Genomic DNA, 57,671 nt, shown 5'->3' on the forward strand with positions numbered 1-57,671 from the left:
GCACACTCTCTAACATTTAGTCTGGACTCATTCATGGGGATTTACCTGCACGGTATAATGTTCATATGTTGGTCTATTAAGAAATGCATTCAACTTACCTGGAGGACGCTCAATGTGAAAAACGTTTTAAAAACTGGTGCAGACAATGGAACATTAATTTGATTGAAGATCTTAATCACGGGTGGCGTGATCTGTATGAGGAAATGTGTTCTTAATCCAGATCTCTTGGATGCCTCGGACAAGCCGAGGCACGTAGGCAGGAGCAATTCGCAACACGACCTAGATAAAAGAAGTAATTTCCAGGAAGTTTTTGGTTACCCCAAAAAAACTATTTATTGAATTACAGCCAAAAGACTTAAAACTCCATCAAGTCTTTTTCTTTCACAACAAGAATGGCGTCAATTTCAGCAATGTACTTGTCTGTAAGTTTTTGAATGACTTCAGTGGCCCGTCGTTCATCATCTTCAGAAATTACTTTTTCTTTCACTAAGTCTTTAAGTTGGTTATTCGCATCTCTTCTGATGTTTCGAATAGATACTCGACCTTGTTCGCCTTCACCACGAACGACTTTAATTAACTCTTTGCGACGCTCTTCCGTTAGAGGTGGCATAGGTACACGAATAGCACTTCCTGCTGTAGAAGGATTTAAACCCAAATCAGAAGTTAAAATCGCTTTTTCAATAGCAGCTACCATAGACTTTTCCCAAGGTGTTACTGTGATGGTTCTTGAGTCACTGGCGCTGATATTGGCGACTTGTCCAAGAGGAGTAAGAGTGCCGTAATAATCAACCTGAACATGATCTAAAAAACCCGCATTAGCTCTTCCAGTACGAATTTTTGACATGTCCACTTGCAATGATTCAATAGTTTTCTTCATCCGCTTTTCTGCGTCTTGTTTAATTTCATTGATCATGATTTGCTCCGACTATAGTTCCTACTCGCTCCCCGGTTACAATTCGCTTTAATGCGTTAGGTGCAGCCATATCAAAAACCTGTAATGGCATGTTTTGATCCTGGCACAAACAAATTGCTGTGGAGTCCATGACTTCCAAACCTTTGGTTAATACTTCTTTATACGTTAAATAATCGTATCGAACAGCATCTGGATTTTTAAATGGATCGGCTGAATAGACACCGTCTACTTTGGTGGCTTTAAGTACAACATCAGCACCCACTTCAATAGCTCTAAGGCACGCAGCAGTATCTGTTGTAAAAAAAGGATTTCCAGTGCCCGCAGCAAAAATTACAACGTGACCATTGCGTAAATGAGTCATCGCCTTTCGTCTGTGATATGAGTCAACGACTCCCATCATGGGGATAGCTGACATAATACGTGCCGGCAAATCGATCCGCTCCAGGGCATCACGAATTGCCAAGGCATTCATCACAGTCGCCAACATGCCCATGTGATCACCGGTTACTCGCCCTAACCCCGCTTGGGAAAGGGCTTTTCCACGGAATAAATTACCGCCACCAACAACCAAACCCACTTCTACTCCCATTTGGATTAATTCAGCAACATCACGAGCCAAACTATCCAGAACGGAAGGATCTATGCCAAATTGCGACTTACCCATCAAGGCTTCGCCGCTAAATTTAAGCAATATGCGTTTGTATTTTATTTTCGGGTGACTTTCATTCATCATGAACGAACCTGAGCCATTACTTCTTCAACAAAATTATCTTCTTTCTTTTCTATACCTTCACCGACTTCGTAACGAATGAAAGAAACCACTTCTGCGCCTTTCTCTTTCAAAAGCTGACCGACTTTAATATCGGGATTTTTCACATAAGGCTGACCCAACAAACTGACTTCATCGATGAACTTGTTAATTCGACCTTCAATCATTTTATCAATAATTTCTTGTGGCTTACCGCTTTCTTTAGCTTGAGCAGTGAAAATTTCTCTTTCATTTTCAATTGCATCAGCAGATACTTGATCACGATTTACAACAATAGGTTTGCTCGCTGCAATATGCATGGCAATGTCTTTAGCCAATTCTTCTGTACCATTTTTCAGAGCTACCATCACACCGATACGAGAGCCATGTAAATAGTAACCAATTACGCCCCCTGCACAGCTAATACGTTCAATACGTCTTAGTTTGATGTTTTCACCAATCTTGGCAACCAGCTGTTGTCTGGCTTGTTCAACAGTCACACCACCAGTTAAGGCCAAATCAGATAAAGAAGCAATATCAGTTGCTGAACTGTTTAACGCAGCTTGAGAAACGGCATTTGCAAAACCGGTAAAGTTCTCATCACGAGCAACGAAATCTGTTTCGCTGTTGATTTCTATCATAACAGCAGAAGTTTCATCTGCAGATCGGGCAATAACGACTATACCTTCAGCAGCAACTCGGTCTGCTTTTTTATCTGCTTTAGCTTGGCCGGCTTTACGCATTTCGGTTATAGCCTGCTCTATATCACCGTTAGTTGCAATTAGAAATTTTTTACATTCCATCATGCCTGCGCCTGTACGCTCACGAAGTTGCATTACCAATCCAGCACTAATTGTTGACATATTCATTTCTCCACATAGCAAAAAGGGGGCTAATTAAAATTAACGCCCCCTTTATTCAAATATTAATTATTCCCCAGCTTTAGCTGCTTTTTCAGTAGCGACTTCAACAAATTCGGAATCAGAAGACATACCACCTACAGTATTGCTGTTTTTTGCATCCAGAATTGCATCAGCAACGCATCGAACATAAATATCTACTGCTCGCATGGAATCATCATTACCAGGAATAACGTAATCAATGTTGTCTGGGCTATTGTTGGTATCAACAACACCAATGACAGGAATCTTTAACCGACGGGCTTCTTCTACAGCAATGTGCTCAAAACCAACGTCAACAACAAATAAAGCATCAGGTAAACCGCCCATATGCTCTATTCCACCAAGACCACGCTCTAGTTTATCAAGCTCACGGGTCAGCATTAAAGCTTCTTTTTTAATCATGTCGTTAAAGAGACCTTTTTCTTTCATCTCTTTTAATTCTTTCAGACGGAATATAGATTGACGAACTGTTTTGTAATTAGTCAACATACCGCCTAACCAACGATGGTCAACATAGGGCATACCGCAACGCTTGGCATGTTCACGGATACTGTCCTGAGCTGCTCTTTTAGTTCCAACAAACAAAATTTTTGCTTTGTTTGATGCCAGACGACCAACGTAGTTCACAACATCGTTCAACATGGGCATAGTTTTTTCCAGGTTGATGATGTGGATTTTATTTCGTGAACCGAAGATGTACTCGCCCATTTTAGGGTTCCAATAACGGGTACGGTGACCGAAATGTGCACCCGCTTCCAGCAATTCTCGCATACTGACTTTCATATTATATCTCCAGGGTTAAGCCTCCACGCCTCCCATACGAAACCCACAAGGGACCCTAACGTATGTGCCGAAACGTGTGTGTATTTAAAGCGCCGTATTTATAACATATTGAACGAAATACCGCAATGATATTAATGGATATATAAATCGTTTCTGGTACAGCTGTTCCTTCGAAATGGAACAGTCATGGTGTTGTATTGACTCGCAAAGAACATGCTTCTAAAATGGACGACAATTTATCACCAGGGGTGCTGAACCTTTATTGTGTTTGGCTGAGACAAACCCTTAGTACCTGATCTGGGTAATGCCTGCGAAGGAAGTGTGAACCATGACTTATTTGAAATATTGCCATTTATTTTATCAGCCCATACCTGAAGGTAGTTTTTTTTCCAGGTTAATTCATATCAATCAAAAATCACTTGATCTGATTTACAGTCACCCTTTTAACCAAGAGTTATTAGCGGGAACGCTGCCAAAGGCTAAATTCGGTCATTATCTACGAGATGATTTTTTATATTTGCGTGTTTTTGCAAAAGTGTTACATACTCTTGCTGCAAGAACCCAGATAATAAATCCAAGCCTGTCACTGCAACTGACCCAACTTGCACATGAGGTAGTCAGCAGTGAGCACAGCATGCAATTAAAATACAGCGCTCACTTTAAAGACTTCCACGAACACCAAATGGGTACTGCAATTACGCACTATTCAGACTATTTGCTTACCGCATCCACTCAAGCCAAAATACCCGAGGCTTTATGCAGTATATTGCCTTGTTTTTGGATATATTATCAGCTTGGCATGTTAAAATCGCCCAAAGAGATTATGACAGATCACCCTTATGATGATTGGATTGCAACCTATTCTAGTGATGAATTTGTTCGAATCACTTTAGAACTGGCGGCAACTGTTAATTCACTGGTCAATAAATCCCATCAAAGCAAACAATTGCGACTGGTAAGCGCTTTTACGAAATCCGTTTCTTATGAGCTTGATTTTTTTAATGAGGTTTATTTGCCGCCAGTCAATCCACCTTCAAATGCCAGTTCGTCATGCCAATCACCCACTTAAGAAAGCCATTAACAACTGAACATGAAATTACAGCATCTCATAATTTATGAGTAGGTTATGAGATGCTGTAACCTAATATAGGTTATGCGGTTGCGAGATAATCTTCGCCAAATTGTTCCAGATAATCGTTATAATTACCGAGGTAGTTTTGAACGCCATATCGTTCCGTTAAAACCAATACACGAGTTGCAATTCGGTCAATAAAGTAACGGTTATGGCTGACAAACAACACAGCACCCTGAAAACTCTGAATTGCTTCAATCAATGCATCTATAGATTCCATATCCAAATGGTTGGTTGGCTCATCAAAGATTAGGACATTATGTTTTTGTAAAATAAGCCGTGCCATCACCAGGCGGGCAGATTCTCCCCCGCTTAGCAAGCCAATTTTTTTATCCACATCCGAGCCTCGAAACAAAACTTGCCCCAGAATTTTTCGGATATCTTGTGATGAGGCAGCAATCTGATCTTCAAGCCATTGCAATACAGTCTGTTCCGGTACCAGTTGAGTACGATAATCCTGAGCAAAGTAACCTATGCTTACTGTATCATTCCATTGAAATACGCCACTATCCGCATTGAGTTCATTGAGTAAAATTTTTAATAATGTTGATTTTCCAATACCATTAGGCCCGATAATCGCACATTTATCGCCACGCTGAATGGTAAATGAAACATCATTGAGTAAAACTCGTTCGCCAAATCGTTTATGCAGTTGCTCTATCTGAACTACTGATTTACCTGACGGTTTTTTTTGATGGAAATTAAAATAAGGCTTGGCAATGTTAGATTCTTTGATTTCAACAAGTTCTATCCTGTCTATCATTTTTTGCCGAGATGCAGCCTGACCGGCTTTACTCGCTTTTGCACCAAAACGATCGACAAAGCTTTGTAAGGATTCAATCTTTTTTTCCTGATTTTTCAACTCACATTGCTTTAAACGCAGACTTTCTTCTTTTGCCAGACAAAATTTATCGTAATTACCTGGATAATCAAGAACCGTATCGTAATCTATATCCAGTATATTGGTCGAAAGATTATTTAAAAAACTGCGATCATGAGAGATGAATATCAGCAACCCTTTAAATTGGGTTTTCAAAAACTCTTCAAGCCAGGCAATGGAGATTATATCCAGATGGTTGGTCGGCTCATCCAACAACATAATATCGGGTTGTTGATAGAGCACTTGTGCCAACAAAACCCTTAGTTTATATCCTCCAGATAATGCACTCAAAGGACCGTAATGAAATGATTCCGCAATACCGAGACCCAACAGAAGCTTTCTGGCTGTAGCCTCTGCTTCATAGCCGCCCTGATTCATGACGATTTCTTCCAATTCGCTCAAGCGAAAGCCATCGGCTTCACTAAAAACATCTTTGGTGTATAAGTTCTCTTTTTCAACCAGCGCTTCCCATAATGCAGCATTGCCTTTAATAACCACATCTACAAGCCTGTTTTCCTCATAACGAAAATGATCTTGTTTTAGAATACCTATCTTCAGATTTTTGGCTTTTTCAACACTGCCGTTAGAGGGTTGTTCTTCCCCTGCCAGTATTTTTAAAAAAGTGGATTTGCCTGTGCCGTTTGCCCCTACTACTCCATAACGCTGGGTAGGCAATAAAATTAAATCGACATTTTGAAACAGGGATTTTGGCCCAAACTGCATACTGATATTTTTTACTTCTAACATGTACCCGACCTTTTTTTGTCCTCATAATCGATACAGTCTTTACTCCGTTACAGCTAGCGCAAGAGGTAACCAGTTCCGGGCTGAATGGGCAATATGAGATCAATTAGTTCAATTTATCTAGTGATAATACCACTTATCTGATATTTTTGCACTGAAAAGAGTAGATGAGCATTGTATTAGCCAGTAAAATTCTAATTCCGTTGTTCAGAGCAACAATAAAAGGAAGGTTACATGACGGATACTGATTTCACAGGTACGGTGTTAAGTAAACGAGAACAAAACTGGATACTGGGACAACGCATTACTCGAACTACGGATCAACAAGAAGTATTAATTTATCCTATGGGAGCCGAACGCTATCTCTCATCGGTATTGAACAATGAACATCCGCAGCGTTATCCTCTGCATAAAGACATCCACAACAAAAACATACTCATCATTCCCGGTTATGGAATTAGCTGTTTTATTTTTGCCAAGGCTGGAGCTCGATCAATTACGGTTTATGATAAAGACCCTGTAACCATTGCGTGGATGAAAGCCTACAAAAAATATTATCATTACAGAGAATACGATACACAAAATAAGCCTTATCCCTCTGTAGGTGAGTTATTAACTGCACTGACCTGCTGGTATCCCCCCCTTCTTCGTCTACCCAAGGGCAGAATAAGCCATACCGTTTTATGGCTTCTTAATCCTAACGCCCTAAGACGTCAGTATTTGTTTTATATTATGTCACTGCTTCGTTATGCGCTGAGCAATAAAGATACCAAAGCTTATGAACTCGAGCACTCCATTCACTTTCACACCGGTGAATTAAAGCATCTGATAAACCACAAAAACAAACCGCTTTTTGACACTGCTTTTGTTCCTTATTTATTGGGTGTACGTAATGGGATTGAAAAAACCGACGAAATCAGTGCATTTATAAATCAAATAATGCAATTGGTTCCCAATGGTCATGTTCTGGTTACTCCAACGCAAAAGAGCAAAGAGTTTTATGTTATGGGGCAAACATATTTCACAACAACAGATCATCCAAGCCTTGCATCAATACCAGACCTTACTGATCGGGTTATTAACGAAGACAAAGAATGGTTCAAAACCCAAGGATTGACCGTATTTTCCTTACGTGCGCCCCATTTTAAAACAGGATAAAAAATAAAGGGAGTGGCAAAGACTATTTAAGATTTGATTGAGTAAAAACTAATTAAACCACCCACACCCCCACCCTTCTTCCGCCAGCTAAAGCCCTACCCTGACATGCTATACTGTTTCTCTCCTTTTGCATGTGTTAAGATAATAATTTTTGGGAAAAACCATAATGGCAGTTACAATAAAAACACCTGATGAAATTGAAAAAATGCGGGTTGCGGGTCGACTGGCAGGTGAAGTACTGGAAATGATAGGACCTTACGTCAAGGAAGGTGTAAGCACCGATGAGCTGAATACCTTATGCCATGATTACATCGTAAACGTACAACAAGCTATCCCTGCCCCTTTAAATTATAATGGTTTCCCCAAATCCATATGTACCTCGATTAATCACGTGGTGTGTCATGGAATCCCAGGCAAGAAAACGCTGAAAAATGGCGACATCATCAATATAGACGTGACGGTAATCAAAGATCATTACCACGGCGATACCAGCAAAATGTTTATTGTTGGGGAGCCGTCCATCAAAGCCAAGCACGTCGTACAAATTGCCCACGATTGTTTGTTCATTGGTATTGAAATGGTTAAACCCGGAGTTCAATTGGGAGATATAGGTCATGCCATTCAACAACATGCTGAAAAAAACCGCTGTTCCGTTGTTCGTGATTACTGCGGTCATGGTATAGGCCGAATATTTCACGAGGATCCGCAAGTCTTGCATTATGGCGTGCCCGGAACAGGAATGAGACTGGAACCTGGAATGACCTTTACTATAGAACCCATGGTAAACATAGGAAAACACCACACTCGTTTATTACCGGATCATTGGACTGTAGTGACCAAAGATCACAGTCTTTCGGCACAATGGGAACATACCCTGCTCGTTACAGATAATGGTGTAGAAATTTTGACCCTGCGTAATGAAGAACGATAATCAAGCGATTAAAAATGTTATAAAACAGTTCAAGGATGAGCTGTGTAATGAATTCAGACATAAAACCAATATAACAACCATCACTCGAAAATTGGTTGTATTTATTGACAACCTGCTCATAGAACTTTTTACTAAAAACCAAATGGATCAAGAGGAGCAATTCTGTCTGCTTGGCCTGGGAAGCTATGGACGCAGAGAGCTTCAACTTCATTCCGACATTGATTTACTTATTCTGTATAGCGAACCCATCACTGAAAAACAACTGCAAAAAGCACAAATGTTTATTCAAAATTGCTGGGATATCGGTTTGGAAGTCAGCCATCAATTAACTGCTGTCAATAGCTGCGCAGAGCTAGCCAGCAAGGATTTAACAGTAATTTCTACCCTGATGGATATGTTCCTCATTTGCGGTAAAGGCACCTTAATGGAGGAATTAACCTATCAAATTCATCCTCTGCACATGTGGCCAAGTCACGTTTATTTTTATGCCAAGGAACAAGAACAAACTACGCGCTATACAAAATATGGAGAAACTGCTTATAACCTGGAACCAAATATTAAACATGGTCCAGGCGGATTAAGGGATTTGCAAATACTGCTAAGTATTGGCAAACGCCATTTCAATATCAAAAAACTCTCTGATGGAATAGCTTATGGATTTATTACCGAAAAGGAATATGAACAACTGATGTATTGCCAACACTTTCTTTGGAAAGTGCGCTTTGCTCTTCATATGCTTGCTGAAAAAGCTGAAGAACGCTTGTCTTTTGATTATCAAGTGAAACTTGCGCAGGTGTTTGGTTATGAGGACAAACCACACTCTCTGGCAATAGAGCAATTTATGAAAGATTACTTTCAAATCATAAAACGTAATCGTGAATTAAACGAAATGCTCTTGCAATGGTTTGAAGAAACTATTGCCCATCAGCAAAAGCAAAAAATTATTCCTCTTGACCATGAGTTTCAACTATCCAACAAATACATAGAAGTTCGTCATACCCAAGTCTTTAGAAATCGCCCCCATTCCATACTGAAGCTTTTTCTCTGGATAGCACAGCGCCCTGATATCGAAGGAGTGAGAGCCAGTACTGTTCGCCTCATCAGAGAATCCTTGTTTTTAATGAGTAAGCGATTTTGCGATTCTCCAGAAGCAACGCAACTTTTTATCCATATTTTAAAAACACAATACGATCCTTATGAAGCCTTGCAACGCATGAATCGTTACGGTGTACTCGCTCATTACCTTGATTGCTTTGCTTCTGTAACAGGCCAAATGCAATATGATCTGTTTCATGTATACACCGTAGACCAACACACCCTTTTTGTCATTCGTAACCTGACTCGTTTTAAACAGGAGACTTATGCCAATCAGTTTCCACTTTGCGCCAAAATAATGCCAACTATTGAGAAACCGGAAATTTTATATTTAAGCGCCTTATTTCATGATATTGCCAAGGGGCGAGGAGGCGATCATTCCGAACTCGGTGCAATAGAAGCCCAATTGTTCACTCAAAGACATCATATCAACAGTGAAGACAGTGACTTACTTGTCTGGTTGGTACGTCATCATTTGTTAATGTCTCAGACAGCCCAACGCCAAGATATTTACGATCCCAAAACCATTGAACATTTCTGTCAACTGCTTCCTCATCCACGTTATCTGGATTATTTATACTTGCTCACCGTAGCGGATATATGCGGAACCAACCCGACTTTGTGGAATGCATGGAAAGACTCTTTACTGAAAGAACTTTACAGGGCAGCAAAGCACATGATGCAAAAGGAACAGGAGCTTATGGATGAGAACGAACTGATTAATGTACGAAAACAACTTGCTCGCTCACTACTGACTGCAGAAAACATTACCGATGAATCCATTCAAAAGCTCTGGAGCCAATTTAAACCAAAATATTTTCTTCACGAATCACCCGAAATCATCGCACGACATACTCGGGCAATATTGTCCTGCACTCAGTTTCCTCTGGTACTGATCATGCCGCATCACAGCCAGGGAGGAACAGAGGTATTTATTTATACCCCTCACCGAGATGAACGATTTACCATCACTACCACGGTATTAAGCAATCATCACGTAACCATTCAGGAAGCAACGATTACAACCTGTGATAATCAATTTGATCTCGACACCTACATTATTCTGGATGAACGTAATCAAGCTTTTTTTGATGAAGAACGAACCAATAACATTCAAATGGCACTACGCTTTCATCTTGCAGATAAAGAACACCTTCCGCCACTGGCTCGAAAACGATTACCCAGGGCACTCGCTCATTTTAATGTAGCAACACAAATTCATTACAGCGAAGACCAACTCAACCAACATACTCGATTATTCCTGATAACCAATGACAGACCCGGTTTGCTGGCAGTAATCAGCAGGGTATTTCTCAGTTTGCACATTCATTTGCATAACGCCAAAATTGCAACTGCAGGAGAACGAGTAGAGGATATGTTTTACATCACTAACCATCAAGGTCATCCCTTATCCGTTGAGGAGCAGGAAAGTTTAAGGCAAAAATTGATTCACGATTTGAACAGTGCGAAATAGGACACTGTTTTTGTTCACGTTCTGGAATACAAACTACTGACGTTTCAATTGATTCTATTCCATAAAATCTGCCAGCAAATGTACGCAATTTATACCGTCAATAAGTCGACAACCTTTTGCGCAATCCGCATTGGTCAGACGCTCTTAGCCGAGAAAGGAAAAATACCTGCCCACTTTGTTTTTTTAAGTTCATCAACGGGTATCTATTTCATAAATTACTCTCCAATATTTTTTCTGCTTCTTTGCGGTTTAGAATTTCTAAGACATTTTCAATACTAGGTCTTTGAGCAGGAGTCGCATTTTGCATACTGTTTAACAATTCAATTACATCCGCCCCTAGTATTTCTTCATAAGGTCTGAAGTCATATTGTTCATTCACAAATTTCGTAATAAAATTTTTAAATTCAGGATTTTTCCAATGCCTGCTCACGTCCCTTGCAAACATTGCATCATCTAATGAGCCCGTAGAATTAAAGGCCTTTATAATTGATGTTTTTATAGGCTCTTTAATTTTCATCAATGCTCTTTCCATCCGGCCTTTCACAAGGTTATGCTTATTTATACCCAAAATTTCAGCCAAGCTAAGAGTTAAGGAATATACATCAGTTTTGTTTGTTACCAATCCCCCTTCTAAATACTCTGGAGGCATATACTCTATTGCAAATTTAGCTGTATTTACATCTCTAAATTGAACTCTAGTACTTTCTTTTTCGGCACATCCAAAGTCTACAATATGTATTTTTTTTGCAACTGGGTCGTAAAGTAAATTTTTAGGCTTTATATCATTATGAATCACCCCATGTTTATGAATAGAGTTTAGGCATTCAAGTAATGAGGTTGCTATTTCATGACGGCTAGTTTTCGATAATTCTAAATTTTCCATCAAATATTTATCAAGGGGGACACCAGAAAATAATGGCATTGCTAAATAGGTTGTATCATTTTTATTAAATTGTTCAAAATGCCCCTCTGGATATGCTTGCTTAAACAACTCCGCTTCTTTATTCATTGCCAATTGATTTCTCGAGGACATCATTTTTATTGCAAGAGGAGTTGATATTTTTATGCCCGACTCAGAAGAAGAGTAATGTCTTGCGGCATAAACGCTTCCCCAGCCCCCTTGATCCAAAGGGACAGAATGAGTTTTATATATACCAGTCGCAGTATGGAATATCGTTGAGTCTGCTTTGTGAAAATTTTCTGACTGTAGAAATTCTCTAGCCTTACTAGCAGTAAGAAGCGGTGGAATTTTAGGTAGTACTATATTTGCTTCTCTGCTTAAAGAATCAAGTATGTATTCGTTAGCTATTAAGTTGGGGTTATTCTCCATAACCCGAGCTAGCGCAGAATAATAGCGTTGTCTCTCTTGGGGGGTAATTTTTTTTAAATTGATATCCAGATCTTTTAATGTATCATCCAAATTTGAATAAAATTGGCTGCCAAAAAGTAGTCCTTTTCTTGGAGAGAACAGAAAGTACTCATTTGAAATATTTTTAGTGGTTAGTAACATAAGGCCAATTAAAGCATCTTCATCATGTTGTCCTTCACCAAGAATAGTAAAGGTGGAGATTAGCTCTTTGTAAGCATTAAACATCTTTTCGCGTTTACTCCCAGATGGAGCTTTGTATTTATCGATATTAAATTGGATAGCAAGATAACTTGCTCTACTCGTTTCAAACAAACCAGGTTTTGCGTTTCGTAGAACACTGAGCAAAGAGTATCCTTCATGAGTTTTCTTGGTTAATATCTCGCAGAATTTCCGACGCTCATCAATTGTGGAAGTGTGTCGTTCTACTACATGACCAATAGCATCAAAATTGCCAAACCTTAAAGTTCTTTCTAATGATGATGTTGAATTAGGGTCGTTACTATAGGGAAGAATATGCCCCCTTATAATTTGCTGACTTAGTAATTCAATTGGCATAGCTGCATTTACAGTAAATTTTGTAAGTTCCCCCGATTCTCTAAAACATTTACTTAAGTTTTTTAATTTTACTTTCATCTCTTCGGTCAGTAATGCTTCCATGAGCTTGTAGTCAGACTCACTTTTAGCATTTCTAAACAAGTTAAGTATATCTGCACATGAAGGATCAAGCTTTTTTAACTGGTTGTAGTACTCATCTCTTAACAACCGCTTATGGCTTAAACATTCGTAAATCAATATCTTATCACCGCTTACGGCCTCTCCGAACGATTGATCTCCAGTAGCTCCAACTAAATCACCAGAAAGAGCCTGAGCCGCAATTATTGAGGCATGTGACATGCCTGAGCTATATACAACACGATAATGCCTACCTTCAATATTGGGTCGACCAAAGAGGTACTCCTCCTTTTTAGTCTCTGCATTATAAAAACTAATTTTGGTAAAACCATCTGCAATAAGTTGTTTTTTGATCTTTTCTAAAGCCTCACGTTTTTTACGCTCCGTTTTTCCCACCATTAGTATATCTTGATTTTTTTTACTGCTTTTTGCATAAATTCTATGTGTTTTTAAAAATCGTTCTGCTGCTGACGATTCTGGAGTCGTTGAAAAAGTATCATGGCTATACTGGAAGTACATGTCAGTATTAGTTTGGTACGCTTCAACGTCTTTTCCACCAAGAAGCGCTTCACTTATTTTTTCTTCTAGCCTTGAGGATAATACTGATGGTTCTTCCGGGTGTATCAAATTATCACTTAATATAATGCCTCTTTCACCTGCTTTAGAGTTAAACCCGGTATAAATAGTTTCCACATAAAATATTTTATTAAGTGCTTTTTTTCGAAACTGTCTTTGATTTTCTATCATATGACGATGAGATGTGCCACTGTAAGCATATTCCGGCATCATTATTAAAGGTACGGGATGAGATTGTTTTTCAAGTGCTTTATTGATACGCTGAATTAGACTGGATTCGAAAACCGGTCCTTCTATTATAGATGCTATTTCTAACTCTTTTTTTTCAATTTTTTCTTTGAGTTCATCAGGAGTTAATACTTCAACATTAAATTCCGTATCTCCTTTCAAATTTTTTATTATTTGTTGACCACTAGCTTGAGTAATTAATTTAATTTCTGGTGCTTTGTCTTTGCCTAACAAGGCTATATAATTTTTCCTAACTTGCTCTGCTAGTTTGAGGGCAAATAAAAAATCACCATATCCTCCAAAACCATTACTAACAGCTATTAAAACTGAGCCTGGCATAATATGGTTCCAAAATGATTTCTTTTGGTTAATTATAGATTATTTTTACTAAGTGAGTATTAGTTGCCCACGAATTGTATTTTTTGACATCCCGAAGGAAGTAATAGATCAAAAAGATGATCCTGTCTCAAGATTTTTTATTTAATGGGATAGGTGCGGAATAACGGGTACAACTATCGGCAGGCTTTAAAAAAATTGGATAATAAATTGGAGCACTCAGTGTGCATAACTCCTTCATCTATCAATACTTTATGATTTAATGGATAACCTTGCAGCAAATTAAATACCGAACCTGCCGCACCCGCTTTAAAATCTCTGGCAGCAAACACCAAGCGCTTGATTCGCGCCTGAACAATGAGGCCGGCGCACATGACGCAAGGCTCGAGGGTGACGTACAGTGTGGTATTCAATAATCGATGATTTTGAAGCTGTTGACACGCACGTCTTATGGAAATGAATTCTGCATGATCTGAAGGATCATTACTTTTTTGGACTGCATTTCGACCACTACCCAACAAGATGTTATCATGGCTTACGAGTACGGCCCCTACCGGCACTTCTCCCTCTGACTGAGCAAGAAGTGCCTGTTCATAGGCCATTTGCATCCAAAATTTATCGTTCATTCCCATTCTATGGTTGCGGGTGGCTTACCAGAAATATCATAGGTCACCCGGGAAACACCTTCAACTTCGTTGATAATACGATTAGAAACAGTACCTAGAAAATCCCATGGTAATTGAGACCAATGAGCCGTCATAAAGTCAACCGTTTCTACTGCTCGCAAACAAATGACATAGTCGTAACGACGCCCATCACCCATTACACCAACACTTTTCACTGGTAAGAACACGGCAAAAGCCTGACTCACTTTATGATACAACTTCGCCGCATGAAGTTCCTCAATAAAAATGGCATCAGCCTGGCGCAAAATATCGGCATATTCTTTTTTGACTTCCGCAAGAATGCGCACACCTAATCCTGGCCCTGGAAATGGATGTCTGTAAACCATATCATGAGGTAAGCCCAACTCAAGACCTACTTTTCTCACTTCATCCTTAAACAATTCCCTAATAGGCTCTAATAGTTTTAAATTCAAGGTTTCAGGTAATCCGCCAACATTATGATGGGATTTAATCACAACAGACGCCCCATTATTACTGGTTGCCGCAGATTCAATGACGTCAGGATAAATTGTTCCCTGAGCAAGCCAGGTAACCCCTTCAATTTTTTGCGCTTCTTCGTCAAAAACCTCTATAAACGTTCGGCCTATTATTTTTCTTTTTTCTTCAGGACAAGTAATTCCTCGCAAGGCTGATAAAAACTTTTCTTCAGCATTCACGGCAATAATCGTGATCCCCATATGTTGACCGAACATAGTCATGACTTGTTCTGCTTCGTTTAATCTTAGTAAACCGGTATCAACAAAAACGCAAATTAATTGCTTGCCTATAGCTTGGTGCAGCAAAGCTGCAACAACAGAAGAATCAACTCCCCCAGACAAACCAAGAAGAACTTTTTCATCGCCTACTTTTGCTCTGACTGTATTGATGGCTTCATCAATAATACGCCCTGAAGTCCAGGTAGTGGGTGCGTTACACACATCAACAACAAAGCGTTGTAAAATACGTAACCCTTGGACTGTGTGAGTGACTTCAGGATGAAATTGCAATCCATACAAATGGCGTGTTTCATCAGCCATACCAGCAATTGGCGCATTACGTGTTTCACAAATAACGTTAAAGCCAGGGGGTAACTGCGTGACCTTATCGCCATGACTCATCCATACATCCAAAAGCGCCTCGCCATTTGCTGAGGTACGATCCTCTATACGTTCAAACAATTTGCTTTGTCCATGCAAGCTTAACTCAGCATAGCCAAATTCTCTTATAGAAGACGACTGCACCTCACCACCCAGTTGTACCGCCATGGTCTGCATTCCATAGCAAATACCCAATACTGGCAAACCGCAAGTAAAAAGCCATTGAGGTGCACGAGGATTGGCATCGTGCGTGACGGTTGAAGGGCCGCCAGATAAAATAACACCACAAGGAGCCAACTGCTCAAACACGCTCTGATCTATAGCGTAGGGATGTATTTCGCAATAAACTCCCATTTCACGAACTCGTCGTGCGATTAACTGTGTGTACTGAGAACCAAAATCCAGTATCACTAGAGGACGTTGTTTTAAATCAATCATGATTAATTATCCACCTGATAATTAGGCGCCTGTTTGGTTATGCTGACATCATGTACGTGTGATTCACGCATACCCGCATTGGTAACCTGAACAAATTGTGTTTTAGAATGCAGTTCCTCAATTGTTGAACATCCAGTATATCCCATACATGAACGTAATCCTCCTAACAACTGATGAATTATTGTTTGGACTGGTCCTTTGTAAGGTACTCTTCCTTCTATTCCCTCAGGGACGAGTTTTTCTGTACCTTGTGACGCATCTTGAAAATAACGATCGCTGGAACCTTGAGACAAAGACATGGCGCCTATGGAGCCCATTCCTCTGTAGCTTTTATAGGTACGCCCCTGATACAACTCAATTTCTCCCGGAGACTCTTCAGTACCGGCAAACATACCGCCTAACATCACTGTATCGGCACCAGCAGCCAATGCTTTGCATACATCGCCTGAAAAACGTATACCACCATCAGCAATAACCGGAATCGCACCTTTAAGTTCGTTAGCCACATTAGCAATAGCGCTAATTTGCGGCACACCTACACCAGTAACTATACGTGTAGTACATATAGAACCAGGGCCTATACCTACCTTAACCGCATCAGCGCCAGCGTCATATAAATCACGGGCAGCTGCAGCAGTAGCAATATTGCCGCCAATAACCTGAACCTCTGGGGCATGCTGTTTTATCCATTTAACCCGTTTGAGGACACCTTGCGAATGACCGTGAGCGGTATCGACAACCAAAACGTCAACACCTGCTTCAATAAGTGCTTCGACACGTTCATCAGTTCCCTCACCAACACCAACAGCAGCTCCAACACGTAATTGTTCTGAACCATCTTTACAGGCGTAAGGATTATCTTTTGCTTTTTGAATGTCTTTGACAGTAATCAAGCCTCTTAATTGAAAAGAATCATTGACAACCAATAATTTTTCAATTCGGTGTTTGTGCAGCAAAGCTCTGACTTCTTCTCTGCCGGCACCCTCTTTTACGGTAACCAGTCTTTCTTTGGGGGTCATTACCTGCGCAACAGTCAAAGCCATATTCGTTTCAAATCGTATGTCCCTACTGGTGACGATTCCTACCAGATCCTGTCCGTCAACAACAGGAACCCCTGAAAAATTGTAACGGGTCATCACATCGACTAATTCTCTAACGGTCAGATTAGGTGTTACAGAAATGGGATCTTTAACCATACCGCTTTCAAATTTTTTGACCCTTCTTACTTCTTCAGCCTGTTCGGTAATAGTCATGTTCTTATGGATAATACCAATTCCACCTTCTTGAGCCAAAGCAATAGCCAGACGAGCTTCTGTCACGGTATCCATTGCAGCCGAAATCAAGGGCATGTTCAGGTTAATTGACCGGGTTAAACGGGTAATTAAAGACACATCTTTCGGTAAAACAAGTGAATGGGCAGGTACGAGCAAGACGTCATCAAAAGTCAAAGCATGTTGAACGATGGATAGAGCCATGGTGTTCTCACTCCAGTAGTTAAGATTAACCGAATAGTTTACTCTCTTTGTAAGAAAAGTTAAACATTTAAATCATAAATATTACACTTTTGTGCTTATTTCAGGTTTAATTATGATTAAATCTCTTGACATCTTGAATTAAAGAATCATTAACGTGTACACTGTTGGTTAAATATTGTGTTGAATCGAAGAATAGGAAGGGTTCAGCGTTGGCTAAAATAATTGTGATTACATCTGGTAAAGGCGGGGTAGGAAAGACTACTTCATCTGCGGCTATTTCTTCTGGTCTTGCTCTTTTAGGGCACAAGACGGTGGTAATAGATTTTGACATAGGTTTAAGAAACCTTGACATCATCATGGGTTGTGAGCGTCGTGTGGTCTATGATTTTGTTAATGTCATCAACGGTGAGGCAAGTCTGAATCAAGCCCTGATTAAAGACAAGCGTGTTCCCAATCTGTTTATCTTACCCGCTTCTCAAACCCGGGACAAAGATGCTTTAACTCTTGAAGGTGTTGAAAAAACACTTAATGAGTTGGCTAAAGATTTTGAATTCATTATTTGCGACTCTCCTGCCGGCATAGAAACTGGTGCACTAATGGCCATGTATTTTGCAGATCATGCCATTGTTGTGACTAATCCTGAAGTGTCATCGGTACGAGACTCCGATAGAATTTTAGGTATTTTGGCCAGCAAAACCAAAAGAGCAGTTGAAAATTCCACTCCAATTCAAGAACATCTGCTCTTAACCCGATATGATCCAGAACGGGTAGAACGTGGCGAAATGCTCTCGGTGACTGATGTTAAAGAAATTTTGGCTATACCATTGATTGGTGTAATACCCGAATCAAAATCTGTTCTTAAAGCCTCTAATACAGGAACGCCGGTAATCCTTGATGAAACAAGTGATGCAGGCCTTGCCTATCAGGATGCTATAGCTCGCTTTCTTGGTGAAGAAAGACCAATGCGCTTTATAAATAACGAACGCAAAGGATTACTGCGTCGCTTGTTCAGTAAAAACAAGGAGGAAGTGACACTATGAGTATTTTTAATTACCTCCGTAGAAGAAATTCTACAGCATCCGTTGCAAAAGAGCGCCTGCAAATTATCATTTCTCATGAGCGTTCTCAGCGTAACACACCAGATTATTTGCCCAAGCTGCAAGAAGAAATTCTTGCAGTGATAGCAAAATACGTGCACATAACACGAGATCAGGTTAGTGTTAATTTAGAACGTATGGGCGATAATGCTGTTCTTGAGCTCAATATCACCATGCCCGATTTGGCAGAAGAGACCTAAGATCCCAAGGGTAGCGTTTTACCCTCGTTTAATTTAGTCATTATAGAATTCATTGAATAGAGAATTGCTTACAGAACTACGTGCACATACTGTTTGTTTTTTGATTCTAAGATACTCGCCTGATTGTTCATCAAAATTTACTCATGGTTTGCAAATCAAAGAAAAAAATCAACCCCGTGAAACATTATAAATTAAGTATGTCTATTACCGAACTTGCGTATTCAATACTTTGTAAATAATGTCTGGTTAATTCTTCTTCTTTTAGTGGCAGGCCGTTGAGGGAGCTGAAGTTTGCCTGTTCATAATCGATTGAATATTTAAGAAAGGTGCCCAGCATACCTTTTTTATCCAATATGGCTTCGTTTAATGATTCAGTTAGATGAATATTAGCTAAAAGAGACCCCAAGGGTTGATTTAAAATACCATCCAGCGTGGATAAAATCCCTACAGTATACGCCTGATGTGGGTTAGTGTAGTTCATGGTTTTAGCCATAGATTCGCACATTTTGGCACGAATCAAGGTGCGTTCAAGAAGATCAGGTGCTACCTCATCAAAACTGGACAGCAACAATAAATTCAACCAGTTACGAATTTGAAACAACCCGAGTTGTTTAATGGCATCAAGTAAGCTGTCGATTTTTTTACTTCTGTACATAGCTGGTGAATTGGCCAAACGTAGAATTCGATAACTGAGTTTGGGAATAGGTAAAATCATTTCCTCAATACGTTCCATGGGCACATTATCATCGTTTAACTCAGCAAGAAGACGCAAAAGCTGGGCTTTGTTCTCGGTAATTTTAGTGCTCGCAATGGACTCAGGTTTATTAAGAAAAAAGCCCTGAAAATAGTGGAAACCAAAATTACGACATATTTGAAATTGCTCTTTTGTTTCAATTTTCTCGGCCAAAAGAATACCTTTGTAATTTTTAAGCAGAGATAATTGTTTTTCTATGTGTTTTTCATCTTGATTAAGAACCTCTATTTTAATTACATTTGCAATTTCAACAAAAGCTTCAAGATTTTTTTGGTAGACAAAATCATCCAGGGCAATCTGATAGCCCTTATTTTTCAGTACTCTTAAATTTTTAATGATGTCGTTATCTGGTTCAACTGTTTCAAGAATTTCAACAACTATTTTATCTTTCGGTAACAACAAAGGTATCTTTTGAATAAGATTATTATAGGTAAAATTTATATAGGCTCTTTTATTACCTAAAAGTGTCCTCATGTCCATATTGGTAAACATTTGAGTGAGAACTGATGAAGTTGCTGAATCGCCTTCAAATTGATTGGTGTTATCCACATCCGCATATTGAGGGTTGCCATTGCGATAAAGTATTTCGTAGGCACAGACAATACCCTTTTTGTCATAAATACCTTGACGAGCGAGCAATATGCTGGAATTGGGTTCTGTCATTATTATTGTCACTATCTCTTTATTAAGATTCCTTTTATTAAGCAGCCATAATAACAAAAGGCCTGCCTAATGACTTCAAAATGCCCATAACCTACGAACAAACGAGCCATACACTGTTAAGTATAGAGCAATATTTAACTTCTCCATATACGCCAAAAAATAAAGTCTTTGACCCAATTCAAACTCGATTATACAGTCACTTAAAATTTAAATGATCGTCATTTAGGCTATACTTTAGCAATTTTAAGTCATTTGTTTAGATTATAACCTATTTTGCAGGGTCTGTTAGCATGAAAATGTCATGAAACATTCAGATTTAGTGCAAATCAGTCAAAACCGGCTTAAATTACCGATAAGTACTCAAGGCAACGCTAACTTAAGCTAAATTAAGAGGTTATTATTAATTTAAGAGCTGTTAACAAGGCTTGAATTCACAATTTATTGTTTTTTTTGAACATATACCCAACAGTCCTGTTTTTAAAACAAAAATCAATTTTGAACTGAGCAGAGATTTTAAATTTCACTTCAAACTGCCCCCTTTCTCGCAATAGGATCTTTGAATACTGATGCCTTTTGCGGGAGAAAACGGTATATCCCTCGGTTTATTGCCACATAAATTACGCCAAACCGAGGGAAGAAGTATTAAATCGGTACGAATTAAATAATCTCTGTTTCAATATTGTCTTTGTGGGCTTTCTTTTTAATGATGCCCGCTTTAGGAGAAGTTCTTCTGAGTTCATCATCAGCAAAATCATCCACTTTAATTACATCCTGACGAGCTAATTCGGCTTGTTCGAGCTCTTTAGCTTCCTCAGAGGTCAGTATTCCGCAGCTCAAGGCCTCTGCAATCTGATCTTTAAAGTTAAGTGATTTTAACACCTGATCTTTCACTGCCTTCATTACTTTACGCTCTAAATCCTCAACCGCACAGATTTTATAAAATGCCTCTTCCATGCGACCTAAGGGGCAATTATTGCTTGGCGTTTTATAAACGAGTCGAGTTAAGCGAGCACGAGTTTCATTGGGCTCAATAAGCATCTTCGCCAACTTATGACCTAACTGATCATTGGGGATATGTCTTTTATTGCCTAATGGTTTTAAAATCAAGGGTAAAGCGATTCGTGCCCAACGCACCGGAAAGTTAATAATCACGCCATGCATTGCATCTTCACATTCGTGCAATAGTTGCTGGCAACACCACTGAACCAGGGGAAGATCAGCTACTGGCTCGCCATCCTCATAAAAACGCTTTAAAACACAAGATGCCATGTAAAGACAACTTAACATATCGCCTAAACGTGCAGACAGTTTTTCCTTGCGCTTTAGGCCACCACCTAACACCACCATAGAAAAATCAGCAAGAAAAGCAAGATTTGCACTGTATTTATGAATTAATTGATAATATCGTTTTACCGAACTGGTCGGTGCTTTTGAATAATGAGCATCAGTCCAGGCAAATACCAGCGACTTGGTGAAATTAGCCAGTATAAATCCAGCATGAGCAAAAAACGCATTGTCAAATTGCTTCAAATCATTATTACGCACACTTTCCAACTCTTTAAATACATAAGGATGACAACGAACTGCACCCTGACCAAATATAATCAGACTACGAGTTAGAATGTTTGCCCCTTCTACAGTAATTCCGATAGGAGAACCTTGATATCCTCGACCCAGGTAGTTATTGGGGCCTAAACAAATGCCTTTACCACCATGAATGTCCATAGCATCCAAAGCAACGGTTCTTGCTCGCTCGGTTGAATGATATTTTAGAATTGCGCCAACAACGGATGGCTTAGCACCGTGATCTATGGCAGCAGCTGCCATAGTCAGTGCAGAGTCAATAATATAAGTGTTGGCTGCAATTCGTGCCAAAGGTTCCTCTATACCTTCAAATTTACCTATGGGTTGATTAAATTGCTTTCTAATCCGTGCATAAGCTCCAGAAGCAAGAGCCACAGCCTGAGCGCCGCCACTGGCGCTTGATGGCAGAGAAATAGCACGTCCAGCGCTCAAGCACTCCATTAACATGCGCCAGCCTTGCCCAGCCATAGCGGCGCCACCGATTAAATAGTCCAAGGGTATAAATACATTTTTTCCTTGAGTTGGTCCATTTAAAAAACCGGTATTTAATGGAAAATGTCTTCTTCCTTTGGTTACTCCAGGAGTTGAGGAAGGAATCAATGCACAACTAATACCCAAATCCTCTCCCTTACCTAACATATTTTCCGGGTCAAACATTCTGAATGCCAATCCTATGACTGTAGCAACCGGACACAAAGTGATGTAGCGCTTATCCCAATTTAAACGAACACCAACAACTTCCTTACCGTTAAATTCCTGGCGACAAACTATACCCTCATCAGGAATAGAAGCAGCATCAGAACCGGCATTTGGTCCAGTTAATGCAAAACAGGGGATTTCCCTTCCATCAGCCAATCGTGGCAGGTAATGATTTTTTTGTTCCTCAGTGCCGTATTTTAGTAACAATTCACCTGGCCCCAGGGAGTTTGGTACACAGATTGTAGTAGCAGCGGTAATAGAGCGACCATAAATTTTAACCAAAATGGACATTTGCGCTGTAGCAGAGAACTCTAACCCTCCGTAACGTTTGGGTATAATCATGCCCAGAAAACGGTTGTCTTTGATAAACTGCCATACTTCTGGAGGTAAATCAGTACGATTATGAGTAATATCCCAATCATCAAGCATGGAACACAAGACATTAACCGGGCCATCAAGGAACTTCTGTTCTTCTTCTGTCAAGTGCACAACAGGCTCACTGCGTAACTTGGCAAAATCAGGAGCACCACTAAAGATATCGCCTTCCCAACTGACTGTTCCCGCTTCCAGAGCTTCTCGCTCAGTACTGGACATTGCAGGCATTGCTTTACTGATGATTTTAAACAAATGTTTTGATATCAATGCCCTGCGTAAAGGTTTTACCATCCCGGCTAACAACACAAGTTCAACTGTCCAGAGCATGGTCTGAGCAAACCATCCGGGTGAACCAAACTTGAATACCAAACCCATAAAAAGAGTAAAGCTGATAGCCCATACCGCTATTGATGCCTGACGAGTTATCAATATCCCTGCTGCACCAATTGTTGCAAGTAGTAACAGTACATGTAGCACAATGCTCTCCTTATTATCAGCTAATTAAAAATATAACTTTTGGTTATGAAGTATAGCATCTACAACGTCAATAACCTGTTTTGCAACCGACTTTGGATGTTCCATTGGAAACAAATGGGTTCCTTTGGTTTGAACGCTTTTAATGTGAAAATACCGTCGCATGTAGCGAACGTCGAAACTATCAATAACCGTGCTGCTGTCTCCATAAATCAGAGCAGCAGGGACTCGTGATCTTCCTTTTAAGCGTGGAATGACATGAGGAATAGTTCTGTAGATTTGAGATTCAATATGCCTGTCAAATTTCAAATGATACCCATCCTCTTTTAAATCCAGACCATACTTGATGTAATCATCCAAACACTCATCAGTAAACGTCTTAAATAAATCCCTGGTTTTCAAATAACGCAGTAATTGATCATGATCTTGCCAGTAGGTCCTTCTTCCTTTGGTTCGGTATGCTGGAGTCACTCGGTCAATAATACCAAGTACCTTGGCTAAATGAACCATACTTGATTTAAAACGACCAAGTAAAGGCGAATCCAGCAACACAACCGCCTTAAATAAATCAGGGCGTTCAATGGCAGCCAAAAGACTTAAAACGCCCCCAAGGGAATGGCCAACCGCAATCACTTTCTGCCTGGCTTGTTGTTCCACACTGTCTATGACTTCATCAACAAGATGATGCCAGTTTTCCGTCACAGGATAATCGGGATGATGTCCTATCATATCAGGGTAACAGACATCAAAAACAACAGCCAGCTGATCCAGAAACTGCTTGTAACACAAAGAAGGAAATCCATTGCCATGCGCAAAATGGATTAAATCCCTCATTATGCCACCATTTTGGTACTGTCAGAGCGAAATGCTCTGATGGCAATACTAAAATACAGACCAAGCAACGCCAACAAAATAAATCCAAATCCGTAAAATACTGCGTTTAATGTCATAAACGTCAAAAGCACACACACCATGGGGGTAGATGCTACCATGAATAAACGTGAAGATTCTTTGAATTTAAGTTTGAAGGAAAAAAACACCCTGGAAAAAACTTGCCCCAAAAAAGCAAGAACAAGGAAAAAGATAACAAATAAAGAGTAAAAAATTGCAACGATAACGGGATAAATAATCAACTGGGCTGCATATTTCAATCCGTAAATGGAGCTACTGGAAATAATCGTTTTTCCATCAAACATCATATTCATATTTTTATCAAAGGGCTGTACCATAACAGAACCATGGAGTGTTTGGTCATCACTCAAAGTCATTATAGATGGAGAAATCATCTTTACAGACATGCTTTTTTTGTTAATCAATAAAGTCAAATAAGGAAATTCTTTGGTAAATTCTTTTACCACTCCCGTGGTATCAATAATAACTGAGACCTGTCCCTTATCGTTTTTAATAAAATAAGGCATAGGCTTATCAAAATTGAGCTCACCATTTTGAATGTAAAGAGTGGGCAAAGAAAGTATAGGAGCTATAAGCCGCTCATTAAAATCGGTGTTAAACTCCCTGCTCATTTTCAAAGAATAAGGAATAACTGCAAGTGCAATCACCAGTAAAAGATAAAGAAGGCCAGTACCCCGCCAGCGTTTTCCTACATCGATGTATAATCTCTTTGCATAAAAAGACATATAAAGCGCTGACCAATAGCTGTAAACCGGGGTATCAATAGGTTTTAATTTAGTGTCTTTCTTCGCCACACCATTCTCCAATACGTTTACCTGTTTTTTGGTGAAAAACATGTACTTTCATTTTAGGCAACTCTACAAAGATCTGTCCATCAGATAAAGCATGATCTGCAGGTAGACGTAAAGTAACCCGTTTGCCATTATTAATACTCTTTGCCTGTACGAGTTTGTCCGCACCCATATCGTCTATAAATTCAATGTTCAGTTCTAAAGATTGAGCGTTTTTTGAGGCAGAATGCAAAACATGCTCAGGTCTGACTGCCAGAGTCAGTACGTCATGATCATCTACCGTGTCTGTCCAAAGCGGTGCAGGAAAATCAATTCCCATTTCAGTCTGAATGGTTTTTGATTTTTTGTCAAAAACGCCCGTAAAAAAATTAATGGGGTAATGTCCGGTAAACCCTGCGACAAATTCGGTCGCCGGGGTCTGGTACAATTCCTGAGGAGTACCTAATTGTTCTACCCTGCCCTGATTCAATACCAAAACTCTATCTGCCATGGTCATTGCTTCTGTTTGATCATGAGTCACATACAAACTGGTGGTATTGAATTGTTGATGTAATTTTTTAATTTCATGACGCATTTCCGTGCGTAATTTGGCATCCAGGTTTGATAAAGGCTCATCAAACAAATAGACAGCAGGAGATCTGACTATAGCTCGTCCCATAGCAACTCTTTGTTTTTGACCACCCGATAACTCCTGCGGTTTTCGTTGCAAATAAGGAGTCAAATGCAGCAGCTTGGCTACATCGCTTACTCTTTGGCGAATATCGGAAGCGCTCAATTTGCGCATTTTTAATCCATAGGCCATATTGTCAAATACCGTCATATGCGGATATAGCGCATAATTTTGGAACACCATTGCCATATCTCTTTTGGCTGCAGGCATGTCATTAACACATTGATTATTGATTAACACCGCTCCAGAACTTAACTGTTCGAGTCCGGCTATAAGCCGCAAAAGGGTTGATTTACCACAACCTGATGGTCCAACAACGACCATAAATTCGCCCTTTTTAATACTCAGTGTTAACTGATGCAAAATGGATGTGGCTCCTACTGTTTTTGTCACATCAATCAAATCAACTGTAGCCATAATTAGTTCAACCCTTTTTCAAACCAACGCTGCATGAACAAGACGACCACACAGGGTGGAATTAAAGCGATAAGCGCAACGGTCATGATATAGTGCCATTGTGGAACCTGATCTGCGACGCCCGCAAGATAACGAATCCCCATAACTATGGTCGCCATTTTGGTTTCGGTAGTAATAACCAATGGCCAGAGATACTGATTCCATCCGTACACAAACAATATAACGAATAATGCGGAAATTTGTGTGCGAGATAAAGGTAAGACTATATCGAAAAAAAAGCGTACAGGGCCTGCACCATCAAGCTTGGCAGCATCAGCAAGTTCCTTGGGAATAGTCTTAAAAAATTGTCTGAACAAAAAAGTACCTGTAGCGGATGCGAGCAACGGTAATGATAATCCAGTAAAGGAATTCAATAATCCAAATGATGCAACAACCTGAAAAGTAGGTACTATTCTTACTTCAACGGGTAACATCATGGTTGCAAAAATCAATGCAAAACACAGTTTTTTGAAAGGAAAATCAAAGTAGACCAAGGCAAAGGCCGAGCCTAAAGCCAGTATTATCTTTCCGAACGCAATACACAAAGCCATTAACAGGCTGTTAAATAACATCCCGGTAATAGGTTCTCCACCAGTTACGGTCATTCCTTCAGTTAAGACGACGTTCAAATTTTTAATAAATGAAATCCCGGGAACTAAAGAAAGCGGTGACTGCATTAGTGCCGAACCTTCATGACTGGCTGCAACAAGAGCAAGATACAAAGGCAGGAACATGAAAAGAGTAAAAATAATTAAAAAAGCATGAGATAACACCCGATTTAAATGATTCATTCGTAATGTACCTTCTTTTCCAGATATTTGAATTGAACCAATGAAATCACAATAACGATGATCATCAATAACACAGATTGAGCGGAGGAACTTCCCAAATCCATTCCTTCAAAGCCATCCTCATACACCTTGTACATTAGATTGGTTGTACTGTTACCCGGGCCACCATGAGTCATTACCTGAATAATTCCAAAAGTATCAAAAAAACCATAGATCAAATTCATAATCAAGAGAAAAAAAGTTGTTGGCGATAACAGTGGCAGAATAATCTGCCAAAATCTTTGCCATGATGAAGCACCGTCTATTATCGCAGCATCAATAACCGTTTGTGGAATAGCTTTTAAAGCCGCAAAATAAAATAAAAAATTGTAACTAAATTGTTGCCAGCTTGCAGTTAATATAACAACCAGCAAGGCTTGATTGGCATTATTCACATAATCAAACGGAATTCCCAAGGAGTGTAAAACCTGGGTTAACCAACCTAAAGTTGGGTGACACAAAAAACGCCAGAGAATTGCAGCAACAGCAGGAGCTATAGCATAAGGCCAAATTAACAACGACTTATACACTCCCTGACTTGTACTCCTGTTATTCACTAAAGTGGCGATTAACAAACCAAAAATCATGGTAATCGCAGTGACGCTAAATGCAATCGCAAAGGTAACCCAAACGGCTTTAAGATAACCTGGATCGCTAAAAAGGTCAGAAAAATTACTCAATCCGGCAAAATGCTGATGCAGACCAAAAGCATCGGTATAAAAAAAAGATTGCACCAGAGCACCACAGGCCGGCCAGATAAAAAACACTAAAGTGATGAGCAGTTGCGGTACTATAAAAAGCCAAGCGTAGATACTTTGATGATTAAATTTTGCCATTAGCCAACCATGTAGGGGTTAATGTTGTTGTACCAAAAAATGATTATATAGTTATTTTGAATCATTTTGCGAGTGCTTATGCAGATAATCTGCTATAAATTATCCAATCAATTTCGTTCATGTAGGGAGATACTTTTGCGCTACATTCACATCAACAATCCTGGTTCTAACAGTCAATTAATAATGACCGAAGGAACAAAACCAGAATTCACTCCCAGTCAAATACTAATTAAAGTTCATGCAACCGCATTAAACAGAGCTGATTTAATGCAACGATTGGGTAAATATCCCCCTCCCCAAGGTGAGTCCGATATTCCTGGACTTGAAGTGGCTGGAGAAGTCATTGCTGTTGGTGCCAAGGTTAAACAATTTAAACCTGGTGACAGGGTTTATGGTCTTGTTGCCAGTGGTGGCTACGCAACCTATTGTCCTGTTGAGTCAACATTAGCGCATATCATTCCTCCTGACTGGAGCTATTCTATGGCAGCTGCCCTACCTGAGGCACTAACCACCGTGTACGCCACTCTTTTTGATCTGGGTTCTTTGAAAAAAGGGCAAACTTTATTAATTCATGGCGCAGGAAGTGGTATTGCCTCCTTGGCAATTCAAATGGCCAAAATCACCAAAGCAAAAGTAGTGACCACAGTGGGTGATGAAAGTAAAAGGATTAAGGCTCTTGAATTAGGAGCAGATCAGGTGATTAATTATAAAGAACAAGATTTCGAAAATTTAGTAGAAGATCACAGCATTAACCTGATTATTGATTTCATAGGCGGAGACTATTTTAACAAGCACCTCCATTTGTTAAAACCCAAAGGAAAATTAATCCAGATTGCTTGCCTTAAGGGAAGTAGCGTTGAGTGCAATCTGGCTCTGATAATGCGCAAAAGATTGCACATTATCGGATTTGTTTTGCGGTCGCAAAGCATTAAAGAGAAATCCAGACTCTGGAGGCTGGCTCATCAACACTGGAATGACGCTTTACATAGACAGGAGCTTAAACCCTTAATCGATTCTGAATTTCATCTCGAGGATATAGAACAAGCTCAAGCACGCATGCAAGAAGGAAAACATTTTGGAAAAATTGTGATCCTTACTCGCCAGGCAAAGAGCAGTCATTAATTCTAATACATGACTTAACCTTGAGATCTGTTCCATTTATCCCTACTGTTTTGTGAGCCTAAGCGTAACGTACGTTCTAACAATTGCGTGTAAATAGGCTCATTTCCGGCTAATTGCACTATGGTGGTTGACGTAATGCAGGTAATCATCAAAGGCAATATCAACGAATAGTTTTGCGTCATTTCCACGACCAAAACAACGCCGGTGATCGGGGAGCGCACTGAGGCAGCAAATAAAGCCCCCATGCCAGCCACCGCAAACATACCCGGATGAATGGACGAATCAATACTCAAATAGCCAAAAAGGTGGTAAACAGCCAAACCAAGCAACGTGCCCAATGCGAGCATGGGAGCAAAAATTCCGCCCGGAATTCCTGTTGAATAAGACAGCATAGTCGTAATGAAACGAACAACAATGAGTAAACACAAAATCCCAAAGGCGGGAGACAGGCTTAGAGCCTGATTAATAATTTGATAACCGCCGCCAACCATTTGAGGATGGATATAGACCAGGTAACCAACTAAAAATCCAACCGCGCAGACATACACTATTTTATCTCTGGGATTAAGTTTATCCAGAAGACAAAGTATTCCCATTAAAGACTTGTTGAACACTATGCCCACAAATCCCACCACAATGCCAAAAAGGCAAAACCACCACAAAGCCTGCAAACTGGGTAAGGCAAACAGTTCCATTTTTATCGCCGGTTCAGAGCCTATAATCAGATGCAAGGTAATTGTTGCCATAACGCAGCAGATGATGACCATTTTAAAATTCGTAAACGAATAGTTAAACTGGTTGCGCATCTCTTCCATCACAAATAATACCCCGGCAAGCGGTGCATTAAATGCTGCGGCAAGACCGGCGGCTGAGCCCGCTGCAATTAACGTATCTTTTCTTTGTCGGGAAAGGTGAAGTAAATCCCCAAGCATCTCGCCAAGGTTACCGCCCATCTGAATGGTTGGCCCCTCACGCCCCATCACCATATGTGCAGAAATAGACAGTACGCCTCCGATGAATTTAACAGGAATTAATCGCTTCCAAAATATTGGACGGACGTGCAAAAGAGTCCCTTCAATTTCTTGAACCCCACTTCCTGCAGCCTCTGGAGCAAAATGCCTTACTAAAAGAAAAGCTGCTAAAACCATAATCATGGTCACTAAAGCGCTAATCAACCCTTCAGGAAGAGCTGTAGTACTAATAAAACCATAAAATGAATTCATCAAGGAGACCAATCCGGCAATAGCCAATTGAAATAATGAAGCAAAAAATCCTGTTATTACTCCTAAAACTATAGATACAGCATAAAGAATGAGTATCTTTTTATCCATTTGATTTCACCATATCCATTAAATTAACAATAATTTTAAGACCTGCCTGATGTGTTAGTGATAAAATTGTTTCGGGATGAAACTGCACCGCATGCACAGGAAGATGCTTATGAGATACAGCCATCACTATGCCGTCATCACTCATTGCAGTAACCAGCAAATCCTTAGGTAATGCAGCTAATCGGGCATAAAGAGAATGATATCTTCCAGCCCTGAAGGAATTACCCAATCCACGAAACAAACCGTCAGGTTTTAGTACCGAAATCTGGGATGATTTACCATGCATGGGATAATCAAGCACATCAAGAGTACCACCAAAATGTTCTACTATGCCTTGTAAACCAAGACAAACACCAAAGATGGGGATATGACGGTCAAGGATCTCTTTAATGGTTTCAGACAGGTTAAAATCAGTCGGTTTACCTGGCCCTGGTGACAAGACGACCAAATCATAGGCATTATTTTTTAAAAAATTAAGGGCATTATCATAACGAACAGTACTAACCGCAGCCCCTGTCTGACGTAAATAATTTGCTAAAGTATGAACAAAAGAATCTTGATGATCAATAAGCAACACTTTTTTATCATGGCCAGTCTTAGGCAGATTTATGATTTTTTTATGATGTAAAGGCTCAGCGTTGTTCAGAAGATCCAAAAATGCGGACGCTTTCAAACGGGTTTCCTGCTCTTCTAATTCAGGAACTGAATCATAAAGCAAAGTAGCTCCTACTCTAACCTCGGCAACGCCCTGTTCAATTCGAACAGTTCGCAACACAAGTCCCGTATTCAAGTTCCCATCAAAACCAAACCAACCTACAGCACCGGCATACCACTTGCGAGGCGATTGTTCATGCTGCTCTATAAAGTTCATTGCCCAAATTTTAGGTGCACCGGTTACCGTCACTACCCACATATGCGTTAAAAAAGCATCTACGGCATCAAATTCATCCCTTAAAATGCCTTCAACGTGATCTACAGTATGGATTAGTCGAGAGTACATTTCGATTTGACGACGTCCAATCACTCGGACACTACCTGCCTCACAAATCCGTGATTTATCATTACGGTCTACGTCGGTACACATGGTCAATTCTGATTCTTCTTTTTCGGAATCCAATAAACACTGAATGTTTCTTGCATCCTCAATCGCATCTGCACCTCGTTTTATGGTTCCAGATATAGGGCAGGTTTCAACCCGCCGCCCCTGAACCCGCACATACATTTCAGGAGAAGCACCCACCAAATACTCGCCCTCTCCCAGATTAATAAAAAAACCATAAGGAGATGGATTGCTAAGCCGCATTTTGCTGAATAATGAAGAGGGCTTTTCGGTAAAATGAGTATAAAAAGTTTGACTGGGCACAACTTCAAACAAATCACCACAAGCAAAACGTTCTTTTGCTTTTTCGACTACCTGAGCATATTGCCCCGGAGCATGATCACAGTCTTTTTGCGGTTTATTTAAAGGTTGATAAGGTGCGTATATCCCATCTCGAGCTAAAGATTGAGTTGATTTACCCTGAAATTGAAAATCATAACGGCGCAGAAAAGCCTCTTCCTTACGATGGTTTACTATGTAAATTTCATCAGGTAAATAAAGTACCATTTCTCTTTGTTGATCATCTCTTTTTTTATGCAAGGTCAATTGTTCAAACTGATGAATTAAATCAAAACCAAAAGCACCGTATAAACCGAGATAATGGTCTTCTTCTGATTTAAAAAAAGCAAGGAGCAAACGAATCACACTAAACACAGAAGGCTGCTGGCTTCGCTCCTCTTCACTAAACACCTTTTGCGAGGATTTGATACTCAAACGGCACAACACATGGGTTTGTTCTATGATGTCCAAATATTCCTGTGCGGATAATAAAGGGCAGATAAAGGCTAATAAAGCCTCTCCCCGCTGGTTTAACGCTTCCAGTGTTATGAGACTTTGTTTGCACGCTATCGCTAGAGGAGGATTGTAAAACCCAATATCCCAACAGGTATAACGCCCAGGAAACTCAAAACTTGAGGCAAACAGTGCGCCTCTGTGGGAATCAATGCGCTCAAGTAATGACTCAATACCTTCACGATAATCAAGCGCATGTTGCGAAAACTCGACATGAACGCCGCCCTGGGTTTTATAATGCTGTAGCATGGTTGTCGTACTCTTTGATAATAAACTGCCACTCATTCTACTTTAATTAAATCCTTCTGCAATAAAGCGATTTAGTTAAACGTGTCACAGGAAACAAATTCTTTATTATTCACCTCCTGGAGCGTCCAGCACTTCATTTTAATCACAATCTCGCTATAATGAGGAACTTTTGATTGGGATGCCATCATGACACTATCTACTAAAGATTTAGAACACATCGCAAGCTTGGCTTACTTGGAAATTGATACGGATCATACTGCACAGCTAACTCAAGAAATCAGTTCTATTATGGATTTTGTTGATCAATTGCGCGCAGTTGATACCAAAGGCGTTGCCCCTCTTTTTCATCCTTTTGCATTACATCAACGGTTAAGAACAGATGAAGTAACCGAAACCGATTGTATCGCCGAATTAGAAGCAATTGCTCCGTTATTTGAAGACAATCTGTATTTAGTCCCTAAAGTTTTGGAATCCGGTAAATAATTATGGAACAACTCTCCCTTATTCAACTCGCCCAAGCGCTTCGTCAAGGCGAGTTCAGCAGTCACGAATTAACACAACATTATATCGATAAAATAAAAGCACACTCTCATTTGAATGCCTTCATCGATTTTGATGCCGAATACGCACTCCAGCAAGCAAAGCAAGCTGATGATTTAATAAAAAACGGTCAAGGAACATCTTTGACTGGAATACCCATGGCACTGAAAGATCTCTTCTGTACAAAAACCATGAAGACAACCTGCGGTTCACGCATGTTAGCTCAATTTCAAGCGCCTTATGATGCAACCATTACCACCAAGCTCAATCAACAAGGTGCAATACTCCTGGGTAAAACCAACATGGATGAATTTGCCATGGGCTCAGCTAACGAAAACAGTTATTTTGGGGCGGTAAAAAATCCCTGGGATCATAACAGAGTCCCTGGCGGCTCCTCAGGCGGTTCAGCCGCAGCAGTTGCAGCAGGTCTTGCACCCTTCGCCCTTGGTTCTGATACAGGTGGCTCCATACGCCAACCTGCGGCTTTTTGTGGGATTAGTGGAATCAAACCGACCTATGGATTGGTGTCACGCTACGGCATGGTTGCCTACGCATCCAGCCTGGATCAAGCAGGACCTCTGGCGAAAAGCGCCGAAGATTTAGCTGTGATTTTACCTGCGATCGCAGGTTTTGACCCCAAAGACTCAACATCAGTAGAACACCCTCTTCCCGATTATATTGCTGAACTCAATAAACCGTTAAATGATTTGCGTATAGGCCTTCCCTCCTGTTTCTTCCAACCTGAAGTGGATGCAGGGATACAACAGGCTATCCTGGATGCGGTTGAGGTATTTAAGCATCTTGGAGCACAGATAATTGAAATGGATTTATCCCTGCAATCCTTGTGGGTACCATGCTATTACGTTATTGCTTGTGCGGAAGCATCATCTAATTTGTCTCGTTATGATGGTATCCGATTTGGACACCGCAGTAATAAGTCAGCCAATCTCATTGAATTAATAACACAGTCACGCAGTGAGGGATTTGGCGCTGAAGTACAACGCCGAATTCTTACCGGAACTCATGTCCTTTCTGCTGGTTATTTTGATGCCTATTACTTGCAAGCCCAAAAAATCAGACGATTAATTCAGGAAGAATTAACCGCTTCGTTGAATTCCGTAGATGTTATTCTTGGACCAACCACCCCAACCTGTGCCTTTAAGCTGGGAAATCATCATATTGACCCCATTCAAAATTACCTGGCCGATGTGTTTACCGTAGCCGCAAATCTTGCAGGATTACCTGCTTTGTCCATACCGGCAGGCTTTGCCGACGGGCTTCCTGTGGGCTTGCAATTAATGGGTAAACATTTTAGTGAAGCCCGTCTGCTGAACACGGCGCATCAGTATCAACAACATACCCGCTGGCATCTTGCCAGCCCAAACAATAAAGGGTGATTTATGGAATGGGATACCGTAATTGGGCTTGAAGTCCATGCTCAGTTAAAAACACAATCCAAATTATTTTCAGGTGCATCTACCGCTTTTGGCGCAGAGCCAAACTCACAAACCTGTTTTATTGACGCAGGACTACCTGGGGTATTGCCTGTATTAAATCAACAAGCACTGGTCATGGCCATTCAATTTGGTTTGGCAATCAATGCAGACATTAATGACTTATCAGTATTTGAACGAAAAAATTATTTTTATCCTGACTTGCCCAAAGGATATCAAATTAGCCAATTCCAAAAACCTGTAGTCAGTAATGGACAACTCAAAATAGAGTTAGCAGATGGTCAATATAAACATGTTGAGATTGTAAGAGCACACCTTGAGGAGGACGCAGGAAAATCCCTGCATGAGGCGCACCTTGAATACACGGGCATAGATTTAAACCGAGCCGGAACCCCCCTTTTAGAAATCGTAACCGCACCCTGCCTTTATTCAGCGGAAGAAGCCATCCGGTATTTAAAAACACTGCATCAACTGGTACGATTTTTAGGCATTTGCGATGGCAACATGCAGGAGGGATCCTTCAGATGCGACGTCAATTTATCCATTAAGCCCAAAGGTTCTTCAACTCTGGGTACCAGAACAGAACTTAAAAATCTCAATTCCTTTCGATTTATTGAAAAAGCAATAGCTTTCGAACGAGCCAGACACCAGGAAGTTCTCGAAAGCGGGCAAAAGATCATTCAAGAAACACGTCTTTACAACCCCGACACTCACTCCACTCATGCAATGAGAGATAAAGAAAACGAAAACGATTACCGTTATTTTCCTGATCCTGACTTGTTACCCATACATGTGCCACGCTTTCAAATTGCTGAAATAAAAAGCAACCTGCCAGATTTACCCGAGTACATCACTCAAAAATTAAAAGAAATTCCCTCGTTAAATGAGGAAGATGTTAATTTTCTCTTATCATCGCCTGAAGCGTATCAGTTTTATAAATCAGTAAAATCCTGCACTCAGAGTCCAGATAAACTTATTATTAACTGGTTAAAAGGGCACTATGCGGCATCGCTCAATGAGCATCAATTGTCTTTTGATACCCCGCCTGTATCTGCACAGACTTTGGCACGTTTATTAGATAAAATTCAAGACAATACCATTTCATCAACCAGTGCAAAAATTATTTTCGCTAAACTATGGGCTGGGGAAAAAGATGTTGACGCCATCATCCAGCGAGATGGACATCAACAAATGGATAACAGTGCTGCTCTTGAGGAATTGATTACTAAAACCATCAGCCAATATCCAGAACAGGCTGCAGAATATAAAGCCGGAAAAGAAAAACTATTGGGATTTTTTGTAGGTCAAATTATGAAACAAACCAAAGGACAAGCGAACCCCGAACAGATAAACCCATTAGTTAAAAAACATCTTGCTTAAGGGCTGATTTACTATTTTGGGGTCAGTATTATAACGAATCTGAAAAAGGATACATTACTATGCATGACATCATATGCCCACACTGCCAAAAGGCATTTAAAATTGACGAGACTGGGTATGCAGAGATCCTGAAACAGGTTCGTGACAAAGATTTTGAGCAGCAGTTACATAAGCGGCTGGAGTTGGCTGAAAAAGATAAGATTAACGCAGTACAACTGGCTAAGACTCAAATTACCAGCGAATTAGAACGAGCCGCAGCAACTAAAGATGCTGAAATCATGGAATTGAAGGCCAGGCTTGATGCCAGTGAAATCCAAAAAAAACTTGCGGTGACTGAAGCACTCAATGTCCTGGAAAAAGAGCGTGATGCACTGTCCAATGAGCTCAAGCAAGCACGGCTTGAGAATCAGGTTAGCGCCCAACTTGCCGAAGAAAAATTCGTAAATGAACGGCAAAAAATTGCGGCAATGAAGGACGTTGAAATTCAGGAGTTGAAAGCGAAAATTGAATCTATAGAGCTGACCCAGAAGATTGCGATGACTGATGCCGTTTTGACCATTGAACGAGAAAGGGACAAGCTGAAAAACGACTTTATACAAATGCAGCTCGAAAAGCAGCGTGTTGAACAGTCACTGAAAGAGAAGTATGAAACCCAAATCAAAGATCGTGAAAGCGAGATTGAGCGCCTGCGTGATATGAAAGCTCGCCTGTCAACAAAGATGGTTGGCGAGACTCTTGAGCAACATTGTGAAACCGAGTTCAATCGCATTAGGGCAACAGCATTTCCAAAAGCGTATTTTGAAAAAGACAACGATTCACGCACCGGTAGCAAAGGGGATTATATCTTTCGTGATTTTGATGAGGCTCAGACTGAGTTCGTCTCTATCATGTTCGAGATGAAAAACGAAAGCGACCAAACCGCTACCAAAAAAAAGAACGAAGACTTTTTTAAAGAGCTGGACAAAGACAGAAATGAAAAGAATTGTGAATACGCAATTCTTGTGTCACTTCTTGAGCCGGAGAGCGAGCTGTACAATGGCGGTATTGTTGATGTATCTCATCGTTACCGAAAAATGTACGTGGTGAGACCGCAGTTTTTCATTCCAATCATTACATTACTCCGAAATGCCGCTCAAAATTCACTACTGTACAAAAAAGAGCTTGCTTTAGTGAAAGAACAAAACATTGACATCACGAACTTTGAAAATGAACTCGAGGCGTTCAAAAGCGGTTTTGCCCGCAATTATGAATTGGCTTCCAGGAAATTTAAAACGGCTATTGAGGAAATCGACAAAACAATTGATCATCTGCAAAAGACTAAGGATGCTCTACTGGGCTCCGAGAATAATCTCAGGCTTGCTAACAACAAAGCTGAAGATTTAACGGTTAAGAAGCTAACCAAGGGTAACCCAACAATGGCCGCAAAATTTGACGATCTCAAGAGAGACGACGTTAACGATTCTGTATGAGGAGTCGGTCGATAAGCCGGGTTCTGTCGCGGACAATCATTCATCTGGGACACACGTCACCGTGTGCCTCAAGCAACCTACCCGAATCCCGTACGGGCCGCACGTTATGACTTTGCAGTCAAATGGATTCCTATTTGGTCTTGCTCCGGGTGGGGTTTTCCCTGCCACGACTGTTGCCAATCGTGCGGTGCGCTCTTACCGCACCATTTCACCCTTACCCGCATACTTTGATCGTGTTAAGAGGTTATCTCAACACGACAAGCATGTGGGCGGTATATTTTCTGTGGCACTTTCCGTAGGTTCACACCTCCCAGGAGTTACCTGGCACCCTGCCCTTTGGAGCCCGGACTTTCCTCCCTTTGCAAAAGCAAAGAGCGATTGCCTGACCGACTCTGTTGCCAATGGTAGCAGAGTGCCCAGCTAAAGACCACACATAATAGTGAATAAATACTGAAAACTACTAAAGAAATACTAAATTTAAATAATAACTATCCAAATTAGAAATCACGAGTTCCAATAAATTCATCATCAAAATAACGCTTTAGTTTTGTACGTAAAGTACCACGACTTACTCCAAGTACTCGAGCAGCTTTTGATTGATTGTAACGGGTCAGTTCCATAACAGTACGGAACAAAGGAGCTTCAACTTCTTCAACAATCAATTGATATAAATTAAGATTTGCGTCTTTACTGCCAACACTTGATAAATAACCTTTCACTGCGTTAATAACCTGATGTGACAGTGCTTCGTTACCTTGAACCACTTCTTGCACAACTGCATTCATTTTAATCTCCTAGCACAAAATAATGAATAAAAATTATGTTCGGTAAATCCACGCACCAAACATCATGAACGATATAATATCAAATATCTCAAAGAGTGTAAACATTGTTTCAATGATATTCATTTATTAAGGGAATATTAAGCAAAAGAAGTGTATCATATTTGAAAAGATTGTTAAAATAATTATATTATTCTTGTTCAATCTTAACAATTCATTAGCGATTTATTGTAGATGTAACAAAACAAGTAACTCCCCACGTCATGTATGGAGTTACCAAAACAAAGCAGCAAATACTGCAAACTCACATAGCCACCCACTGATTTATAATCTTAATAAAAAAGAACGTGATACAGGATCTGAGCGGGACACGCCATGGAATCGAATCTGTTGCAAGAGAGTAGCGCCAGTGCACCTAGAGAAAAAAACAACTGCACCGTTGTTCGTCGTGGACGGACGCTTCACTTTGCTTAGCTGCGCTTGCTACTGGGCGGGTTACTTTATTAAACACTAAATCGGCGATATCTTTGTCAACACCGTGTTTGCCTTTGCTGGTAATTTTGTAATGACTGCAATCAAACAAAATCTGAGGCGTACTCGTGAATCCGACATTAAATAATCTGCCTAAATGTTTTTCGTTAAGATCTATATAATCAGGATTCCTTCCCAGATTCCTTCCCAGATTGCTTCCCCCTTTACCCGGGGTTGCGATAATAATAGATACTGAAGACAAATCGGTTTCAGATGCAATTTGTGATGCTATCCATTCGACAAACCTGGGGCCACAACTGGTTGCATGATAAATGATTGCTTTTTCAACACCATCATAATTAGTAAACGAGAAAATATAGGCGCTGCAGGTTACTAAAGGAATGGCAGCCAGGGTAAGGGTATAGTCACTTTGCCGGTCAATAACTAATCCGAGGATACAATGGGCAGGACGCTCTGATATAATTATAAGACTAGTACCAACAGCCCTCTCAAACTTGAGCTCTGAGTAGGGTTTTAACATGGCTTCACTTTTATAAAATCCTGATTCGTACACGTTAGCTCCTCCCTCATTGAAACGAGATCCATCATTCGGCACAATTATTTTTTATAAAAGAATGAATATGAAACAAATAAATCATAATTTAACTTAGCCATACTAGCATGGGGTTAAGGTTCAAACAATGTTATTAAAGAGACAGCTGTTCAAGCACTTAAAGATGACTTTTTATTTCTCTTGACTCATCATTAACCTTTCAGAGATTAGAGGATAATGTGAATGAATGCACTGATAAGAAATATTCCACGCAGCAGGAATACTGCACAACGCTTTGAAAACGTCGCTTTGTTCCTGCTTAGTGGACGGATATGAGGCAGAAACCCATACCCAATAGAAAAATAGGGTGCTAATTCAGACCGTTAAGTAAAACCAGATATCAGCCAACAGTAAAACTCTCACCGCAGCCACATTGACCTGTTTGATTTGGATTATTAAAAACAAATTTATAGTTCAAACCCTGCTTCACGTAATCAACATTCATATTTTTAAGAAAAGGAATACTGAGCTTATCAACGCAAATAACGTAATCTCCCGCCAGAGGTAAAATCACATCCCCTTCCAAAGGTGATTTGACATAATCGACTACATAAGATAAACCGGAGCAGCCTGTTTTTTTAACAGAAAGTCGCACACCATGATTATCAGGATTTTTCGTTAAATAGGAAATCAGGTGTTTGATTGCCGATTCGCTTAAAGTAATTCCAGGATCAGTGTTACTGACGTGTTGTACCACCACACTCATGACTCATACCTCTCTAGTTTTTGTTGCATCAATTTCAGGCTTTCCTGATAAACATCTTCTACAAGTAAAGCAACAGGATACTGGCTCAGAGGAATTTCCAGTACATTGATTAACGTCTGGTAATCAATGGTTTTTTGTTGCATTAGATGGGTGCCTTCGGTATTCCGGCACAACCATTCCAATGCAGCAATCACAAAAGGACTTCCGCTTGCCTTAAAACAAATCCGACTAATAAAGCCACTAACCTGGCACTGGATATAAAGCTCAATAATAACTTTGGGTTTTTGTTGCTCTACCGTGTAACGCACCACCAGCGGATCGTCCAGATCGAGAACGCCCACATGTTGGGGGTGAAAAAAACAATGCTCCACTACTTCATTATACATCATATAGGCAACATTTCATGCAAGCGATTGATTTGTTCCGTTATTACCGATATTACCTTGCCAATGTGTTCCTTGGTAGTGAATCGTCCCACAGACAGTCTAATGGAACTTTGTGCTAAATCATCAGACAAGCCAATCGCTCTTAAAACATAAGAGGGTTGAATGCTTGCCGACGAACATGCCGAGGTAGTGGAAACAGCCAACTCTCTCAAAGCTAGCAACAATGCATCACCGTCCAGTCCACAAAAAGATACATTCAGGTTTCCTGCAATGCGCTGGGTAGCATGGCCATTTAACTGAATCCCAGGCAAATGCTTTATTCCAGACCATAATTCCTGCCGATAAGACAATAGACGATTCTGTTCTTCCTCTCTGTCATGCTCTGCCAATGCGAAAGCCTCGCCAAAACCAACAATCTGATGTGTGGCCAAGGTACCTGAGCGTAAGCCTCCTTCATGTCCTCCACCAAAAGTCTGAGCTTGTAATCGAATACGAGGTTTGTGCCGCACATACAGTGCACCTACGCCTTTGGGTCCATACATTTTGTGTGCAGAAAATGACATTAAATCTACAGGCAGCTTTTCCATATTCAACGCAATCTTTCCAGCGCTTTGAGCTGCATCGACATGGAAAACAATGCCTTTATTTTTCAATAAATCACCAATGGCGGCAATATCCTGGATCACGCCTATTTCATTGTTGACGTGCATAATAGATACCAGAATTGTATCCTGTCTCAGGGCATCTTCGAGCTTTTTTAAATCAAGCAAACCATCAGATTCGGGTTGGAGATAGGTTACCTCAAACCCTTCTTTTTCCAATTGGTGGAAACTATCAAGCACCGCTTTGTGTTCCGTACTCATAGTAATTAAATGCATGCCCTTGTTTTTGTAAAAGCGAGCTGCACCTAAAATGGCCAAATTATCAGATTCAGTGGCCCCAGAAGTAAATATAATATCCTGAGTTGAGGCATGGATTGCGTCTGCTATCTGTAAACGAGCCCGCTCAACAGCCATAGCTGCAGTTTTTCCGTAAATATGGGTAGACGAAGCCGGATTTCCAAAATGACCGTCAGGACCTAAATAGTGAATCATGAGCTCTACAACCCTTGGATCGACCGGGGTTGTAGCCATGTAATCCAGATAAATTGGCAGATTAGACATCCAAGTCACTCCTGTTTTTTTTGCCAGCCCATTCCAGCGATTTTTGTACTTGACTTAACATTCCTCGTAGAATACTGACTTCCATTTTTTCCAATATGACTCTGTTAAATAATCTACGAACACGCTGCATTAATCGCCGTGGATTGGCTTCTTTTAAAAATTGAATCTCGATAAACACTTCTTTTAAATGCTCATAAAACTGCTCGATTTCATCAGCAGTTGCGTATTCATCAGTACGCAATGCAACCTCTGCCTTGGGAGCTAATAGGTTCATTCTTATTTCATAAGCAATAATCTGAACCGCCTGAGCCAGATTTAACGAGCTGTATTCGGGGTTACTGGGGATATTAATATGATAATGGCATTTTAGTAACTCTTCATTGGTAAGGCCGGCATGCTCTCTACCAAATAAAATCGCAACCTGAGTATTATCCGATTGTTGGCTTATCAATTCCGCACTGGAGGCAGGAAGTAATCCTGGCAAAGAGATGCCTCTGGGTCTGGCACTGGTCGCTAGAATCAACTGACAACCACTCAAAGCGTCTTCCAAAGAGTCAGTCACCACAGCTGTTTCCAATACATCATCAGCCCCTGCGGCCATTTCCTTAGCTTTATAATCAGGAAATGATTTTGGCGTAACCAAATAAAGTGATGACAACCCCATGGTCTTCATTGCACGAGCCGTTGAGCCAATATTTCCAGGGTGAGAGGTAGCAACCAATACAATACGAATAGAACTTAACTTCATAAAAAAAACTTATATTTGACACTTTATGTAACTATATCACAGCATTTATTGATTGGACTTCTCTATGTATAAAAAAAATGTGGTAGAATTGCTGATTTTGTAGATAAAGAGTATATCAATGGAACCACTTTTAAATATAGCAGTCAGTGCAGCACGTCAAGCCGGTGAAATCATTATCCGTCACATGGAGCAAATAGATCGCTTGAAAATTACCGAAAAAAACAGCAACGAATACTTTAGCGAGGTGGATATCAAGGCGGAACAAGCCATAATCAATGCCATCCACAAAGCCTACCCCGAACACGGTATTCTTGCAGAAGAAAGTGGTTTCCAGGAAGGTGATGGTGAATCAGTATGGATTATCGATCCTTTGGACGGTACTTCTAACTATTTACATGGATTTCCGTTTTTTTCTGTTTCCATAGCCTTGAAAATTAAAAATAGAATTGAACATGGTGTTATTTATGATCCCCTGCGTCACGAGTGTTATGCTGCTAGCAGAGGTCGCGGTGCTCGCTTGAACGACAGAAGAATACGTGTATCCAAACAAACGCAGCTTAGCGCATCACTGCTTGGTACCGGTGTACCGTTCCGCAACATGAGCCTTGCACAAAGATACTTGCCTACTTTTGAAGCACTAATGGGTAAATGCGCAGGCGTGAGAAGAACAGGTTCTGCAGCTCTTGATTTAGCTTACGTTGCCAGCGGACGTATTGATGGGTTTTGGGAGCTGGGATTACGTCCTTGGGATATCGCAGCAGGTTCTTTACTCGTAAGAGAAGCTGGTGGATTAATCAGTGACACTCACGGAGGAGATGATTTTCTGCAAAATGGTGATGTAGTCGCAGGTACGCCTAAAGTCTTTAAAACTCTGATTCAGACTATTTCCCCTGCTTTGAAGTAATTTATCAGGGTATGTTGACTGGTACCTTACTAGAGTACCTACATATCTAAAGTAAAGGTCACAAAATTCATTTCTTGATTTTTGTGACCTTCAAATAATCCAGGCTCAATTGGAAATCGGTTCTATCAACCCTATTTTAGACCGGGTTTAATCCCCAAGCTTAAAGGCAGCTCATCAGCCATTGCAGTACCAATATTTTGAGTCACCCTATCCAGGAAATTTTGTTTTTGGGTGTAGTCTATCATGCTGTCAATTTTAATAATCTCACGAGCTACCTGCCCACTGCTGCCCAATCCGTCAATCAAACCATTTGCCAATGCTTGCTCACCAGTCCAAAACAAGCCAGAAAAAGTATCTGCATCACTATGAAGACGACTGCCTCGCCCCTCTTTCACTCTGTTAATGAATTGCTGATGAATAATATCGAGCATGGTTTGCAATTTTTGTTTCTGTGTCTCTGTAATTGGCGAAAACGGATCTAAAAATCCTTTATTCGAACCGGCTGTAACCAATCGACGGGTAACGCCTATTTTTTCCATCCCCTCAACAAAACCAAATCCGTTGTATAAAACTCCGATAGATCCCACCAGGCTTGAGGGACTGGCATAGATACTGTCCGCTGCTACGGCTATGTAATAAGCGGCGGAAGTACATATATCTACGCAAACAGCATAAATTTTAACATCGGGGTGCTTGGCTTGATAATACTTAATGGTGTTGTACATATACTCAGCCTGAACAGGACTTCCACCTGGGCTGTTAATTCGTAGAACCAAGGCTTTCAATCCATTGTTTTTATACGCATTTTGCATACCTTTGGCAAAATTATCAGAACTTGCCACTTTGGAATCAGCGATCTCACCATTAATATCAATTAAGCCCACATGAGCTTTGGTATTGCTTCCCGTGTCATCTTTGCTGTAGGAATAAATTTTGTAGGCGGTAATCGCAATAATCAGGATAAAAACAAAGCGAGACATCCAACGCCATCTGCGCTTTATTTTTTTTTCTTTTAAATAATCAAGAATAATCTGATTAAGCAAAATTTGAGAATCTGGATTAGAATTAGGTAATTCATTATTCATTTTAAACTCTTGAAATAATTAAAACTGTCCCCATTTTACGGCAGTAAGAGATGAAATAATACCCTAAAATAACCATAAAAGGTGATGCAATGCGAATGGACAAATTGACCTCTAAATTTCAAATGGCTTTGGCCGACGCCCAATCCTTGGCTCTTGGTAGAGATAATGGTTTCATAGAACCGGAACACGTCATGAAAGCATTACTGGATCAACAAGGAGGTAGCTGCAGACCCCTACTCACCAAAGCTGGCGTCAACATGGCGCTTTTAAGAACTCTTCTCGATCAAGCTTTAGAAAAACTACCCAAAGTTTCTGGAACCGGTGGCGACATCCACATATCGAATGCGCTCAACAAACTTCTTAATCTTACCGATAAACTGGCACAACAACGTAAAGATAACTTTATATCCAGTGAACTGTTTATTCTTGCTGCTGTCAATGAGGACAGCTCTCTATCCCGAATGTTAAAACAGGCTGGAGGCGAGGCAAAGGCGATTGAAAAATCCATTAACGATTTGCGGGGTGGCGAATCTGTAAACGATGCAAACGCAGAAGATCAACGACAAGCTCTGGAAAAATACACTCTTGATCTGACCGAACGTGCAGAACAAGGAAAACTCGATCCGGTTATTGGTCGTGATGATGAAATTAGGCGAACTATTCAGGTTCTGCAAAGACGCACCAAAAATAATCCCGTACTCATAGGCGAACCAGGTGTAGGTAAAACAGCAATTGTCGAAGGGTTAGCTCAACGAATCATTAACGGGGAAGTTCCCGAAGGACTAAAAGACAAACGCCTACTATCCCTTGATATGGGTGCATTGATTGCGGGTGCGAAATTTCGTGGTGAATTTGAAGAGCGCCTCAAAGCAGTGCTCAATGATTTGGCAAAACAGGAAGGCCAAATTATTCTTTTCATAGACGAAATCCATACTATGGTAGGAGCTGGTAAAGCCGAAGGCGCTATGGATGCCGGAAACATGCTCAAACCTGCTCTTGCTCGTGGCGAGCTGCATTGCATCGGTGCGACAACTTTAGATGAATACCGACAATACATAGAAAAAGATGCCGCATTAGAACGCCGCTTCCAAAAGGTACTCGTCGATGAACCCAGTGTCGAAGACACCATAGCGATTCTTAGAGGCTTGAAAGAACGATATGAGGTACATCATGGAATTGAAATTACCGATCCAGCCATAGTGGCTGCAGCAACTTTGTCACACCGTTACATTAGTGATCGTCAATTACCCGACAAAGCCATTGACCTGATTGATGAAGCGGGCAGTCTGATTCGCATGGAAATAGATTCTAAACCAGAGAGTATGGATAAACTGGACAGAAGGCTCATTCAATTAAAAATCGAAAGAGAGGCGTTAAAAAAAGAAAACGATGAGGCCTCAAAAAAACGTTTGGTTGATCTACAACACAGCATTGATGAACTGGAAAAAAGCTATTCAGATCTTGAAGAAATCTGGAAGGCTGAAAAAGCCACCATGCAAGGATCTACACAAATTAAAGAAGCACTGGAACAAGCAAAACTGGAAATGGAAACAGCCAGAAGAGCCGGTGATTTGAGCAGAATGTCGGAATTACAATACGGCAGAATCCCTGAACTTGAAAAAAGACTGAGCCAGGTCAATTCTCTGGACGATGTTGAAACCAAACTGGTTCGTAACAAGGTTACTGAAGATGAAATTGCTGATGTCGTCTCAAAGTGGACAGGTATTCCTGTTGCCAAGATGATGGAAGGCGAAAAAGAAAAATTACTCAAAATGGAAGAAGTCCTGCACAGCAGGTTGATAGGACAAAACGAAGCAGTTGATGCAGTATCTAACGCCATCAGACGCTCTCGTGCCGGGTTATCTGATCCCAACCGTCCTATAGGCTCGTTTCTTTTTCTAGGCCCGACCGGAGTGGGTAAAACAGAATTATGTAAGGCACTTGCTACCTTCATGTTTGATACGGATGAAGCCATGGTTCGTATAGACATGTCTGAATTCATGGAAAAACATTCTGTTGCCCGTCTCATCGGCGCACCTCCAGGATACGTGGGCTATGAAGAAGGTGGATACTTGACTGAGGCTGTAAGGCGCAGACCCTACTCTGTCATTCTGCTTGATGAAGTAGAAAAGGCTCATTCCGATGTATTTAATATCTTATTACAAGTTATGGATGATGGCCGACTAACTGATGGTCAAGGACGCACTGTAGATTTTCGCAATACAGTCATAGTAATGACCTCAAACTTAGGCTCACAACTTATCCAGGAAATGGGCTCTAAATTTAACTACGAACAGATTAAATCCGCAGTGATGGAATTGGTAGGGCAACATTTTCGTCCTGAATTTATTAACCGTATTGATGAAACAGTGGTATTTCATTCCTTGCTTAAAGAGCAGATTGCCAAAATTGCAGAAATCCAGATTGCTTATTTACATCGTCGTCTAAAACAACAAGACATTCAGCTTGAAGTCAAACCAGAGGCACTTGCTTATCTTGCCGAAGCAGGTTTTGATCCGGTCTATGGCGCAAGACCCTTAAAAAGAACAATCCAGCAAAAACTGGAAAATCCCCTGGCTCAGGCATTATTAACGGGACGATTCCGCTCTGGAGAAACTATAGAGGTCACATTTACGGAAGGACACCTGCACTTTTCAGCACACCCAAGCGCACGATAAATGCAACATCATACCAAAATGTCGTCAAACCATAAACCATTGCCCGCCTTTGCGGGCTTGGCGGCAATCTAGCCCTCTTCCTTACAACCAGGGCTAATTCATGAGGATAAAGCACGTTTTTAATTAGGGGGCTACTGACGAACTGGCCTCACTAAGCTCTAGCGATGGGTTGTCAATTCTTGCTTTGAGCATAATAAGAGTCCTTTTGACCTGAGTATTAAATCCAGACCTATCTCCAAAAAAATCATAATCCACATCAAAAGCCCTATTGTTTTCCATGTATTTTTCAACAAGATAAACAGGGTAATACATATCTATGTCAGTTAATTGCTCGGATAGTCTAAGTCCCAATGATTCATGAATCTCAAAATTTAACTCGGGACTGATTGCTTGCGATTGCAATAATAAAACATAACCACCAACTACTATATATTGTGCTCTATTTACTGATGCTTTATTCATAGCAGAAAGAAAAGCGGCATGATCCATCTCTTTAAGTTTGTCGGCTATAGACGGAATTAGTAATAAATCAGTAATGGTTCTTCTATCTGCCACTGATTTTACTGTGTTGTTTAGATGCTGGAGAATGTCACTCGAGGATAATGATTTAAAATCAGGATGAGCATTTGCCAACTGCTTGCACCATATTCCTAATATCTCTTCTGTTCGTTTCAAATCAGCATCAACTCGTCTATAAAACGATTGAATAAATCGAACAGCTTTATATTGCTTTAATATTCCATTATCCCTGGCCAGTTGCTCATTGATGATGTCGTTTAAATAAGTAAAAAAATTACTGTCACCGGCATAATGGGGGTATTTAAGGTATCTATCCTGAACCTTCATGTTGTCCCTGAATGCAATTAGAGCAGTGACTACGGTAGTCACATCCAGTCTTTCCAAATCTCGTGTTCTGAAATCTCCTGACATATCATCGGGAAGTCCAAGTGCTTTCCTTATTGCAAGAAAAAGTCGGCAATTTTTTGGATTATAAGGGGAGCTCCAAAAAGAGGGTAAGAACTTAGGCTTGTCGTACTCATTAAGCAATCTGAAATATCGATGCAGCAAAGCACCTAACAAAAACTGAGTACCCTCCTTACATTTATCCTCTTTTCCTTCCTGTAATACATGACGCATATCCTGGGACAACAAATTAATTGCTTCTTTGGCAGTTTTTCTATCGGTATCAGCATCTAATACGCAGTGTACTCTGGATAAAAGGATTTCAAGGGCACTGGGTACTACTTGCTCTTGTGCAGAGGATGATGCATGTGACGAAGAAGAAATGGGAACAATAGAATACCTGCCTAAAGCAACAGAAAGCTTCTCATCCAGATCAAAAGTGTAAGCCCCTAAATTTGCAAATGAGGGTGGAGTAAAAGACATAAAACCTCCTTTAAGGCTTATTAATAGTCCATAGTGAGCATAACATACCACAGTAATCACCATACCAGGAAGTAGCGGTAATCACTCTTGAATTTCGAGCCGCTTCAATATCGCCCTGAATCATAGGACCTAAACGATTATTTAAATCAGTGGTCATGGGATCTTTATTTCTGTTTTCATACAGACAAGAACAATATTGGCTCAATGCAGTTAAACTACTATGAAATACCTCATCACTGAGATCCGTTAACGAATTTATTCCCAAGTCCCGTTGCAATAATTCAATAAAATTTTTATTAACATATGCAGACATTGGAGAGCTGTAGCGAGAAAGAACCAGTATGTATATTCCTCTTAGCGCCTGGTTTTTAAATTCTGTAAACTCATGCGGTTTGACCAGTGTATTATTGGAACATGCTCGGAGGTAGAAAAATAAATTGGCTTCAAAATCCATATCGAAACTGGTAGCAATCATTTCAATGATCATGGAATCATTCAAAGAACCAGCACTGGGTAATAATGCAGAAAAAAAACCCATACAGCCCATGTATTGAGAATTGCTACGAGTAAGCTTACTGGTTAGTAGCATTGCGTTTTGCTTCAATTCGGCAAACTCGAGCATGGCATTTCTCCTGCTGGTGTTTACCCGCAATAATGCAGCGAGCAATTAGTCCTGCTCAACCAGGACACCTTTAATTTTTATATCAACCTATACAAGAGATTGCAAGAATTTATTTGTTTTATGTTCATCAAACCCCGCTTTTAACTCTGCTAGATATAAAATATCTATGAACATGACAAAAAAAATTGGTCATGCCCGCACAGGCAGGCAACCATGCGCAAGCATGACAAATTTATTATCATGTGAAGGGTATTAATTATGAAAACCGATGATCAATAGATTGCACCAGTTGATGATGGATGCCATTAAATCCCCTGTTGCTCATCACCAAAATTGCATCACCAGCTCTCAATACACCCGTAATTTCGTTAACAATTTCATTATTATCTCTACAAATTTTATAGGGACAAGTCCATGCCTTCAGTGATGGATTCAAATCAAAGTCCTGAGGTTCCAATATAAAAGCACCGTCAACAGGTGCCAAAGCATGCGCCATTTCTCCAGCATGAACCCCTGTGCGCATGGTATAGGAAGCAAACTCCATAACAGCGAATATACGCTGATGCCTTTTACTACGAATTAAAGCATCAATAGTCTTGGTAATTGCAGTAGGATGATGAGCAAAGTCATCATACACAGTAATACCATGACGGTCAGATTTGACCTCCAAACGCCTCTTGACCGGAGTAAACAACTCTAAAGCTTTTGCTGCAACTTCAGGATTTACCCCTGCATTGGCGCTGGCAGCAACAGCAGCCAAAGCATTTTCTACGTTAAAACGACCAATTAAGTTCCAATGAATTTCGGCAACAACCCTACCCTGATGAAGAACTTTAAATGCTGAACCGCTGTCATTGAGTAATTCTGCTGCCCAATCAGCATCGCCCATTAAAGACAACTCCTCTAATCGAGAATAAGTGCCTCGAGCCAAAACCTCATTTAACGCTTTGTCATTACGAGGTTTTATTGCAACACCACTTGCTGGTATCGTTCTTAATAGAAAATGAAATTGTTGTTGAATGGCAGCTAAATCAGGATAAATGTCGGCATGATCAAATTCAAGATTATTTAACACGGCAATTCGTGGACGATAGTGCATGAATTTGGGCCGCTTATCAAAAAATGCCGAATCGTATTCATCGGCTTCTATGACAAACCACGCTCCAGTTCCCAAGCGTGCACTGGTATTAAAGTCGGTTGCAACACCACCAATTAAAAAACCAGGATTAAATCCTGCGTGATCCAATATCCAGGCTATCATGGAAGTAGTGGTTGTTTTTCCATGGGTACCAGCAACAGCGATGACCTTATATCGAGGTAAAATATGCTCTGCAAGCCATTGCGGACCTGATGTATAGTTTTTACCGGCTTCTATTACTGCCTCTAAAACAGGCATTCCTCTTTTGATGGCATTACCCACAACGACTAAATCCGCTTGCAAAGCCTGGGTGCTGTCGTCATAACCCTCAGTCCATGAAATCCCTTTGGCTGCAAGTAAGTCACTGACAGGAGGATAACAGTTCGCATCGCTTCCAGTCACTTTAAACCCGGCATCCCTTGCAATTAACGCCAAAGCGCTCATAAAAGTGCCACTTAATCCTAATATATGCAAATGTGTCATGATTTCATCGCCAAAAAGAAACTGTTAATACATTAACTGCTATTAAACCAAATGCAGCCAGAACCGATTGAACTTGTGTGCTGTTCAAAGCAGATTTATAAATAAATGCAGTCAATACGAACTGCCAAAGAGATAAGCCCAAAGTAACAAACAAATATATCACAGCAAAAAATAAAACGAGTGGATTTTTTAATGTCGTTTGAACGAGATAAGGATCAAAGACAAATAAAGGAAAAGCCAGTAGATGAATGATAGCATGAGCGCTACACAAACAGGTCACGGTCTGTACCCATCGTGCCCCAAGGCCTCTAAAATAAAGAATAGCAAGCGTATAAAGTACAAATGAAAGTACCAGACTCATCGCAATCAAAGCCGTCATCAGCAAATCATCAGAAAATTCAAGCGCCGAAAAACTCCATTGCAGAATCATGACTAAAATCAAGAATAACATACTGATTGCCATTAAAAAATGCGAGTAAGGCGTTTGGTCAGGCGTTACCCTAAACCGCACCAGATTCCAATATACTAAAAATAAAGATGCCAACATAATTTAATCATTTTTTTATAATTTTTTTCTCAATACTCAATTGCTGAACTATGGGTTGATTCCATGGTCCAGAGATCTTATAACTGTATCCCGTAATTTTTTGCATGCTTTGATTAATAATTTTATTCGCAACCCAGGCCGCAAGACCCGCTACAGGGCCACCGGCTATTGTCGCCACTATAGGCAAACTGGCGGTAATGTGTGGTGATATGTTCAGATTTAAATCGTACAGCCGTCGAGCCAAATCCAAATCTCCCTTCATACTGGCGTAGGCAACAGGACCATCAATATAACTGTCCTGGGTATTCATTATCCCTTTTCTGATAACAAAATTACCTTTGAACACATCAAAACTGTACCCCTGATGGGAGAGATCACTAAAATCAAGTTTCAAACGTCTCGGTATGGTTTGCAGACTTAATATACTCAATAATTTACCCAAACCCAATTTTTCCTCTGTTTCAGGACTCAAATGAGTAATGCGGCCATTTTTAAGCTGCAGATACATACTTCCATTCAACGAAGCCAAAGAAAAATCATATAAACTGCCATTCCAGTTGCCTTTAAATTCCATATCGCCCTTACCGGCATCAACGGCGGGTGTAATTTGCCACAGCTCCAAACTTTTAGCCAAATCGTTTAAATGCAACTTAACCTGCATTTTCGTTTGATTGACCTTTGCTTTTTGCGTCCATTCACCATTAATCGTTACTTGATAATAAGGTGAATCAATTCTGCAATAATTAATTAACACGTGCTCAGGAGAAGATTGAGTCTTCAAAGTCATGTTGCCTATCTTCTGGGTCCCGATAGAAAAATTATCAATACGTAAATTAAGATTAGGGATTTGGTCAGGGCTGGTTTTACCCGATATTTCATGATGGTCACCCTTTTTGTTAACCGGCGCCAGATGAAGACGCTTAATAAACCCGCTTAGGGAATGGGTTTTATTGTTATAAGTTAAATCACCCGAAACGTTGTTCTGATTCAGATTTAATGACCAAACGCCATCAGTCAACATTTTGGCCTTCACCGCCATGTGATCAAAGTGTTGATCAAGAAAAGTCAATTTGCCCAGGCTCACATTAATTATGCGTAACTTGTCCATCAAAGAAGAGTTAGGCTTTTGGCTAGCAAAGGCATCATATACTTTTTTCCATTCATATAAATCAAAACCATCCAAGGTACCCACTATGGATAAGCCGGGTTTGTCCTGATAAATAGCTTGCGAACTTCCCAGCCGAATTTGTCCCGACTTAAATTCCAATCCATTCTTATTGTTCTCCAGCAAAACATCCGAACTCAAAAGGCCATTATAGTTAGAGCGTTCCCGAATTGCCTTGTAAGAATTAAAATCAAGTTTAACCGATAAGGGCACCTTCCTTTCATGAGTTTTTCCTATAGGAGAAGGCAAGTCAATGGCTAATCCCTGCAGATCAGATTCCAACATCACACTGTCCATGTCATCTGGATTATCAGTAATTTTAATGGTCGCATTAACAGCAAAAAGACCTTTTAATACGGACAAAACTGGAATATGAAATAATTTTTTTAAAGAATCTACAGTACATTCGCCGTTGATCACTACAGACGTTTCGGGTTCTGGTTTTTTAACAGATTGAATTTTAATATTTAAGGGAAAACCAAAAGCATTAGCAGTTAAGGCACTATGAGTTACGCCCTCCTCGTCAAAAGACAAATCACCACGCACGTCTTCAACCTTAATAGCCCCTAATTGATGTTTTATGGCAACGGTATTATTTGCAAAGGTTAAATCACCTCTGACCAAATCATCATCATTTTCAGGATACAAAGGAATTTCCAGACGCAGATTTAATCCTACCAGTCCTTCAATAGCCAGTCTCTTTAAAGAAGCAAGCTTTTTTTCCAGAGGGGATGACATGACAAAATTCATCATTTTTTGCGCTTGTCCACGGATAATTCCATGAATCAATAATGTTTCCTTATCCTTACCTATATCATCAATGCGCAGATTCATTTCCCGAACAGGAACACCTTGAAAATCACCGTGAACCAAATCAATTTCAAGATTACGATTTTTCAAACGAATATAGCCTTCAAGATCTTTTATCAACGGCCATTGGGAGGTAATCAATAATTCTCCCCCACTACCATGACTGACTATGGAAAATTCACCCGTGTTATTATCAAAAGGAAATTCGCTTAATAATCCGTTTAAACGAATCCTACCCGTTGCTTTGGCGATTTTTTTGAGATCCTTAGTCAACCATAAATAAAGCTTGGGCTTTAAGTATTCTTTTGGTAAATAAGCAAACCATTGCTCAATGTTTTTAGCAGAAAAATCAAAATCCAATCGTGCATGCCCTAAAGAATTTGCGGTTACCTCATCAATCACGCCCTGGCCACTGATGGTTAAATCAGGTTTGCTCAAGACCAGACGTTCAATGCTGACTCTCAATCCATTGCTGAGTTCTTTCCAGTCAAATGCCCCATTAAGAATATCCAGCTTCTGAGCGGGGTAGTTGTTGACCTTGATTAATGCCTGTTCTGAATCAAACTCAAGACGGCCTTCTGTAGGCTGCCAATTGAGTGCGCCTGAAAGATTATCAACCGCAGGGATTGAATTAATGGCATTCCAGCCAAGTCGTTCGAAACGAGTAAGAATATAACTGACTTTTTTATTCTCTATAACCACCTGTGTATCGGTCAAAATTCCGTGAGGTCTGGATTGTAATAATTGTTGCATGGACGATGGCCAATTAATCGCATCGGTAAGCAAAGACTCTATAATAATGGATTTGACAAAAAGCTGATAACGGTGGTTTGGTTTACTGTAACGAAGTAAAAGTTGATTCTCAGGCCAGCTCACGCCAGCTGCTCGCAACTTAATTTGATCGGCCTGAAACGCCCATCCATTGCCTTGAAGTTTCCACGACAGATTAGCTGAAAAAGATTGAATCAACTCGTTAGATTTTTTATTGGTCAAGCGCCAGGCCAACCGTTTGAATTTAACCTGAGCCTGGGCGGAACTAACGAGGCCTTTATCCAGATCAAGCCAAACAGCTACATCACCGTTGCCACCCTCCAGCTGGCCAGTGCTCTCTGGCATCATATTTTGCCATTGAGCAGGGACAAGATGTTTTGCTGCCAGATATATTTGTCCTTGGGTATTTTGCAGATGTTCAGGATCAAACCGTATATCGCCAAGAAGTTCAAAGTCAGTGCTTTGGGTTTGCTCCAGTCGAGCATCACCTCGAATCTTGTAACGACCGCCCTTGTTAACAATTGAGACATTAAGTCCGCTTACCGGAATTAATCCGCCATTACTAAAATAGAAATGGGCAGAAACATGCTTGATGATAAGACGCTCCTGTTGCGCCAACCACCCCAAGAGTTGCTGTTTTCGATCAGAAGTCAATTCATTTTCTTGAATAGAATCGGGGGCAATACCGTCAATAGTCCAACGTCCGTCGTGCTCACGAAACATAAGATGAACATTATCCAAATAAAGAATACCTGGCTGGATGCGCCAATACCATAATGATTTAAATAAATTGACACCAACCGATAGCTGCTCCAGATGAATGTTTTTGTTTTTGGCGCCATACACATTAATGTTCTTGAGTTTAAGTACGGGATGAAACCAATACCATCCTGTTTCCATGGTTTGAACCGTAACCGGTTGTCCGACAAGAAGAGACAAATGATGCTCTACTTCGCCTTTATATTGTTTAGCCCAAGGGGTTAAAGAGCGGAATAAGCTTGAAAAAACAGCAGCCAATATTATTGATATGGCCAACGCCATCCAAAATTTCTTAAGCAGATTATTCACCGAAAGGATTCGTTTAATCATAGAGTTTTTTACTATACCATTGCTTTTGCGCATACTCATCACTTTCTTTCTGTTCATAGCGCTCTAATTTAATTTGTTCCGCTCTTTTAACTCGTTCAATCAATTTAGCTACCCCCTCTTCAGAAGCTTTTGCCTGTTTGTAGTTCAGTTCCATTTTATGCCTGGATTTTGCTAATTGTGCCAGATGACTGTTTAACTGAACCAAGGCCGTATCCAAATGACTGATAAAATTAATACGATTACGCATACGCCCGACAGTACTGCCCTCATGACCTATTTGATCGAGCTCGTTTAAATAGTCATGCCGATACGTTATAAGCTGATCATGGCGTGTTTTATTTTGATTAAACTGGTCTTTAACCTTCATAAGGTTCATTAAGGCTTGATTGGTTTCTTCTTTTTTTAACTGAAGCAGTTGCATTAATCGATCCAATCGTTGACTCATGCCCCGCTCCCGATAGAGTTTGTAATCAAGTGCACAAGACTGGATACACTGTCATTAAAATTGACTTGTTCGTCTATACCCTGAGCAATATATCTTTTATATTGTTCAATAACACTAATCGCCTTATCCAGCATGGGATCACTTCCCTTGGCGTACGCACCAAGTAAAATCAAATCTTTATTTTTTTCGTAAAGAGAGATTAGCTTTTTAAACGCAAGCGCATTTTTCATGTGTTCATCGGATACCACAGACTGCATCACCCTACTGATGGATGATTCAATATCAATTGCAGGATACTGTCCTTCTTCGGCAAGGCTTCTGCTTAAAACAATATGACCATCTAATATCGCACGAGCCGAATCAGCAATAGGATCTTGTAAATCATCTCCTTCCGTTAATACCGTGTAAAATGCCGTTATTGAACCTTTTCCAGGCATGCCATTTCCTGCCCGTTCTACCAGTTTGGGTAATTTGGTAAAGACTGAGGGAGGATAACCTTTGGTTGCTGGTGCTTCACCAATAGATAAAGCAATCTCTCTTTGTGCCTGCGCAAATCGTGTAAGTGAGTCCATGAGTAACAACACGTGTTTCCCCTGATCACGAAAATATTCTGCGATGCTGGTAGCAACCTTGGCTCCATGCAATCGCATCAATGGGCTTTCATCAGCGGGTGCGGCAACAACAACCGCCCTTTTTAATCCCTCTTCGCCCAAATTAAATTCTATAAATTCCTTTACTTCTCGTCCCCGTTCACCAATCAAGCCTACAACAACTACATCGGCATTGGTAAAGCGGGTCATCATTCCCAACAAGACCGATTTACCCACCCCACTACCGGCAAATAAACCAATTCGCTGCCCACGACCAACCGTTAACAATCCATTGATAGCTCGAACGCCGACATCCATTGGAGTATCTACAGGAGCTCTTTTTAATGGATTAATGATTGGGCCAATAAGCGGGTAAGAATTAGGCAAATCCAGCGATGGCCCATCATCAATCAGCAATCCTGAACCATTTAAGATTCGACCAAGTAGTTGAAATCCAACACCAACCTGGGCACTACGTCCAGTTGGACTGATTATCATTCCTGGCGCAAGTCCTTGTATTGCATCCAGAGACATTAAATAAACGCTATCATTACTGAATCCTACAACCTCCGCTTCTACCGATCGAGATTCATCTATATTGACCAAACAGCGTGCCCCTACTGGCTGATTAAATCCCTTTGCTTCCAGAGTCAAACCTATGGCACGACTTATCCTGCCGCAATGCAATAAACCCGAGTTTTTTTTATGGTTCATTTCCGAAAGGATATGATGTAATTTTGACTGATAAAGAGTCATTATCTAGTCCTGAGGCTCGGAAGGCTCGGTTAGTGCATCGTTGTTAATGTATTGAGCAAATAAATTGGTTAATCGGCTATGTAACCTGCCATCCAATTCACTGTGCTTTCCCTTTAAATAAAAATCACCCCTGCTTAAAGCCGGATCAGCAAATAAAGCATGCGTAATTCCTGGAACTTCTTTCTCGTCTATTTCTGATTTAATCCACTCCGCATCCTCTGGATGCATTCCCAAAACGCTATCGCCACTTAAAGAGGGCAATTCCTTTTTTATTTCATCGAAAAGCATTTTAAACTTTTCTGGATGTACGGAAAGTTCTATTCCTATGCAATGTTGACATAACCAAATGACTGTTTTTATCATCTCTTGAACTAATTGTTCATCAAGAAGCTGTATGGGATTTTTAAACCATTCAATCCATTGCGCTAACTCCGCCTTTTTTTGCTCCAGTTCAGCCTTTGCCTGATTCATGCCTTCAGCATAACCTTTTTCTATGGCCTCCTGTTTCAACAGAGCAATTTCATTTCTTAATTGCTCCTCCATATCGATTTGCGGTGGCTCTTCTGTTTTAGCCTGCTGGAATTCCCAGGTATTAAATCCCTTACCATTGGATCCCGTAGGAAAAGGCTCAAATTCTTTAGACATATGCTGAAATACCTTACAGTAAAAGACAATTACACATTGGATTACCTTAATGCAAAGAGCAATTAAATCATTTCATCACCGCCCTTGGATCCAAGAGATATCTTGCCATCCTCAGCAAGAGCTCTGGCAATAGCGAGAATTTCTCTTTGCGCACGTTCAACATCGCTCAATTTAACGGGGCCTTGAACCTCAATATCGTCACGCAAAAGTTCGGCAGCACGTTTGGACATGTTTGAAAAAATTTTATCTCGAGTGGTTTCTGTTGTCCCTTTTAATGCAACTTTTAATTGTTCTG

Annotated in this window: 47 protein-coding genes, 1 other RNA gene and 1 riboswitch (1 of these 49 cut by a window edge); of the genes, 13 read left to right on the forward strand and 35 right to left on the reverse strand. The window is 40.4% G+C overall.

Annotated features, from left to right (window positions below; translation table 11 throughout):
• Window positions 1-355 precede the first annotated feature (355 nt).
• From frr to rpsB, 4 genes are all read right to left on the reverse strand, one after another.
• Window positions 356-913, reverse strand: coding sequence for a ribosome recycling factor (frr, locus tag Lwor_RS11350; RefSeq protein WP_058494002.1), 558 nt, complete (start codon window positions 911-913; stop codon window positions 356-358).
• Entirely contained in the window at window positions 903-1,646 is a 744-nt protein-coding gene (gene pyrH, locus Lwor_RS11355; RefSeq protein ID WP_058494003.1) for a UMP kinase, read from the reverse strand. The genes frr and pyrH overlap by 11 nt, the downstream gene beginning before the upstream one ends.
• Window positions 1,643-2,524: a translation elongation factor Ts gene (gene tsf / locus Lwor_RS11360; protein ID WP_058494004.1), complete on the reverse strand. Its 882-nt coding sequence runs from the start codon at window positions 2,522-2,524 to the stop codon at window positions 1,643-1,645. Before tsf ends, pyrH begins: the two co-directional genes overlap by 4 nt.
• Before the next feature lie 66 nt (window positions 2,525-2,590).
• A complete protein-coding gene (gene rpsB / locus Lwor_RS11365; RefSeq protein WP_058494005.1) occupies window positions 2,591-3,346 on the reverse strand; it encodes a 30S ribosomal protein S2 in 756 nt (251 codons plus the stop codon).
• A gap of 234 nt (window positions 3,347-3,580) precedes the next feature.
• A riboswitch (TPP riboswitch) is annotated at window positions 3,581-3,683 on the forward strand.
• On the opposite strand from rpsB, the gene Lwor_RS11370 reads away from it, so the two are divergent.
• Window positions 3,675-4,415 carry a TenA family protein gene (locus Lwor_RS11370; protein WP_058494006.1) on the forward strand — a complete coding sequence of 247 codons (741 nt, stop codon included), beginning with the start codon at window positions 3,675-3,677 and terminating at the stop codon, window positions 4,413-4,415. (Overlaps the previous riboswitch by 9 nt.)
• An 82-nt stretch (window positions 4,416-4,497) precedes the next feature.
• Here the strand turns inward: Lwor_RS11370 and Lwor_RS11375 are convergent, their stop codons facing one another.
• Window positions 4,498-6,105 carry an ABC-F family ATP-binding cassette domain-containing protein gene (locus tag Lwor_RS11375; RefSeq protein ID WP_058494007.1) on the reverse strand — a complete coding sequence of 536 codons (1,608 nt, stop codon included), beginning with the start codon at window positions 6,103-6,105 and terminating at the stop codon, window positions 4,498-4,500.
• Window positions 6,106-6,336: 231 nt separating this feature from the next.
• Here Lwor_RS11375 and Lwor_RS11380 point away from each other — a divergent pair, with 231 nt between their 5' ends.
• The 3 genes from Lwor_RS11380 (at window position 6,337) to glnD (ending at window position 10,760) form a co-directional block, all read left to right on the forward strand.
• A complete protein-coding gene (locus Lwor_RS11380) occupies window positions 6,337-7,260 on the forward strand; it encodes a hypothetical protein (protein ID WP_058494008.1) in 924 nt (307 codons plus the stop codon).
• 166 nt (window positions 7,261-7,426) lie between these two features.
• Window positions 7,427-8,191, forward strand: coding sequence for a type I methionyl aminopeptidase (map, locus tag Lwor_RS11385; protein WP_058494009.1), 765 nt, complete (start codon window positions 7,427-7,429; stop codon window positions 8,189-8,191).
• Entirely contained in the window at window positions 8,178-10,760 is a 2,583-nt protein-coding gene (glnD, locus tag Lwor_RS11390) for a [protein-PII] uridylyltransferase (RefSeq protein WP_058494010.1), read from the forward strand. The genes map and glnD overlap by 14 nt, the downstream gene beginning before the upstream one ends.
• A 208-nt stretch (window positions 10,761-10,968) precedes the next feature.
• Here the strand turns inward: glnD and Lwor_RS11395 are convergent, their stop codons facing one another.
• From Lwor_RS11395 to guaB, 4 genes are all read right to left on the reverse strand, one after another.
• Window positions 10,969-13,944: a serine/threonine-protein kinase gene (locus Lwor_RS11395; RefSeq protein WP_058494011.1), complete on the reverse strand. Its 2,976-nt coding sequence runs from the start codon at window positions 13,942-13,944 to the stop codon at window positions 10,969-10,971.
• A 173-nt stretch (window positions 13,945-14,117) separates the two neighbouring features.
• Entirely contained in the window at window positions 14,118-14,567 is a 450-nt protein-coding gene (gene tadA / locus Lwor_RS11400) for a tRNA adenosine(34) deaminase TadA (RefSeq protein ID WP_058494012.1), read from the reverse strand.
• The gene (gene guaA, locus Lwor_RS11405; protein WP_058494013.1) at window positions 14,564-16,141 is read right to left on the reverse strand and encodes a glutamine-hydrolyzing GMP synthase; all 1,578 of its coding nucleotides are present in this window, start codon (window positions 16,139-16,141) and stop codon (window positions 14,564-14,566) included. Before guaA ends, tadA begins: the two co-directional genes overlap by 4 nt.
• A 2-nt stretch (window positions 16,142-16,143) precedes the next feature.
• On the reverse strand, window positions 16,144-17,616 hold the full coding sequence (gene guaB / locus Lwor_RS11410; protein WP_058494014.1) for an IMP dehydrogenase: 1,473 nt from the start codon (window positions 17,614-17,616) through the stop codon (window positions 16,144-16,146).
• A 209-nt stretch (window positions 17,617-17,825) separates the two neighbouring features.
• Between guaB and minD the strand changes: the two genes are divergently transcribed.
• Window positions 17,826-18,656, forward strand: a complete 831-nt coding sequence (gene minD / locus Lwor_RS11415; protein ID WP_058494015.1) for a septum site-determining protein MinD — start codon at window positions 17,826-17,828, stop codon at window positions 18,654-18,656.
• Complete coding sequence (gene minE, locus Lwor_RS11420; protein ID WP_058494016.1) at window positions 18,653-18,913, forward strand: cell division topological specificity factor MinE; 261 nt, start codon at window positions 18,653-18,655, stop codon at window positions 18,911-18,913. The genes minD and minE overlap by 4 nt, the downstream gene beginning before the upstream one ends.
• A 184-nt stretch (window positions 18,914-19,097) precedes the next feature.
• Here the strand turns inward: minE and Lwor_RS11425 are convergent, their stop codons facing one another.
• From Lwor_RS11425 to Lwor_RS11455, 7 genes are all read right to left on the reverse strand, one after another.
• Complete coding sequence (locus tag Lwor_RS11425; RefSeq protein ID WP_058494017.1) at window positions 19,098-20,330, reverse strand: EAL and HDOD domain-containing protein; 1,233 nt, start codon at window positions 20,328-20,330, stop codon at window positions 19,098-19,100.
• Window positions 20,331-20,987: 657 nt separating this feature from the next.
• Window positions 20,988-23,465 (reverse strand): acyl-CoA dehydrogenase, encoded by a 2,478-nt coding sequence (locus Lwor_RS11430; RefSeq protein WP_058494018.1) that lies wholly within the window; start codon window positions 23,463-23,465, stop codon window positions 20,988-20,990.
• A 24-nt stretch (window positions 23,466-23,489) separates the two neighbouring features.
• Window positions 23,490-24,296 carry an alpha/beta fold hydrolase gene (locus tag Lwor_RS11435; RefSeq protein WP_058494019.1) on the reverse strand — a complete coding sequence of 269 codons (807 nt, stop codon included), beginning with the start codon at window positions 24,294-24,296 and terminating at the stop codon, window positions 23,490-23,492.
• Complete coding sequence (locus tag Lwor_RS11440) at window positions 24,296-25,168, reverse strand: DUF1189 family protein (protein ID WP_058494093.1); 873 nt, start codon at window positions 25,166-25,168, stop codon at window positions 24,296-24,298. Before Lwor_RS11440 ends, Lwor_RS11435 begins: the two co-directional genes overlap by 1 nt.
• A complete protein-coding gene (locus Lwor_RS11445; RefSeq protein ID WP_058494020.1) occupies window positions 25,149-26,252 on the reverse strand; it encodes an ABC transporter ATP-binding protein in 1,104 nt (367 codons plus the stop codon). The genes Lwor_RS11440 and Lwor_RS11445 overlap by 20 nt, the downstream gene beginning before the upstream one ends.
• Before the next feature lie 2 nt (window positions 26,253-26,254).
• A complete protein-coding gene (ugpE, locus tag Lwor_RS11450; protein ID WP_058494021.1) occupies window positions 26,255-27,082 on the reverse strand; it encodes a sn-glycerol-3-phosphate ABC transporter permease UgpE in 828 nt (275 codons plus the stop codon).
• Window positions 27,079-27,957 (reverse strand): carbohydrate ABC transporter permease, encoded by an 879-nt coding sequence (locus Lwor_RS11455; RefSeq protein ID WP_058494022.1) that lies wholly within the window; start codon window positions 27,955-27,957, stop codon window positions 27,079-27,081. Before Lwor_RS11455 ends, ugpE begins: the two co-directional genes overlap by 4 nt.
• 135 nt (window positions 27,958-28,092) lie before the next feature.
• Here Lwor_RS11455 and Lwor_RS11460 point away from each other — a divergent pair, with 135 nt between their 5' ends.
• Entirely contained in the window at window positions 28,093-29,079 is a 987-nt protein-coding gene (locus Lwor_RS11460; RefSeq protein WP_058494023.1) for an NAD(P)H-quinone oxidoreductase, read from the forward strand.
• Between the two features lie 14 nt (window positions 29,080-29,093).
• Here the strand turns inward: Lwor_RS11460 and clcA are convergent, their stop codons facing one another.
• Together clcA and Lwor_RS11470 are read right to left on the reverse strand one after the other, a co-directional pair.
• A complete protein-coding gene (gene clcA / locus Lwor_RS11465; RefSeq protein WP_058494024.1) occupies window positions 29,094-30,410 on the reverse strand; it encodes a H(+)/Cl(-) exchange transporter ClcA in 1,317 nt (438 codons plus the stop codon).
• Window positions 30,403-32,550: an anthranilate synthase component I gene (locus Lwor_RS11470; protein WP_058494025.1), complete on the reverse strand. Its 2,148-nt coding sequence runs from the start codon at window positions 32,548-32,550 to the stop codon at window positions 30,403-30,405. Before Lwor_RS11470 ends, clcA begins: the two co-directional genes overlap by 8 nt.
• A gap of 186 nt (window positions 32,551-32,736) precedes the next feature.
• Between Lwor_RS11470 and gatC the strand changes: the two genes are divergently transcribed.
• The 4 genes from gatC to Lwor_RS11490 are packed head-to-tail and all read left to right on the forward strand — an operon-like array spanning window position 32,737 to window position 37,393.
• Window positions 32,737-33,033: an Asp-tRNA(Asn)/Glu-tRNA(Gln) amidotransferase subunit GatC gene (gene gatC, locus Lwor_RS11475; protein WP_058494026.1), complete on the forward strand. Its 297-nt coding sequence runs from the start codon at window positions 32,737-32,739 to the stop codon at window positions 33,031-33,033.
• Window positions 33,034-33,035: 2 nt separating this feature from the next.
• Complete coding sequence (gatA, locus tag Lwor_RS11480) at window positions 33,036-34,487, forward strand: Asp-tRNA(Asn)/Glu-tRNA(Gln) amidotransferase subunit GatA (RefSeq protein ID WP_058494027.1); 1,452 nt, start codon at window positions 33,036-33,038, stop codon at window positions 34,485-34,487.
• A gap of 3 nt (window positions 34,488-34,490) precedes the next feature.
• The gene (gene gatB / locus Lwor_RS11485; protein ID WP_058494028.1) at window positions 34,491-35,924 is read left to right on the forward strand and encodes an Asp-tRNA(Asn)/Glu-tRNA(Gln) amidotransferase subunit GatB; all 1,434 of its coding nucleotides are present in this window, start codon (window positions 34,491-34,493) and stop codon (window positions 35,922-35,924) included.
• 59 nt (window positions 35,925-35,983) lie between these two features.
• A complete protein-coding gene (locus Lwor_RS11490; RefSeq protein ID WP_058494029.1) occupies window positions 35,984-37,393 on the forward strand; it encodes a DUF2130 domain-containing protein in 1,410 nt (469 codons plus the stop codon).
• On the opposite strand, the gene rnpB is transcribed toward Lwor_RS11490, so the two are convergent.
• The 7 genes from rnpB to trmJ form a co-directional block, all read right to left on the reverse strand.
• An RNA gene (gene rnpB, locus Lwor_RS11835) (RNase P RNA component class A) lies at window positions 37,390-37,787 on the reverse strand. The genes Lwor_RS11490 and rnpB overlap by 4 nt on opposite strands.
• Before the next feature lie 103 nt (window positions 37,788-37,890).
• The gene (locus Lwor_RS11495) at window positions 37,891-38,178 is read right to left on the reverse strand and encodes a helix-turn-helix domain-containing protein (RefSeq protein WP_058494030.1); all 288 of its coding nucleotides are present in this window, start codon (window positions 38,176-38,178) and stop codon (window positions 37,891-37,893) included.
• A 412-nt stretch (window positions 38,179-38,590) separates the two neighbouring features.
• Window positions 38,591-39,220 carry a hypothetical protein gene (locus tag Lwor_RS11500; protein ID WP_058494031.1) on the reverse strand — a complete coding sequence of 210 codons (630 nt, stop codon included), beginning with the start codon at window positions 39,218-39,220 and terminating at the stop codon, window positions 38,591-38,593.
• Window positions 39,221-39,599: 379 nt separating this feature from the next.
• Complete coding sequence (locus Lwor_RS11505; protein ID WP_058494032.1) at window positions 39,600-39,965, reverse strand: HesB/IscA family protein; 366 nt, start codon at window positions 39,963-39,965, stop codon at window positions 39,600-39,602.
• Window positions 39,962-40,354: an iron-sulfur cluster assembly scaffold protein gene (locus Lwor_RS11510; protein WP_058494033.1), complete on the reverse strand. Its 393-nt coding sequence runs from the start codon at window positions 40,352-40,354 to the stop codon at window positions 39,962-39,964. Before Lwor_RS11510 ends, Lwor_RS11505 begins: the two co-directional genes overlap by 4 nt.
• A complete protein-coding gene (locus Lwor_RS11515; RefSeq protein WP_058494034.1) occupies window positions 40,351-41,514 on the reverse strand; it encodes an IscS subfamily cysteine desulfurase in 1,164 nt (387 codons plus the stop codon). Before Lwor_RS11515 ends, Lwor_RS11510 begins: the two co-directional genes overlap by 4 nt.
• The gene (trmJ, locus tag Lwor_RS11520) at window positions 41,507-42,262 is read right to left on the reverse strand and encodes a tRNA (cytosine(32)/uridine(32)-2'-O)-methyltransferase TrmJ (protein WP_058494035.1); all 756 of its coding nucleotides are present in this window, start codon (window positions 42,260-42,262) and stop codon (window positions 41,507-41,509) included. Before trmJ ends, Lwor_RS11515 begins: the two co-directional genes overlap by 8 nt.
• A gap of 118 nt (window positions 42,263-42,380) precedes the next feature.
• Between trmJ and Lwor_RS11525 the strand changes: the two genes are divergently transcribed.
• Window positions 42,381-43,166, forward strand: a complete 786-nt coding sequence (locus tag Lwor_RS11525; protein ID WP_058494036.1) for an inositol monophosphatase family protein — start codon at window positions 42,381-42,383, stop codon at window positions 43,164-43,166.
• 131 nt (window positions 43,167-43,297) lie between these two features.
• Here the strand turns inward: Lwor_RS11525 and Lwor_RS11530 are convergent, their stop codons facing one another.
• Window positions 43,298-44,251: a S49 family peptidase gene (locus Lwor_RS11530; protein WP_058494037.1), complete on the reverse strand. Its 954-nt coding sequence runs from the start codon at window positions 44,249-44,251 to the stop codon at window positions 43,298-43,300.
• Between the two features lie 89 nt (window positions 44,252-44,340).
• On the opposite strand from Lwor_RS11530, the gene clpB reads away from it, so the two are divergent.
• A complete protein-coding gene (gene clpB, locus Lwor_RS11535; RefSeq protein ID WP_058494038.1) occupies window positions 44,341-46,929 on the forward strand; it encodes an ATP-dependent chaperone ClpB in 2,589 nt (862 codons plus the stop codon).
• A 123-nt stretch (window positions 46,930-47,052) separates the two neighbouring features.
• Here clpB and Lwor_RS11540 read toward each other — a convergent pair whose 3' ends face one another.
• The 9 genes from Lwor_RS11540 to fliG form a co-directional block, all read right to left on the reverse strand.
• Entirely contained in the window at window positions 47,053-48,315 is a 1,263-nt protein-coding gene (locus tag Lwor_RS11540; protein WP_058494039.1) for a hypothetical protein, read from the reverse strand.
• 10 nt (window positions 48,316-48,325) lie between these two features.
• Window positions 48,326-48,937: a hypothetical protein gene (locus Lwor_RS11545; protein WP_058494040.1), complete on the reverse strand. Its 612-nt coding sequence runs from the start codon at window positions 48,935-48,937 to the stop codon at window positions 48,326-48,328.
• Window positions 48,938-49,193: 256 nt separating this feature from the next.
• Window positions 49,194-50,561, reverse strand: a complete 1,368-nt coding sequence (gene mpl / locus Lwor_RS11550) for a UDP-N-acetylmuramate:L-alanyl-gamma-D-glutamyl-meso-diaminopimelate ligase (protein ID WP_115091087.1) — start codon at window positions 50,559-50,561, stop codon at window positions 49,194-49,196.
• Between the two features lies 1 nt (window position 50,562).
• Window positions 50,563-51,105, reverse strand: a complete 543-nt coding sequence (locus Lwor_RS11555; protein ID WP_058494042.1) for a hypothetical protein — start codon at window positions 51,103-51,105, stop codon at window positions 50,563-50,565.
• 7 nt (window positions 51,106-51,112) lie between these two features.
• The gene (locus tag Lwor_RS11560; protein WP_415582908.1) at window positions 51,113-54,973 is read right to left on the reverse strand and encodes a YhdP family protein; all 3,861 of its coding nucleotides are present in this window, start codon (window positions 54,971-54,973) and stop codon (window positions 51,113-51,115) included.
• Window positions 54,933-55,385: a flagellar export protein FliJ gene (fliJ, locus tag Lwor_RS11565; protein WP_058494043.1), complete on the reverse strand. Its 453-nt coding sequence runs from the start codon at window positions 55,383-55,385 to the stop codon at window positions 54,933-54,935. The genes Lwor_RS11560 and fliJ overlap by 41 nt, the downstream gene beginning before the upstream one ends.
• Entirely contained in the window at window positions 55,382-56,731 is a 1,350-nt protein-coding gene (gene fliI, locus Lwor_RS11570; protein ID WP_058494044.1) for a flagellar protein export ATPase FliI, read from the reverse strand. The genes fliJ and fliI overlap by 4 nt, the downstream gene beginning before the upstream one ends.
• A 3-nt stretch (window positions 56,732-56,734) precedes the next feature.
• Window positions 56,735-57,376, reverse strand: a complete 642-nt coding sequence (locus Lwor_RS11575) for a FliH/SctL family protein (protein WP_058494045.1) — start codon at window positions 57,374-57,376, stop codon at window positions 56,735-56,737.
• 62 nt (window positions 57,377-57,438) lie between these two features.
• Window positions 57,439-57,671, reverse strand: the end of a protein-coding gene (gene fliG / locus Lwor_RS11580) for a flagellar motor switch protein FliG (protein ID WP_058494046.1). 757 nt of this gene lie beyond the right edge of the window; only the last 233 of its 990 coding nucleotides appear in the window; its start codon lies beyond the right edge, outside the window — the gene reads right to left on this strand; the stop codon is at window positions 57,439-57,441.

This window comes from Legionella worsleiensis (assembly GCF_001467535.1).
GTDB lineage: Bacteria > Pseudomonadota > Gammaproteobacteria > Legionellales > Legionellaceae > Legionella > Legionella worsleiensis.

Excerpts from the sequence above, each read along its gene's own strand:
- frr (WP_058494002.1), bottom strand. The coding sequence starts at position 913 with ATGATCAATGAAATTAAACAAGACGCAGAAAAGCGGATGAAGAAAACT.
- pyrH (WP_058494003.1), bottom strand. The coding sequence starts at position 1,646 with ATGATGAATGAAAGTCACCCGAAAATAAAATACAAACGCATATTGCTT.
- tsf (WP_058494004.1), bottom strand. The coding sequence starts at position 2,524 with ATGTCAACAATTAGTGCTGGATTGGTAATGCAACTTCGTGAGCGTACA.
- rpsB (WP_058494005.1), bottom strand. The coding sequence starts at position 3,346 with ATGAAAGTCAGTATGCGAGAATTGCTGGAAGCGGGTGCACATTTCGGT.
- Lwor_RS11370 (WP_058494006.1), top strand. The coding sequence starts at position 3,675 with ATGACTTATTTGAAATATTGCCATTTATTTTATCAGCCCATACCTGAA.
- Lwor_RS11375 (WP_058494007.1), bottom strand. The coding sequence starts at position 6,105 with ATGTTAGAAGTAAAAAATATCAGTATGCAGTTTGGGCCAAAATCCCTG.
- Lwor_RS11380 (WP_058494008.1), top strand. The coding sequence starts at position 6,337 with ATGACGGATACTGATTTCACAGGTACGGTGTTAAGTAAACGAGAACAA.
- map (WP_058494009.1), top strand. The coding sequence starts at position 7,427 with ATGGCAGTTACAATAAAAACACCTGATGAAATTGAAAAAATGCGGGTT.
- glnD (WP_058494010.1), top strand. The coding sequence starts at position 8,178 with ATGAAGAACGATAATCAAGCGATTAAAAATGTTATAAAACAGTTCAAG.
- Lwor_RS11395 (WP_058494011.1), bottom strand. The coding sequence starts at position 13,944 with ATGCCAGGCTCAGTTTTAATAGCTGTTAGTAATGGTTTTGGAGGATAT.
- tadA (WP_058494012.1), bottom strand. The coding sequence starts at position 14,567 with ATGAACGATAAATTTTGGATGCAAATGGCCTATGAACAGGCACTTCTT.
- guaA (WP_058494013.1), bottom strand. The coding sequence starts at position 16,141 with ATGATTGATTTAAAACAACGTCCTCTAGTGATACTGGATTTTGGTTCT.
- guaB (WP_058494014.1), bottom strand. The coding sequence starts at position 17,616 with ATGGCTCTATCCATCGTTCAACATGCTTTGACTTTTGATGACGTCTTG.
- minE (WP_058494016.1), top strand. The coding sequence starts at position 18,653 with ATGAGTATTTTTAATTACCTCCGTAGAAGAAATTCTACAGCATCCGTT.
- Lwor_RS11425 (WP_058494017.1), bottom strand. The coding sequence starts at position 20,330 with ATGACAGAACCCAATTCCAGCATATTGCTCGCTCGTCAAGGTATTTAT.
- Lwor_RS11435 (WP_058494019.1), bottom strand. The coding sequence starts at position 24,296 with ATGAGGGATTTAATCCATTTTGCGCATGGCAATGGATTTCCTTCTTTG.
- Lwor_RS11445 (WP_058494020.1), bottom strand. The coding sequence starts at position 26,252 with ATGGCTACAGTTGATTTGATTGATGTGACAAAAACAGTAGGAGCCACA.
- ugpE (WP_058494021.1), bottom strand. The coding sequence starts at position 27,082 with ATGAATCATTTAAATCGGGTGTTATCTCATGCTTTTTTAATTATTTTT.
- Lwor_RS11455 (WP_058494022.1), bottom strand. The coding sequence starts at position 27,957 with ATGGCAAAATTTAATCATCAAAGTATCTACGCTTGGCTTTTTATAGTA.
- clcA (WP_058494024.1), bottom strand. The coding sequence starts at position 30,410 with ATGGATAAAAAGATACTCATTCTTTATGCTGTATCTATAGTTTTAGGA.
- Lwor_RS11470 (WP_058494025.1), bottom strand. The coding sequence starts at position 32,550 with ATGCTACAGCATTATAAAACCCAGGGCGGCGTTCATGTCGAGTTTTCG.
- gatC (WP_058494026.1), top strand. The coding sequence starts at position 32,737 with ATGACACTATCTACTAAAGATTTAGAACACATCGCAAGCTTGGCTTAC.
- gatA (WP_058494027.1), top strand. The coding sequence starts at position 33,036 with ATGGAACAACTCTCCCTTATTCAACTCGCCCAAGCGCTTCGTCAAGGC.
- gatB (WP_058494028.1), top strand. The coding sequence starts at position 34,491 with ATGGAATGGGATACCGTAATTGGGCTTGAAGTCCATGCTCAGTTAAAA.
- Lwor_RS11490 (WP_058494029.1), top strand. The coding sequence starts at position 35,984 with ATGCATGACATCATATGCCCACACTGCCAAAAGGCATTTAAAATTGAC.
- Lwor_RS11495 (WP_058494030.1), bottom strand. The coding sequence starts at position 38,178 with ATGAATGCAGTTGTGCAAGAAGTGGTTCAAGGTAACGAAGCACTGTCA.
- Lwor_RS11505 (WP_058494032.1), bottom strand. The coding sequence starts at position 39,965 with ATGAGTGTGGTGGTACAACACGTCAGTAACACTGATCCTGGAATTACT.
- Lwor_RS11510 (WP_058494033.1), bottom strand. The coding sequence starts at position 40,354 with ATGATGTATAATGAAGTAGTGGAGCATTGTTTTTTTCACCCCCAACAT.
- Lwor_RS11515 (WP_058494034.1), bottom strand. The coding sequence starts at position 41,514 with ATGTCTAATCTGCCAATTTATCTGGATTACATGGCTACAACCCCGGTC.
- trmJ (WP_058494035.1), bottom strand. The coding sequence starts at position 42,262 with ATGAAGTTAAGTTCTATTCGTATTGTATTGGTTGCTACCTCTCACCCT.
- Lwor_RS11525 (WP_058494036.1), top strand. The coding sequence starts at position 42,381 with ATGGAACCACTTTTAAATATAGCAGTCAGTGCAGCACGTCAAGCCGGT.
- Lwor_RS11530 (WP_058494037.1), bottom strand. The coding sequence starts at position 44,251 with ATGAATAATGAATTACCTAATTCTAATCCAGATTCTCAAATTTTGCTT.
- clpB (WP_058494038.1), top strand. The coding sequence starts at position 44,341 with ATGCGAATGGACAAATTGACCTCTAAATTTCAAATGGCTTTGGCCGAC.
- Lwor_RS11540 (WP_058494039.1), bottom strand. The coding sequence starts at position 48,315 with ATGTCTTTTACTCCACCCTCATTTGCAAATTTAGGGGCTTACACTTTT.
- Lwor_RS11545 (WP_058494040.1), bottom strand. The coding sequence starts at position 48,937 with ATGCTCGAGTTTGCCGAATTGAAGCAAAACGCAATGCTACTAACCAGT.
- Lwor_RS11555 (WP_058494042.1), bottom strand. The coding sequence starts at position 51,105 with ATGTTGGCATCTTTATTTTTAGTATATTGGAATCTGGTGCGGTTTAGG.
- Lwor_RS11560 (WP_415582908.1), bottom strand. The coding sequence starts at position 54,973 with ATGCGCAAAAGCAATGGTATAGTAAAAAACTCTATGATTAAACGAATC.
- fliJ (WP_058494043.1), bottom strand. The coding sequence starts at position 55,385 with ATGAGTCAACGATTGGATCGATTAATGCAACTGCTTCAGTTAAAAAAA.
- fliI (WP_058494044.1), bottom strand. The coding sequence starts at position 56,731 with ATGACTCTTTATCAGTCAAAATTACATCATATCCTTTCGGAAATGAAC.
- Lwor_RS11575 (WP_058494045.1), bottom strand. The coding sequence starts at position 57,376 with ATGTCTAAAGAATTTGAGCCTTTTCCTACGGGATCCAATGGTAAGGGA.